The sequence below is a fragment of the Nocardia cyriacigeorgica GUH-2 genome, assembly GCF_000284035.1.
In the GTDB taxonomy this organism is placed as follows: domain Bacteria; phylum Actinomycetota; class Actinomycetes; order Mycobacteriales; family Mycobacteriaceae; genus Nocardia; species Nocardia cyriacigeorgica_B.
Window position 1 is genome coordinate 912127 of the sequence record NC_016887.1, and the last position, 57671, is coordinate 969797.

Sequence of the window (57671 nt, forward strand, 5' to 3'; positions counted from 1 at the left end):
CTGCTCGGCATACTCGGGTTTGCGGTAGTACTGCTCGCTCAATCCGAGACCGGACTGGCCGATCGAGGGGATGTAGGCGTCGGAGTTCTTGCGGTCGATGCTGATGCCGAGCCCGATCAGCCCGCCGATCGGCAGCGCGCCCATCACGGCGGCCAGCTCGGCCTTGGTCTTGGCGCCGTCGATCTCGGCGAACATCGGCTCCAGCGGGGTGAGCCCGAGCTGCTCGATCTCGTCGAGGTTCATCCTGGCGTCGTACAGATCGCGGATCTGCTGCGCCTCCGACCCCGGCTCCGGATCGGAGATCGACTCGATGATCTCGCGCAACTGCTGTTCGGTGCGGTCATTGGCCTCGCTGATCGCGCCATAGGACACCTTGTCCGGCGGCAGCTGGTACTCCCGCAACCACTTGCCGTTGACGTGCCGGTACAGATCGTCCTGCGGCCTGATCGCCGGATCGGAGCCGGTCATATCGACCTGCTTCAACGGCTGCGCCGCCTCGTCCTCCGAGCAGGACACCAGCAGCGCCGCGGCGGGCACCACCCCTAGAGCCACCAAGAACGCGCGGCGATCCAGCATGAACGGACGACCCGACGATGTCACAAGCTTCCTCTCCCCGAGCACAAAAGTGTGTGTACGGATCGCCGCAGCAAGCGCCGGTCCGCTCGACCGAGGCTACCGGTGCACGCAACCGATGGCGCGGCCATCAATACAACGACCGGCGGGCCAAGTTGGCCCCTGCGGCCTTGGTCAGGCGAACGGCAGCGAGTCGGTGACCAGATCGTCGGGATCGCCGCAGTATGCGACCACCGTGCGATACCCGTCAGGATTGGAGTAGATCAATGGCTTGTTCAATCGCTTGGCCAATTCATCGACATTCCGCTTTTGCTCGACTTCGTCCATCGCACTCAGCTGACCGCAGGTCAGGGTGCTGACCGCAGTGCCCGACGGTTCCGGCTCATCCATCGGCCCCTTGCCGGTAATCACGAAGGTCGATGGTGTCGTCGAAGCCGACGAATCAGCGGTGTCTTCGGAGCTATCGCTCGAGCAGCCGATCAGCGTGGTTGCGATGGCTGCCGCGCCTACGCCGACAACGAAGAGCCGGACGGATGTCATCATCGAGAGGTTCCCCCAAGTAGCGATGTATGTCCTTTGCCGTGCACCGTACCGTGTACGGCGGCGTCGAGATCGACCCCCGACGGAGTCGTAGCGGCAGCCCACCCCCGATTTGGGGGCGACCTGGGCAAACCCTTACACTAGACCGGTTGCCTGCGGCAGCTGTGCCCGCAATTCGGCCGCGAACCCCCAGTGGTCGGTCCGCCAGGATCGGAAGAAACCGCTGGCAGGCGCGCGTTCGGGTGGCAACGCGACCATGCCCGTCGGGTCGGAAATCCGGCGTGCTTTTACGTCCAGGTCAAGGAGGCTGAAGTGATTCAGCAGGAGTCGCGACTGCGCGTCGCCGACAACACGGGAGCGAAGGAAATCCTTTGCATCCGCGTTCTCGGTGGCTCGTCGCGTCGCTATGCCGGTATCGGCGACGTCATCGTCGCCACCGTGAAGGACGCCATCCCCGGCGGCAACGTCAAGCGGGGTGACGTCGTCAAGGCCGTCGTCGTGCGCACCACCAAGGAGCGCCGTCGTCCGGATGGTTCCTACATCCGTTTCGACGAGAACGCCGCCGTGCTCATCAAGGCGGACAACGATCCGCGCGGCACCCGCATCTTCGGCCCGGTCGGCCGCGAGCTGCGCGATAAGAAGTTCATGAAGATCGTCTCGCTGGCCCCGGAGGTGCTCTGACATGAAGGTGCACAAGGGCGACACCGTGCTCGTCATCTCGGGTAAAGACAAGGGCGCCAAGGGCAAGGTCATCCAGGCCTACCCGGCGACCAACAAGGTCCTCGTCGAGGGCGTGAACCGGATCAAGAAGCACGTCGCGAACTCCGCCAACCAGCGCGGCGCCTCCTCGGGCGGCATCGTGACCCAGGAAGCCCCGATCCACGTGTCCAACGTGATGGTCGTCGACTCCGATGGCAAGCCGACCCGCGTGGGCTACCGGACCGACGAAGAGACCGGCAAGCGGGTTCGGATCTCCCGTAACAACGGGAAGGACATCTGACATGACCACGACTGAAAACGTGCAGCCTCGGCTGAAGCAGCGCTACCGCGAGGAAATCAAGGACGCGCTGAACAAGGAATTCAACTACGCCAACGTGATGCAGATCCCGGGCGTGGTGAAGGTCGTCGTGAACATGGGTGTCGGTGACGCCGCCCGCGACGCCAAGCTGATCAACGGCGCGGTCAACGACCTGGCGCTGATCACCGGTCAGAAGCCGGAGATCCGCAAGGCGACCAAGTCCATCGCGCAGTTCAAGCTGCGTGAGGGCATGCCGATCGGCGCCAAGGTCACCCTGCGTGGCGACCGGATGTGGGAGTTCCTGGACCGCCTGGTCTCCATCGCGCTGCCGCGTATCCGCGACTTCCGTGGTCTGTCGCCGAAGCAGTTCGACGGCAACGGCAACTACACCTTCGGTCTGAGCGAGCAGTCGATGTTCCACGAGATCGATGTGGACTCCATCGACCGCCCGCGCGGTATGGACATCACCGTCGTGACCACTGCGACCAACAACGAAGAAGGCCGTGCCCTGCTCAAGCACCTCGGCTTCCCGTTCAAGGAGAACTGAGCACATGGCTAAGAAAGCTCTGGTCAACAAGGCCAACCGCAAGCCGAAGTTCGCCGTCCGGGCCTACACCCGCTGCCAGCGCTGCGGCCGCCCGCACGCGGTCTACCGCAAGTTCGGCCTGTGCCGCGTGTGCCTGCGCGAAATGGCGCACCGCGGCGAGCTGCCCGGCGTGCACAAGAGCTCCTGGTGAGCTGGCGCTGAGCGCGTTCGATTGAGCGAAAACTGAACGAGGGCACGGACTCCGGTGGAGTCCGTGCCCTCGCTCGTTGTCGGGGGTTACCAGGGCAGGCAGCCCGCCATCTTCAGTCGCGTCGCCAGCCCGGACCCGATGGTCGTGCTCGACCCCTGCCCGGTGGTCAGCGCCAGCAGCAGGTCCACACCGAGCCCCGCCCCGATCGAGCACCCCAGCAGGTTGATATCGATCGTGATCCGCTCCTCCGGCGCACCGGGCAGCGGCTCGTCGGCCTGCACCGGCCCCGCCACGGCCACGGTCGCCGCCGCCAACGCCAGGGCGGCAATGCCGGCTTTGATGGATCGCACCTATTCCTCCTCGCCTGCGCTTATCAGCGCGATTGGTGTCCGGGAAATCTGCCCTCACGCGGGTACCCCGCCGTCCCGGCCCGGCGGCCGCTGCCTACTTGTTGACCGGGCAGCTGCGGGGAAACCTCGAGTGGCGCAGACCTCGATGCGCTGTGCAGGCGCCCGGCTCAGAATTCGAGCTCGGACCAGGGGATGCGGATCGGGAACGGGTGCTCGGCGACGATCGCGTCGGAATCCTTGGGCGACCAGTTTCCGGTGAGGAGGTAGTTGGCCGGATGCAGCGGGCGAACACCCTCCGGAAGTTTTCCGTGGGTGGATTCGAGTGCGTAGGCGTGCACCCAGGCGACCGCGCGCTCCTCGTGCGCCAGCGTCACCTCCCAGTACCACGGGATGCCGGCCCCTGCGTATCGAGCTTTCTTCGGTTCCACGTCGGCCGGGTTGTCCGACGGGTCGAGGACTTCGCCGGCAAGCAGGACATCGGTGGCGCAGAGATCTTGGTACGGCTCGGACAGGTGGCGATGGACGAGGAAGTCCGGCGTGACGAAGTCCGATTTTTCGGACCCACCGAGAAAGACGTTCGTCCCTGTACTGACCCGCCATCGCTGAGCCGGATCGGGTCCTTTCGCTTCGCGCGCACAGCGGCGCAGCGCACTCCACATGAGGTTCGCGAACTCTTGATGTTCGTGAGGTCCGCGAGGTAGCCAGATCACCCGTCCCTCCCACAGCTCGATCTGCTCCGCGATTTCCGCCGGGAGTTGCTCCAACTCATCCCAGGTCATGTACCGCGGGAGGTCAGGGCGCTGGATGCGCGGGCTCGACATGGCCTAACCATAGATCGGCAGGCAGGGTGTTCCCGCTGGATGTAGCAGGGAACAAGGCAGACTCGTGCCTGCCATCCGAGCGGCGAAACTCTCGCTACTCCGCGATCATGGCGATACATCCGCCCGGTTACGGCGCCGCACCGCCACTCGGAGCGCTGCGGTGACGCGGGCACGGTTCGGTGCTGCGTCCGGCGGTTTCATCCGGGAGGTTCGCCTCGGTGCCGACGCCCCGACCGGGCGCTATCCGTTCGACCTGCCGGTTGTCGAGGAGCTGGCTCGGCTGGGTGGGCTCGATATCGCTTCAGGTGTGACGTTCCTGGTGGGGGAGAACGGGTCGGGGAAGTCGACGTTGCTCGAGGCGATCGCGGTGGCGGCCGGGTTCAATCCGGAGGGTGGTAGCCAGAACTTCCGGTTCGCCACCCGGGCGACGGAATCGTCGCTGGGCGAGCACCTGGTGCTGTTGTGGGGGTTGTCCAGGCCGCGCACCGGGTTCTTCCTGCGGGCCGAGTCGTATTACAACGTCGCCTCCGAGATCGAGCGGCTCGGCCCGTCGCTGCTGTCCTCGTATGGGGGGTCTCGCCGCACGAACGCTCGCACGGTGAGTCCTTCGCCGACCTGGTGGTTCATCGATTCGGCCCGCACGGGCTGTACCTGCTGGACGAGCCGGAGGCCGCGCTGTCGGTCAGCGGCTGCATGGCGGTGCTCGCGCGATTGGCCGAGCTCACCGAGCAAGATTGTCAGGCGATCGTCGCTACTCATTCGCCCGTTCTGCTCGCCCTGCCGGGCGCAACCATCTACGAGATCAGCGACGACGGGGCCATCAGTCGCGTCGAGTACGACGATGCGTTGCCGGTCCGGTTGACCCGAGCCTTCCTCACTGCCCCGGAGAAATACTTGCGGCACCTGCTCGGCGACGAGAACGGCCCCGAGTGATTCGGGGCATGACCGGCGATGCCGCTTCGCTCTACCGTCGGTCAATGAGGATCGTTGCGTCGGGGGCTGTGCTCACGGGGTTTGCGATGCTTTTGTGCTGGGCGGATCGGGCACAGCTCAGGCGCGGTCGCCCGCGGATCTCCAGGTGCAGGCCGGATGCGGTTATCCGACGAACCACACGGTCGTGGTGCGCAACCAAGGGCCCGCGCCGGCCTACGACGTCACCGTCCGCTACTGGTCTGCGTTCGGGCCGGTAGGCGAGCACCACGTGCCGATCATCGAACCGGGCTACGCAGCCGTCTACGACCTGGGGCCCATGCGCACCCTGGAACTCGCCGCAGTCACCGCTACGAGCCGGACCCCCGATGCCGTACCCGGCAACAACCAGGGCATCTTCCCCACCCTGTACCTCCCGTCCACCCGATGCCCTGCTTCCTGTGAGGAGCGGCCGGGACATGGGTTGGTGCGGCGTCCCTCCGCCCCCGATTTGGTCCTGACCAGGGCTCCATCTACACTAGAGCGGTTGCCTGGGCACCTCTGTGCCCGCATGCGGTCTGTGTGTGGGTGGTCCGGGCGATGCGAACTCATCCGGTCGGCAAGGGTCGACCGGACCAGCCGAATTGCTGTAGGCCCACGATCCGTGTCCTGACATGGGTGCTGTATGGGAACCGCAGCGAGAAAGGTGTCGAGGTCGAACTATGACCATGACTGATCCGATCGCAGACTTCCTGACGCGTCTGCGCAACGCCAACTCGGCGTACCACGATCAGGTGAAGGCTCCGCACTCCAAGCTCAAGGCGAACATCGCCGAGATCCTGAAGCGTGAGGGTTACATCGCCGATTACCGCACCGAAGACGCCGCCGTTGGCAAGAACCTCGTCGTCGATCTGAAGTACGGCCCCAGCCGTGAGCGCAGCCTGCAGGGCCTGCGCCGCGTCTCGAAGCCGGGTCTGCGTGTGTACGCGAAGTCCACCAACCTGCCCAAGGTCCTCGGCGGCCTCGGCGTGGCGATCATCTCCACGTCCACCGGCCTCCTGACCGACCGTCAGGCAGCCAAAGCCGGCGTGGGCGGCGAAGTCCTCGCCTACGTCTGGTAAGGGAGGTAGAGACATGTCGCGTATTGGTAAGCAGCCCATCGCCATCCCCTCCGGCGTCGAAGTCACCATCAACGGCCAGGACATCGCGGTCAAGGGCCCCAAGGGCCAGCTGTCGCTGACGGTGTCCGAGCCGATCACCATCACCAAGGGTGAAGATGGTCAGCTCCAGGTCGCCCGTCCCGACGACGAGCGCCGCAGCCGTGCCCTGCACGGCCTGACCCGCACCCTGGTCGCCAACATGATCGAAGGCGTCACCAAGGGCTACGAGAAGAAGCTCGAGATCGCCGGCGTCGGTTACCGCGTCGCGCTCAAGGGCCAGAACCTCGAATTCGCCCTCGGCTACAGCCACCCGGTCGTTGCCGAGCCCCCGCAGGGCATCACCTTCGCGGTGGAATCGCCCACCAAGTTCTCGGTGGCCGGTATCGACAAGCAGCTGGTCGGCGAGGTCGCCGCCAACATCCGCAAGTACCGGAAGCCGGAGCCGTACAAGGGCAAGGGCATCCGCTACGCCGGCGAGAACGTTCGCCGCAAGGTCGGAAAGACGGGTAAGTGATCATGGCGCAAACCGAGAATCAGAAGGCCAAGCGCATTCCGCTGGGCAAGGATGCTTCCACCCGGCGTCGGCTGTCGAAGACCCGTCGCCACTTCCGCCTGCGCAAGAAGGTCGCCGGCACCACCGAGCGTCCGCGTCTGGTCGTGCACCGCTCCTCGCGGCACCTGCACGCCCAGCTGATCGACGATTCGGTCGGCAAGACCATCGCCGCGGCCTCCAGCATCGAGGCCGATGTGCGCGCGCTCGACGGCGACAAGACCGCCAAGGGCAAGAAGGTCGGCGAGCTGATCGCTGAGCGTGCCAAGGCTGCCGGTGTCGAGGCCGTCGTGTTCGACCGTGGTGGCCACGACTACCACGGCCGCATCGCCGCGCTGGCCGATGCCGCTCGCGAAGGTGGGTTGAAGTTCTGATGATGATCAAGATTGCGAACGGAAGGAACGTCTGATGCCGGGACGTCAGAGGCGTGACGGCGGAAACGGACCCGCCGGACAGAACGGAAGCGCCCCCGAGGGCGGCCGCGACAACCGCCGTGGTGGCGACCGTCGCGGTGGCGGTGACCGTCGCGACCAGGCCGCCGAGAAGAACCAGCTCGAGCGCGTCGTCGCGATCAACCGCGTGTCGAAGGTCGTGAAGGGTGGTCGTCGCTTCAGCTTCACCGCCCTGGTCATCGTCGGTGACGGCAACGGCCTGGTCGGTGTCGGTTACGGCAAGGCCAAGGAAGTTCCCGCGGCCATCCAGAAGGGTGTCGAGGAAGCGCGCAAGGGCTTCTTCCGCGTCCCGATGATCGGCTCCACCATCACCCACCCGGTGCAGGGCGAGGCGGCGGCCGGTGTGGTCATGCTGCGTCCGGCTTCCCCGGGTACCGGTGTGATCGCCGGTGGCGCCGCGCGTGCCGTGCTCGAATGCGCGGGCATCCACGACATCCTGGCCAAGTCGCTCGGTAGCGACAACGCGATCAACGTCGTGCACGCGACCGTTGCCGCCCTCAAGCAGCTGCAGCGTCCCGAAGAGGTCGCGGCCCGTCGTGGTCTGCCGCTCGAGGACGTCGCTCCCGCGGGCATGCTGCGTGCTCGTGCCGGACAAGGAGTCTGACCATGGCAGATCTCAAGGTGACCCAGATCAAGAGTTCGATCGGCGCCAAGCAGAATCAGCGGGACAGCCTGCGCACCCTCGGCCTGCGGGGCATCCGCAAGTCGGTGGTCCGTGAGGACAACGCCCAGAACCGCGGGCTGATCAACGTCGTGCGCCACCTCGTGACAGTTGAGGAGGTCTGACATGACCATCAAGTTGCATCACCTGCGTCCTGCCCCCGGCGCCAAGACCGACAAGACCCGTGTGGGTCGCGGTGAGGGCTCCAAGGGTAAGACCGCGGGTCGTGGTACCAAGGGCACCAAGGCTCGTAAGAACGTCCCGGCCGCCTTCGAGGGCGGGCAGATGCCGATCCACATGCGGCTGCCCAAGCTCAAGGGCTTCACCAACCCGTTCCGCACCGAATACCAGGTCGTGAACGTCGGGGCGATCGCCGAACTGTTCCCGCAGGGCGGCCAGATCGGCAAGGACGAGCTCGTCGCTGCCGGCGCGGTTCGCAAGAACCAGCTGGTCAAGGTTCTCGGCGAGGGAGAGATCTCCGTCGCGGTCCAGATCAGCGCGGACAAGTTCTCCGGCTCCGCCAAGGAGAAGATCACCGCGGCCGGTGGCACCGTCACCGAGCTGGGCTGACGTTAGGAATTCCACAGCGGCACCGGACGAGTGAGAACTCGTCCGGTGCCACTGTTAGAGTTCAAGTGTTGTCTGCCAAGACTCGTCATGGGGTCGGCGTCGAGGGGCCGGGATTTCGGATTCCGGACCACCGCTGAAAATTCCATGGCATGACCATGTCGTTCGCCAGGAGGATCTGTGCTTTCCGCCTTCGTATCGGCCTTCCGGACTCCGGACTTACGGCGGAAGATTCTCTTCACGCTGGGGTTGGTCGCGCTGTACCGTGCCGGTGCCGCGTTACCGTCGCCCGGCGTCGATTATCGGGCGGTCCAAGAGTGCGTCGACCTGGTCTCCGGCGGTGAGAACGCTGGTATCTACCAGCTGATCAACCTGTTCTCCGGTGGTGCGTTGCTGCAGTTGTCGGTCTTCGCGATCGGCATCATGCCCTACATCACCGCGAGCATCATCATTCAGCTGCTGACGGTCGTCATCCCGCGGTTCGAGGAACTGCGTAAGGAAGGCCAAGCCGGCCAGACCAAGATGACGCAGTACACGCGTTATCTGTCGATCGCGCTGGCCGTGCTGCAAGCCACCGGTCTGGTCGCGCTCGCGGCCCGCGGTCAGCTGTTGCAGGGCTGCCAGCAGGACATCCTGGCCGACACCAGCATCTTCGGCATGATCATCATCGTGCTGGTCATGACGGCCGGTGCGGCGCTGGTCATGTGGTTCGGTGAGCAGATCACCGAGCGCGGTATCGGCAACGGTATGTCGCTGCTGATCTTCGCCGGTATCGCCGCCCGCATCCCGGTCGAGGGCAAGGCCATCCTGGACAGCCGCGGTGGCCTGGTGTTCGGCCTGGTGTGTGTGGCCGCGTTCGCGATCATCGTCGCGGTGATCTTCGTCGAGCAGGGTCAGCGCCGGATCCCGGTGCAGTACGCCAAGCGCGTGGTCGGCCGCAAGATGTACGGCGGCTCCTCGACCTACCTGCCGCTGAAGGTGAACCAGGCCGGCGTCATCCCGGTGATCTTCGCGTCCTCGCTGCTGTATCTGCCGAATCTGATCGCACAGCTGACGGGGTCGCAGAACAATCCCGATCCCAGCTGGTGGCAGGAGCTCATCCAGAAGTATCTGGTGAATCCGAGCAACCCGGTCTACATCGCGATCTACTTCGGCATGATCGTGTTCTTCACCTACTTCTATGTCGCGATCACCTTCAATCCGGAGGAACGCGCCGACGAGATGAAGAAGTTCGGTGGCTTCATTCCGGGCTACCGGCCCGGTAAGCCGACCGCCGATCATCTCAGTTTCGTGCTGAGTCGCATCACCCTCCCCGGCTCGATCTACCTCGGCGCGGTAGCCGTCCTGCCGAACCTGTTCCTCGACATCGGTAATACCGGTGGGGTACAGAACCTGCCGTTCGGCGGCACGGCCGTGCTGATCATGGTGAGCGTCGGTTTGGACACCGTGAAGCAGATCGAAAGCCAACTGATGAATCGAAATTACGAAGGGTTCCTCAAGTGAGAGTTGTACTGCTCGGACCGCCGGGTGCCGGCAAGGGCACGCAAGCCGTTCTGCTGTCGGAAAAGCTCGGTGTGCCACACATCTCCACGGGGGACCTGTTCCGCGCCAACATCAGCCAGCAGACCCCGCTGGGCCGCGAGGCGCAGAAGTACATCGACGCGGGCGATCTGGTGCCAAGCGATGTGACCAACCGGATGGTCGAGGCTCGCGTGGCCGAGCCCGACGCCGCCAACGGTTTCGTGCTCGACGGCTACCCGCGCACGGTCGACCAGGCCGACGCGCTGGAGAAGATCCTCGGCGATATGGACAAGAAGCTGGACGCGGTGCTGTGCTTCGTCGTGCCGGAGGAAGTGCTGAAGGAGCGCATGCTGGCGCGTGGCCGCGGCGATGACAACGAAGAGATCATCGACAACCGGCTGCGGGTGTACCGCTCGGAGACCGAGCCGCTGCTCGAGCACTACGACGGCCTGGTCGTCACCGTCGACGGTGTCGGCGAGGTCGACGAGGTCAACGCCCGCGCGCTGGCCGCACTGGGACACTGATCATCCACTCGACGATGGAGCACTGAGGCGCCATGGTTTTCGGCCGCAAGCGCAAGAAGGTGGTGCCGTTCCGTACGGCGGGTGAAGTGGACGCGATGGCGGCCGCGGGTGCGATCGTCGGTCGCGCCCTGGTCGCCGTCCGTGCGGCCGCGGTACCAGGCGCCTCGACGCTCGATCTCGATCAGGTGGCCGAGCAGGTCATCCGGGACGCCGGCGCGGTGCCGTCGTTCAAGGGGTACCAGGGTTTCCCCGCCTCGATCTGCGCCTCCGTCAACGACCGGGTGGTGCACGGCATCCCCTCGGCCGAGGAGATCCTGGTCGAGGGCGATCTGGTGTCGATCGACTGCGGCGCCATCCTCGACGGCTGGCACGGCGATTCGGCATGGACCTTCGGCGTCGGCGAACTCTCCGAGGACGACCGGCTGCTGAGCGAAGCCACCCGGCTGTCGATGGAGGCCGGTATCGAGGCCATGCTGCCCGACAACCGGCTCTCCGATGTCTCGCACGCCATCGAGCTGGGCACCCGCGCCGCCGAGAAGGCGCACGGGCGCAACTACGGCATCGTCGACGGCTACGGCGGCCACGCCATCGGCCGCGAGATGCACATGGAACCCTTCCTGCCCAACGAGGGCGAACCGGGCAAGGGCCCGCTGCTGGTGGTGGGTTCGGTGCTGGCCATCGAGCCGATGCTGACCCTGGGCACCAGCGAAACCGACGTCCTCGACGACGACTGGACGGTCGTCACCTCCGACGGCTCCCGCGCCGCGCACTGGGAGCACACCGTGGCCGTCACGGAGGACGGGCCCCGCATCCTCACCCCGCGGCCGGAGTAATCACTCCGTTGTCCTCATCCCTCCAGTAGGAGGGTCACGGGCCCGTCGTTGGTCAGGTCGATGTGCATGTGGGCGCCGAAACGGCCGGTGGCGACGGTGGCGCCGAGGGCTCGCAGCGCGGCGGCGAAATGGTCGACCAGGGGTTCGGCGATCGGGCCGGGGGCGGCGGCCGACCAGGACGGGCGGCGGCCCTTCTTGGTGTCGGCGTAGAGGGTGAACTGGCTGACGACCAGGATCGGCGCATCCAGATCCGCGGCGCTGCGTTCGCCGTCGAGCACCCGCAACCGCCACAGTTTGTCCGCCAGCGCGGCGGCGGTCTGCTCGGTGTCGTCATGGGTGACGCCGACCAGCGCCACCAGGCCGTGGGGTGCGCCGTGGGCGGCGGGGTCGATGTGGCCGACCACCTCGCCGTCGACGCTGACTTGCGCAGATGTCACTCGTTGCAGCAGTACTCGCACGCGGCCATCATGGCAGGTCCGTCCGCGCCGCACGGTACCCGCGTGCCACTCCGGCGCCACCTGCGATTCAACTCGGCGCTACTCGGGATTCGCGATCGGCTGTCACAGTCGCACACGAGCTGACGGAGTGCGGGCGACCGTACTGGTGGTGAGGAGCGAGCATGGGCGCCGACAAGGTCGAGGCCGATCCCGACGATTTCCAGAAAGCCGCCGAAAAGACCGGCGCGGTGCGCGATAAGGTGCGCGGCATCCTCAACACTCTGGAAACGTCGATCAGCTCCTACGGAACCCCTTGGGGCAACGACAAACTCGGCGCTTCCTTCACCGATGGCGAGCAGGGCTATTTCGCCGCACGCGAAAACCTGACCGGCAACATCGAGAATGTGGCCAACTCGTTCAACAACTTCCGCAGCGGCCAGGCCCAGACCGTGGTCGCGTTGCGGAGGATGGAGCAGGCGAACGAGGGCAACTTCCAGTGACCGAAAGCCACTGAGAGCCATGGCGAACGAACGCGCGAAGACGGAACTCGCCGGCCTGATCGAGGAAGTCGGCCAGCAGTTCCGCGAGATCGCACGCATCCAGGAAGAGCGCGCGCAGCTCACGGCCAGCGCCACGGTGCGACGGAAGCGGGTCACGGTCACGGTGAATGCCGACGGCGTAGTCATCGACACCAAATTCGGCCCGAATATCGAGGACCTGAGCTACTCCGAGATCGCCGCCGCCGTCACCGAAGCCGCGCAGAAGGCGAATGCCGAAGTGCTGCGCAAGGGCCAGCAGCTGATGAATCCGCTCGACGACCGGCGGGCGCGGCTGCCGAAGCTGTCGGACCTCATCGAAGGCATGCCCGACCTGACCGGCGACCTGCCCAAGCCGCGGCGCGCCTCGACCGACGCGCCCGCCGCCCGCAGCCAATCCACCGTCGAGGACGGCAGTGCCGCACCGGAATTCGCCGATGCCGAGGTGCCGAAGCCGGACAGCGACGGCGGCGTCACCGATTCCGGCTGGTGAGCTGACCTAGACCCGCAATGGCGATCGATTTCCCCACCGTCCTCGGGTGGGTCGCCGGCACCGACTGGCCGGACGGCAACGAGGATGACATGCGCTCGCTCGCCGATGACTGGCGCGCGGCAGCCGAAGCCATCCAAGAGGTGATCGCCGACGTCCGCGCGGCCAAAACGGTGTCGCTGAACGCCTACCCCGAGGGCGAAGCGCCCAAGGACATCGCCAAGGCCTTCGACTCGATGCTCTATGCGACCGAGGGCCAGGAAAAGGGTTCCCTCGAGCAGTTGGTCGAGGGACTCAACAGCATGGGCGAGTCCGCCGACGAGATGGCGAACGAGATCGAATACGCCAAGCTGATGGTGATCTCGTCGCTGGTGCTGCTGGCGGCCGAGCTCGCCGCGGCCTGGATCTTCCCGCCAACAGCGCCTGCGGTGCAGGCCGCCGCGATCGCCGTCACCCGGATCGCGATCCGGATCATCGGGCAGACAGCCGCCCGCGCCATCCGCAATATGGTCGTGTCGCTGGCGCGCAAGAAGTTCTTCCAGTTCATGGTGCGCCACGTCGCCATCGATACCGTCATCGGCACCGGTCAGGACCTCGGTATCCAGGCGTATCAGGTGTGGCAGGGCAACCGCAAAGACATCAACTGGGAGCAGGTTGCCGTCACCGCGGTGTCATCCGCGGTGGGTGGTGCGGTGGCGGGGCCGCTGGCACACCGGATGGGTAACTGGCTCGGGCCGCAGCGGCTGCCCGACGGGACCATGGTCCGGCCGCAGCGCGTCAACCCGATCGTCAACGGTTTGATCAGCGGTTCCACGGCCGGTTTGGCCGGTGCGACCGCGGGTTACGCGGCGAGTCTCGGCACCCAATTCGGCATCGATTGGGCGCAAGACGGCTGGGACGACGCGACCAAGAACCTCGGCAACGCCATCAACAATTTCGATCCGCGCGCGATCACCGCCGGCGTTTTCAACGGCGCCGCGAGTGGAGCGAACAAGGCGTGGGCGAACCAGGTTTGGAGCAATCGACGGCCGGATCTGTTCAACCAGCCGAGTTTCCAGTCGCGGGTCGACGCGCTGATCTTCGGGCCGGGTGGGGCGCCCGGCTCCGGCGCGGGCGGGCCAGGGACTCCCGGTGGTACGGGCGGGCAGCCGGGCGCGGGTGGGGGTGGTACGCCGGGGGCCGGCGGGGGCAATCAAGGCGCCGGTCAGGGTGGTTCTGGCGCGAATCAGGGAGGAACCGGGGCCAATCAGGGAGGTGCCGGCGGCGCCAACCAAGGAGGTAATAGCGGCGCCAACCAAGGGGCCAGCAACGGCGCGAACCAGGGCGGAAACAACAACGGCGGCAACCAATCCGGAAGCCAGGGCGACAGCGGCCGCACCTCCCCGGCCCAGGGTGACGGCGGTCGCGTCGATGACGGTTCCGCGCCGCCGCCGAGTCAGGGCGATCAGCGGGGCGACAGCGGCGGAGATTCGCGGTCCGGTGAGGGCGGCCGGGACGAAGGTCGTGCGGGTGAGAGCCGCGCCGGGGATGCCACCGACCGCGGTGATAGTGACAGCCGGGCAGGCGACTCCTCGCGGGCCGGCGATGCCTCCCGGGGTGATTCCGCCGGCGACGCCGGTGACCGCGAGAGTGGTGGTCGTGCGGGCGCGGCCCCCGGCGCAGACGGTGTGCGCGGCGATGGCCTGCAAGCCGATTCGCGCGCCGGAGGCGACAGCGGAGTCGGCCTTCACCACGGAATGCCGGGCGTGCCGTTGAATCTCGGTCCCGAAACCGGGATGGACGGGCTCAGCGAGGCCGGGGAGGATGCCGCGGCGAGTGGGGCGGCTCCGGTCGCGCCGACGCCCCCGGTCGCCGGCGCACCTGCGCCTCCCGCGAACACGACCCCGGGCGCGTCGCCGGCCGCGTCGAGTGGGAGGCCCGCGGCGGTGCGGGCGCGTCGAGCCCGGCGCGGGGCGCCGACGGGCGCGTACCCGGTGGCGACAGCCCCGTCAGCGGCGGACCGGATCGTGCAGGAACCAACGACACAGCCGATCCGATCACTCCGGGCGACGAGAGTAGCCAACCGCGCGCGGGCTCACCCGATGACGCTGCGTCCGCGGCGGATTCGCGCGCGAGCGTGCCCGACACCAACCGCGCCACTCCCGTCCTCGGCGACCATCAGCCGGGCATCCAAGCCGGTTCGCGCCCCGGTGACGAGTTGCCCGGCCTCGCCGGTGCCGACCGCACGGGCCGAGATCCGAGCGACCTGGCCGTCCCAGTCCGGGGCGACGAGGAGCTGGCGGGCGCGGACCGTGAGCGTGGCGATGACGTGCCTGCGGGCGCGGATCGTGGGCGCGGTGACGACCTGCTCGGCGGCGATGATCGCGGGCGGGACAGCGACGAGCCGGCCGGTGGCGATCGCGGGCGTGGCGATGACGTGCTGGATGGTGCTGATCGCCAGCGCGGCGATGACGTGCTGGGCGGTGGTGATCGCGGGCGTGGCGATGACTCTCCGGTCGTTGGTGATCGCGGGCGTGGTGATGACGTGCTCGGTGGTGCTGATCGCGAACACGGCGATGACGTCCCGGGCGGGGTCGACCAGGGACGCGGCGACGATCAGTCCGACAGCACCGACGCCCGCGATGACGCCGCCGCCGGGCGCGACGAGCGACCGGGCACGGATGGTGACGCCGAGCGGTCTGCCCAGGATGGCCAAGTGCCCGGGGATCGGCCCGGCTCGGACCGGGCGGCATCACCTGCCAGGGACGACGCCGATGGGTCGGAGCCGGACGACGTTGCCCCGCAGCGGCGCCCGGATTCGGATGCCGGCGACATGGACGGTTCCGCCCTCCCGCCGGCTATGTTCGTCATCCCGCCGCCGGATCTCTCGGCCGGCGGTGTCGGCGGTCGCGACAACGGCCCGGGCATCAACCGGATCGGTTCGCGTGACACCGCTCCGATCGGCGACTCGACGGATACGGCCGCGATGCGTTCCGATGACACCGGCACGCGGGATGGTGCCGCGCGGCGAGGTCGCTGCGCCGAGCTCGCATTGCGTCTGCTCCGCGATCTGACCGGCAGCCGGGCGATCACCCCGCCGGTGCGTCCGGTCGGGCCGGAGGGCATGTCCGCGGGGGAGGTCGAGGCGGCGGCGGGTGGGCGGCTGCGGCCGTTCGACGGGCATCAGGCCATCGCCGATCAGTTGCACATCCTCGGTCCCGGTTCGGCGGCGCTGGTGGTGGACGACTACTCCGGGCCGGCCAATCAATACCGGGTGGGCGCGCACGCGTATGTGCTGGTCAACGAGAACGGCACGCTCATGGTGCGGGACCCGGGCGCGGGTCGCGTCGAGGGCTTCCCGCCCACGCTGCCGCGCGACGTGCGCGGCACCTACGGCGTCGTCTACGACGCGGCGGGCAATCCGCTGCATCCGTTGGACGAGACGGTGCCCGCGGCGGGCGGGCTCGACGCCGACCGGCGGGTGGGCGCCGGGGACGGCAATCAGCCCGCACCGCTGCGCGCGGTGCCGGAGGGGATGTACCGCGGCAGCGACGGCAACTGGCACCACACCGACGATCCGCCGAACACCTGGCGGGACAAGAACTTCCAGCTGCGCGACGCCCAGCGCTGGATCCCCGATCCGCGTACCTCCTACGGCTACCGGTACGAGGCGCAACCCGGGCCCGCGACTCCGTACCAGGTCACCGATGCGGCGATCGCGGACCGTCTGGCGCAGGCGTCGGCGGACCGGATCGCGCTGCAGGGTGAGCGTGACGCGCTCGGCACCCTGGTCAAGCAGCATATGGCCGAGTTCGGGATCACCGATATCCACGATCTCGCGCCGAAACGTCTGGACGCGGAGATCCAGCGGCAGATCAATCGGATCGCGACCGACCGCGACATTCCCGAGCCGGAGCGGATCGCGAAGTTGATCCGGATCGGCGAGCTGCGCGCGGAAGCCGAGCGGTACAACGATCTCGGCCAGGAGATGGTGGCGACCTCCAAGCTGCTCGGTGAGCTGGGCGCGACCGCGTTCGTGCTGGATTCGGCATTACGACCGGGCGCGGTGCAACTCACCCCGTTCCCGGGCGCGTTCGACGGAGCCAATACCGTCGACATCGCGGCGCTGGAGCCGGGCACCGGCGGGAAGCCGCCGAAGCTGGTCGTGGTCGAGGCCAAGGGTGTCGGGTCGACACTCGGTGGCTCGAAATCCGTTAGTGCGCAGCAGGGTTCGCCCGAGTATCTACGCCGCACCCTGGCGATCGACACCAACCTCGCCACTCTGCTGCGCGCCTCCCCGGAGCGGTTGCGGGCCCTCGACAGCGACCCCGCGGGCGAAGCGCTGATCGCCGCACGCGACGCGCTGCTGCGCGCCCACCGCGACGGCACGTTGGAAATCGAGTACTACCTCGCGCACACCTCCGAACGCGGCGAGGTGACCATCCGCCGGTTCGACCTGAACCGCGACGGGCAGCCGGTCCCGATGGACATCATCGGCGGCGTCCAAGCGACCCGGCCGGCGCCGGACTACCCGGTCGGCGTTCTCGACGGCGACGCCCGCATCGGCGACCGCCCCGACGACGACGTGGACGGCCCCGCCACCGACGATCGCGTGGCCGACGCCCCGACCCCCGACCGCAGCGCTGATGACGCCTCGACCGGTGATCGCGACGCTGAAGATGCCCCGACCGCTGACCGGACCCCCGACACCCCACCCTCCGAAGCCTCCCGCCTACGGGACGACCTGCGTCGCCAAACCCCCGTCGACGATCGCACCGCCCCCGTACACCGCCCGGAGATCGGCCCGAACGGCCTGCCGGGCGACCGCACCACGCCCGTGTTCGACGCGGCGCGGTTCCACAACGACGGATCGCCGGTCACCGTCGCCACGGTGCGGGTCCACGTCGACTCAGACGGCACGCTGGACGCTGCCGGGATCCGGGCGGTGACCGACCACATGCAGCGCACGGTCGATGAGCTGCTCAACGCCGGTGCGCAGCTGCGCAACGGAGACACGCTGCTCATCGACCTCGTCGCGACGACCGACGCGGACGCGGCGCATGTGCAGGTGGGGGCGGGCGAACCCGGCCCCGGTGTGCGCACCGCGAACGATGACCCGGCCGTGATCGTCAACGATCTGCGCCGCCATCTCGGGCTCGGCCCGCTCAATCCGAACCTCGGCACCGATCTCGGTTTCAGCGACGCCGATCTCGCCCAGCTGAGCAACGACATCGCCGCGGCGAACACCCCGTCGCGGCTCGACAGTATGGCGGCGACCCGCGAGATCGCCCCGAATTACCTTGATGTGCTGGAAGACCCGGTGCATCAGGCGCGCGTGCAGGACGCGCTGCGCGATGGCGACCGATTCCTGATCGGTGCCGATCCGCGTACGAACGATTACGGGCAACTGATCAACGACGGCGGCCCCGAGGTGTTCGGGCGTTCCACCAACTGCGTCGACTGCGTGCGGGCGGCGCTGGCATCGTTCTTCGGCGATCCGCAGGTGGCCTTCCCGCGCTGGCTGAGTGAGGACTTCGCCGACGTGCCCATCAACGCGATCGGCGGCGAACCCGACGCCGATCTGCGCATTGCCGAATGGCTGGGCCGAGACTGGCGGCAGAACGCGAATCTGCCGATAGCGGTGCAATTCCACGGGCTGCACCATCAGATCAACTCGCTGGGTCCGGGCTCGGCCGCGGTGGTGATCAACTACTGGCACCGCACCGATCCGGACACCGGGCAGAAACTGTTCACCGACGACGGCAAACCGCTCTACGACAACGGCCATGCCACGCTGGTGGTGTACCCGCTGGGCGCCGATGGTCCGGTGTGGTGGGATCCGCAGCACGGCACGACCTCCGAGACCCCGCCGAAGCTGCTCGTCGACAACAGCGCGGCGATGCTCTACATCGACCTCCCGGCGGATTTCGCCGCACCCGCGGACCAGTCGCAACCGAAGCAGGAGACCGGCGATGGATCGACTCCAGAACAGGCACCAAGTGGAACGCTATCTGGCGCAGATCTTCCCGGGCCGCCAGTTCCGGATCCATCGCGCCCGGCACGGCTGGGTGTGCCGGCCGACGTTGCCATCGGAGCAGGGGATCGGCCTGGGGAACTACGTGGTGGACTCCCGGACGGGCGCGGTGACGGAACACCCGAGCCTGCCGCCGGCGGTGATCGGGCAGATGTTCGACCAAGCGATCGAGACCGGGCAGCCGATCCGGGCCCGGCAGATCCATCCGACCCGGTGGCAGGCGACGATGCGGCGGATCCGCGAGGACCGCAACGAGATCGAGTACCTGGTGCGGGCGGAGTCGACCGACGACCCGACGCTGGAACACCGGCTGACGATCGACAAGCAGACCCTGCGCAGCCGGACGGACGCACCGGCGATCCATCAGGTGTGCGCGCGGGCGAAGGCGTGGGCGACAGCGCACCGCAGCCCGGACGGGACCTGGCCGGAACAGGGGACGTTCGAGCTGTAGCCGGCCCGGATTCCGCCGACCCCTACGATCTCGTCCGCGAAACCGGCCAACCGGACGGCTGGCTGATCCACCCGGCCGATCCGGCGCAGGCCGAGGTGCGGCAACTGCTGGCCCGCACCGAGTCCGGCCGGGGCGCGCTCGCGACGTTGCGCGCGGCGGATGTGATGGTTCGCTTCGAGGAGCCCGGCGCGGGGCCGGCCCTGCCCGACGCCTTCGACGGGCGGACGATGGAAGTCTTCGTCGGCACCCGCGAACGCGATCTGGTCGCGCAGGCGGCCGCGCTGGTGCGGGCAGCGGCGCTGACCGATGCCGTCGTGGCCGGCCGGCTGGAGACGATGCCGGCCCGCATCCGTGGGCTCGATCGCGCCGAGCACATCGACGCGCACCGCCGCGCGGAGGCCGATGCGATCGCGCGGGTGGCCGAGTTCCGGGACGAACTGCGCCGCGCCGGTTACGACGCTGATGCCGTCCCGATCCGGGACGCCGTGGACGCGGCGGTCCGCGCGGATCTCGAGTCGGCGTATCTCGACGCATACGCGGATGCGCTGCGCCAGGCCGATTCTCCGGAAACCGCGCGCGAGGCCGCACTCGCGCACCTGCTCGCGCACCCGATGTTCGACCCCGCCGACGCGGACTCCGGACCGACGAAGACCGCAGGCGCGCAATGGGATGCGGAACAGCGCCCTCACTCGCCGGAGGGCATGGACGAGTATGTCCCGTCCTCGCCGGAAGCCGCGCGCGCCGTCGCTGCGCTGCTGCGCGCCGAATCCGCCGCCACGCGCGAGGTGATGCGGATCGAAGGCGACTGGGACCGGGTGGTCGACCGGCTCCTGCTGGCCGCGGGCCGATCCGGCGATGAGCTTCCGAACACCCGCCCCGAGATCCTCGAGGTCTTCACCCGTCATCCGGAGTTGGGCGAGACCGACGATGTGCGGGTCCTCGCGGAACTCACCGACCAGCACACCAGAGCCACCGCCGACCGCGCGCGCCTGGTCGGCGAGATCACCGACTTCGTCCGCAGGGACCTGGCCGGCCCCGGGATTGCCGACGATCGGCCCACCCCGCTGCGCGTGGAGCGCGACCCGACGGGTGTCTTGCATGTGCAGCGCGGCGATGCGCCGGCCCGTCCGGACGAGGCATCCCCACCGCGATCTGCGGAATCCGATGACGCCGCTGTGCGGGGCGATGCCGATCCGGATGGCGTGGTTGTGCGGGGCGATGCTGACCCGGATGGCGCGGTCGTGCGGGGCGAGGGTGACCCAGACGCAGCAGTCGTGCGGGCGGACGCCGACCCCGATGACGCCGTCGTCCGCGCCGACGTCGACCCCGACAGCACCCTCGGCGATTCCCTCAGCGATCGCACCGCCGAGCAGCTGCGTCAGTTGGCGTTCAACCCCAGGAACTACGATCTGACCAGGTGGGCGTTGCACACCCTGGATCGGCTCGGGGTGGATGTGCGGTTCAGCACCGAACCGGATGCCCGCCTGGGCAGGCAGTCGAACGGCAGGGTCGATCTCGGTCCGGTCGCGGGATATGACCCGGCCACCAACACGGTGGTGCTTGACCGCAATGCCGACCCGGCCGAGCTGGTGCGGGAACTGGTGCGTGGCGCCCGGCTGGCCGAACTGTTCGCCGCCGATGCCGACCAGCCGCTGCCGCAGCTGTCACTCAGCCGCGACGAGTACGTGAAGCTGATGCTGGACCGGGCGGCGGAGGCCTTGGGGCTGGCGTACCGTTCCGATGCCGACAGCGCCGGCAAGTTCGATCTGAAGCGCCCCGGTGTCTCCCCGCTCGAGCGCGCGTTCGTCGCCGCGTATCAGGATGCGGTGAAACAGGCCAAGAACGCCTACTGGAAATCGGGTGTGGTCCGTTCCTTCCCGGCCTACCACCGGGCGGCGTTCCGAGCCGGCGTGCGTGCAGTACGAACCCAATTGGACACGCTCGGACCGCTGATCGACGGCGTCCGTCACAGCGATCATTTCGGGGCGGTCTGGGATCGAGCGCACGGCATCGACCCGGGCAGCGCCGGCACCCCACGGCCACCGAAGGCCGATCGAGACAACGAGCTCCTGGCCGACCACTTGGCCTCGGAGATCGAGAGTCTGCGGATGGTGCGGGAATTGGGCACCTACGTCCCGTTCGGGCCCGCGGAGAGCACCTACACCAACGCCTACGACAAGGCATATGCCAAGGCCGAGAAGGCTTTGCGGCGCAACCCGGGCGGACCGCCACCGGAGCAGGTGGCCCGGCAGGCGGGCCGCGAAGCGCTCGAGCGCTACCTCGATCGCACCGGCGCGGACAAGGCCGAGGTCCTGCTCGACGTCGTCCGGGCCACCGGCGACCTCGAGGGATCGCACTGGGGCTTCCCACGCAAGCCCGCCGACGTTCCCACCTCGCTCGATACTCCCGCCGACCCGGCTCCCGACCACCCGAGCGACCCCGGTCTCGCGCGGCGGGTACTGGACCTCGAGTTCGACGACGAACCGCATCCGCAGCGCCTGACCGACAACGTCGTCCGCTACCCCGCCACCGACGAGAAAACCTGGCCGCGTCTGGTCATCGTCGCCGAGACGGGCGGTCATATCGACGCGCTGCGCGAACTGGCCAGATCGCATCCGGAATACAGCGATGTGCTGTGGAACGGCACGCACAACCTGCACTACAAGCTGGCGGTCCGGGGCCCCGACGGCGAGCCGATCGCGAAGTACATCAACGGTTCCACCGCCGAAGGCCCCTACCGCAGCCCTGACGTGCACGAGGCCCGAGACGAAATCCTGGCCACCTACCTGCGCCTGCGGCAGGAGAACCTGACCTCGCTCGGTCTCGGTGACTGGCTGGCGCAGCTGGGACCGGAGTATTTCAAGCCCAGGCCCAAGAATCGTCCCGGCGGGCGCGGCCCCACGCTGTTGCGGGACGGCGTCGCCGAAAGACCGTTCCGCGATGAGGCGGTGGACCGGACGCATCCCGGCGATGTGGTGAATCGCCTGGCTCGCCGCGAGATTCCGATGCGGACCGGGCCGTGGCCGGATTGGCCGTCGCATTACTCGCGGCAGGTCTTCGATATCGGCCCGCTACCCGCGAGCATGGAACTGGCACCCGATGGCCGCGGCGGCTGGGTCGTGCCACCTCCGGTGGAAGGCGGCTCCGCCGAAGCCCTCAACAGACTGTTCCAGGGCATGGGCGATTCCGACCAGGACCGCCTCGTCGCCCGGATCGTCAAGGTGCTCGAGGACGGATCGGCCGACCTGTTCGACCGCAGCCCACGGCGCGGCAAATTCGGCAAGTTCATCGACGGCCTGCCGTTCCGTTCCGGACGCGACGGCGGCTCGAACATCGATCGCCTCGGCGATCCGATACCGGAATCGGGTGATCGCCCCGAGAGCGCCGACCCGACACCGGGCGCTCGGGAAGTCCGCACGCCGGTCGCCGACGAATGGACGCGGCTGTCCCCGGCCGAAGTCGGCGATCGCCTCGGCTCTCAGCTGCGCACCCTGCTGGACAACGCCGACCTCCAGGTGACCGGTTTCGACCGGGCGGACATCGATCCCGAGTTCGCTCGCGAATACGCCAGGGCCATGGTCGATCTGGTGAGCCGGTACCCACAGGTTCAGCTGCGCCGCATCGGCATCGAGGACATGGCATCAGGCCTGGTCGGGATGACGCGCGCGGCCGACGACGGTGCCGGTGGTCTCGTCACCGACTCGATGACGCTCAACACCCGGTTCGCGGCCGACCCGGACCAGCTGCGGCAGTGGATGGCCGACGGTGTCGCGGCCGGTCGTTTCCACCCCTCGGTGCTCGACCATCCGGTACTCGCCGCCGTGGCGCACGAATTCGGCCATGCCCTCGACTACGCGGGCAACAGGGCCGCCAGGGCGATGCTGGACGACACCCTGATCGAGTACTACGTGCACAACCGCCTCGGCACGGGCACGATCGAGGGCTACGAGAACTGGTTGCGCGATGAGCTCACCGGTTACGGCTTCGACGCGGCCGGTCAGCTCGTTCCGGGTGAGGCGCTGGCGGAAGCCTTCGTCGATGTGGTGCTCAACGGGCGCGACAACGTCGGCGACGGCGTGGGCCAGGCCTACGATCTGCTCGTCGGGGCGGCCGAGCGGACGACCGGCGTCGACGTCGTCCGCTCGCCCCGGCACGATCAGGGGCCGGGTGCGCCGGACCGGCTCGGTGACCGGGACGGCGTCTTCGGTGCGGCCGATCGGATGGCGCACGACGGAATTCAGCCGTTGCAGCCGCCCGATGCGGACGATACGGCCTACACGCAGGACGCCGAACTGCTCGGCGTCACCGACGACGACGAATGGTCCGGCCTCGATCCCCAGCAGGTCGGCGACCGGCTGCGCGACTTACTGCGCGACATGACCGGCAATCGGGAATTCGACATCTTCGGATTCGATCTGCCCGGGCTCAACGCCGTCGTGGTGCGCGATTACGCTCGCGGTCTCGTCGATATGTTCACGCGGTTCCCGCAGGTCGATGTGCGCACCGTCGGCATCGGGCGGCTGGGCATCGGGGTGCTGGGCGAGACCGAGGGCCTCAGCAACCCGGACACGGATTCGTGGCATGTCCGGTCCATCACGCTCAGCTACGACGATGCGTGCAGCGCCTACGCGTTCCTCGGCACGGCGCGAAACGGCGTCGACAACGGGCAATTCACCTCGACGATCCTGCGCAGGCCGGTCTACTACGTCGCCGTGCACGAGTTCGGTCATGTCCTCGATTACGCGGGCAACCTGGTCGCCCGCGACACCGCCGAATCGGAACTGCTCGCGCGTGCGAAGGCCGATCCCGACGGCGATTTCGGCGCATGGCTGAACGAGCTGAGCGGCTACAGCCTCGACGAGGACGGGATGTTGCGGCCGGGGGAGGCCTTGGCCGAAGCGCTGGCCGAATACCTCGTCGGCGGTGCAGATCAGGCGAACAAGCCGGTGCGCATCCTGTACGAACTGCTCCTCGACGCGGCCCGGAACCCGGCGCCGTCCGATACACCCGCGCCGTCAACGCCGGACCGGATGGCGGTCGACCCGGAGCGGTCTTCCGGGGACGAACCGGACAAGGTGCCGGACCAGCGCGAGGACCCGGATTCGGCGGACGACGCCGCGATCACACCGGACTCGGTGGACCCGCCGCCGAAGGTCACCATCGACGTCGACGGCCAGCAGGTCGAGGTGCCGGTGCGCGCCGACGGACCAGACCGATGGCGGGTGGTGCCCGCACCGGCCGAACCCGAATCCGTCGACACCCGTTCGCCTTTGCGCCGGGAATGGGATGCGGTCCGGGAGATGATGCCGGGGCGCGAACCGCAGCCGAAGTACCCGTCGGGGTCGCCGGTCGGTGACTCGGCCGGTCAGGCCGCGCTGCGTGATGGCGTCGCGGGCATCCCGGATCTGGTCGGACCGCCGCCGCCCGCCCCACCGCCGGCGCCGCCGTCCGACACACCGCGCATCGAGGCGCCACCGGAGGCGGGCGCGCCCGACCCCACGCTGCTGCGCATCGCCCAGCAGGCGCCGATCTGGATCCAGAACCGGGAGATGATCCCGATCCTCGGGGAGCTGTCGGGGCGCATGCGCGGCTCCGCCGGCGAGCATCTGCCGATGCGAACCGCCGACGGTGAGGAATACCGGCCGTGGAACACCGATGCCGACCCGGATCTCGTTCGCGAGCAGGTCGTCTCGGATTACGACGTCGAGCGGATCACACCGGATGACACCCGGCAGGCCCTGCTGGACGCCTTCGCCGGCGCGGACGCCGAACAGCGTCAACGGATCATCGACGACCTGCTCGACCGCGACCTCGTCAGCGCCGAGGAAGCCGACCGGCTCGCCGCCGAACCGCCGGCCGACAGCGGCGCGCCGGAACCGGCCGGCCCGCCACCGGACGGTGAATCGCTCACTGACGCGGCTCAACGTCTGCTCGGCGTCGACCTACCCTACGAGAGCCTGCACACGCTGCGCGAGGTCATCGACGAGCAGCAGTACCGGGTGGTGCGCGCGGCGGCGGCGATCGAGGGTCTCGCGGCGGCCGCCCAGCGCCTGCACGAGGAACAGACGCTGCCCTACACCACACTGGATTGGGAACCCGGTGAGCCGGGCGCGCCCGGTTTGGATCGCGGCGAGGAACCGGCGCAGCTCGACGGGCCGCGCCGACCGGACGACGTCCTCGACGACGACGTCTTCGCCGATGACGACGAGCCCGCCGATACCCCGCGCCGCAGCCGTTTCGCCGAACCCGATCCGGCGGGCCGGGCGGTGCCGTTCGCCGATGCGGTCAGCTTCATCGACCAGAACCCGATGGGCCGGTTCCGCAACGAGATCATCGCGGCCTTCGGCCACCACCTCGGCCTGCTGGACACCACGCCGATCGGCAACGGCGCCGACCCGCTGCCGGAATGGGGTGAAGGCGACGAACTCGGCCGCGACCAAGGCCTGCGCCAGTTCTTCGAACACGCGCTGCGCCGGGATCAGCTGCGCGACGAGCTGGCCACCTGGGCCGCCATGCGTGACCTCGACGTCCGCCAACTCACCCGGGACATGGTCGACGGGCTGCTGAACGAGTTGCGCGAGGCCAATATCGCGCGCTCGGACCGGGTGGCCGAATTCGCCGACCTCGCCCGGCAGCGGTATCCCGAGACCGAGGACGGGGACCTGGTCGGTGAGTCGATCGGCGATCAGGTGGTGCGGATTCCGGAGCCCGACGGGCCGGACCGGTTGATCGTCGTCGACGGTGCGCGCAGCAGGCATCAGGCGCTCGCGGACGCTCTGGCCGGCGACCCGCAGCTGGTCCGCGACCTCGCCGACGGCCGCGTCACCGTCGACTATCGCGCCGAGCGTACCGACTGGACCGGGCGCACCCACCTCGAACCCGTCGATACCCCGCAGGTGCTGCACCGGCAGGAAACCGTCGACGGACGCGAATTGTCGGTGACATTGATCCGCGAGGGCGACGGCCCCTGGCAACCGGTGCCCGAATCGGATCCGGCCCCCGCCGCCGACCCCGCGCCCACCACGCCGCGACCGCGTGCGGAAATCCTCGCCGACCTGGTCCGGGTGATGCACGAGCTCGGGCTCGGCCCGGCCGATGTGCATCCGGACCTGATCGATCAGACCGTCGCCGAACAGCTGCTCGACAATGCCGTGCGGGCCGCGCAGATCGAAGGCCTGACCGATTTCATCCGCTCCGCCAACGACATCCAGACCTTCCACGAGGTCGGCGACGCCCGCAGCAGGCTCGCCACCAGGCTCGGCATCCCACAGGCCGACCTCACCGGCGAGACCATGGGCGACGCGCTCAGCGACACCTCCCAGCGCCGGGCCCTGCGCACCCAGCAGCTCACCGACCTCGCCGGATACGCCGGCCAGCTGCGTGAGATCGACGCCGCGGCCGTGGACGCCGCACGTGACCGTCTCGCCGAACGGCTCGTCTCCGACTCGGTGGCCCGGGCGCTGACCAAACCGGAATACGCCGAACGGGCCCGGGTTTCGCTGACACACGCCGCGCTGATGCCGCCGGGACGGGTCGATGTGCCGGGTGAGGGCCGCAAGTTCGCCGTCGATGCCAGCGGGATGTCGCCGACCAAGCTCGCCACGGTGATCCGTGATCTGGAGGCACGCGGGCACGGCGACCGGGTGCGCGAGGCGCTCACCGAATACGCGAACACGCTGCTGGACCTCGACCCGTACGTCGCGGTCGCGCGCGGTGACCACAGCCGGGACCCGCGCGTCATCGACGGCAGATTCCCGATGCACGACCGGGATTCGATGACCGCGCTGCGCGGCATCATCACCGACGCGGTACGCGCCGTCGGTGCCGGCGATTTCGCGCGCGCCGTCGCCGAGGCCGCGCGCCGCTCCGACACCGGTCCGCTACCCAGCACCGACCCCATGCGGCGACCCACCCCCAACCGGGACTGGGCCCGCATCGTAGGCGTCGACCTCACCGACGCCGACGACGCCACCTTCCGCAAGGTGTACGAGGCCTACCGCGACGGCCGGATCGAAAAACACGAAGGCCTCAGCCCCGAGAAACTGGCCGCCGAACTCGCCGCCCTGCGCGCCGAAGTCCGCGACCGCGCCGAGCGCATCCACGACCTCGCCCTGCTCGCCGACGAGTTCTACCGCGCGATGCGCGAGGCGCAGATGGGTGCCGGCGACCCGCGTGGTCCGCTTTCGGGGCAGATGGGTGCCGGCGACCCGGGTGATCCGCTTTCGGGGCAGTCGGGTGCTGGCGACCCGGGTGATCCGCTTTCGGGGCAGTCGGGTGCCGGCGACCCGCGCGGCTCGCTCCCGGGACAGCCGGGTGCCGGCTCCGAAGCCGCTGCACCGGTGGGTGATTCGGGTTCCGGCCCCGTCCCCGCAGGTGCGGGTGGCAACGTGCCTCCCGGCGGTCCGCCGAAGGCGCCACCGTCGCCGGGTGACCCGGAAGAGCCCGGTGCGGGTGACTCCGATGATTCGGGCACCGGGAGTAGTCCCAGTAAGAGCGATTCGGACGGCGCGGTTTCCGGGAAAGAACCGGTTGACGGCGATGCCGATCGGGCGGAGGCCGGGCGCGAATCGGGTCCGCGCGACTCCGATGGTTCCGGTACCGGCGACGACGCTGCGCAACGCGGCCCGCTCGAGGGTCCGCCGTCGGCGTGGTACGAGCGGCAGCAGATCATCCAGGCCGAATGGGAAGCCCGGATGGAGGCCGAACGTGCCGCGTTCCTGCGCGGTCTGGCCGATGCCAACCCCGCCGACCGCTGGGCTGCGCTGCGCGCCGACCAAGCCGAATGGTCGGCGCGTATGGCCGAGGATCGCGTGCAGTGGTTGCGCGACACGGCCATCCACCCGCTGCCGGACCAACCAGGTAACGGTCCCGAAAACTCCGATGCCCCGCAGGACCCCGGCTCGTCGCCCGCCGACCCGGGCTCCCGGCCTGGTCCGCGAGATCCCGGTGCGGCCGACGCGGATGGTGCGGCACGCGACTCGGGCACCAGCGATGATCCTGCCCGCCGCGGCCCGCTCGAGGACCCGTCGGACCCAGGCTCGTCGCCCGCCGACCCGGGCTCCCGGCGCGGTCTGCAAGATCCTGGTGCGGCCGATGCCGATGGTGCGGCACGCGACTCGGCTGCCGGCGATGATCCCGCCCGCCGCGCCCCACTCGAGGGTCCGCCGTCGGCGTGGTACGAGCGGCAGCAGATCATCCAGGCCGAATGGGCTGCCCACATGGCGGCCGAGCACTCCGCCTTCCTGCGGGGTCTGGCCGACGCCAACCCCGCCGACCGCTGGGCCACCCTGCGCGCCGACCAAGCCGAATGGTCCGCCCGCATGGCCGAGGATCGCGTGCAGTGGTTGCGTGACACCGCCATCCACCCACTCCCCGACGACCCCCAGAACCCCCCCGATGGCCCGGAAGACCCAGGCCCCACACCCGCCGGCCCCTCCTCACCCCGCCAACCCTACTCCCCAGGCGGAGCCGAACCCCCGAAGACTCCGGCCCCCGAGCCACCGCAGCCGACGCACCCCCCGATGCCCTCGGAACCGCCCCGGCCCGCTGTGCCGCCGCGCCCGTCCCATCCGCCGATGCCGTCCGAGCCGCCGGTCCCGTCGCATCCGCCGATGCCCTCGGAGCCCCCGCGGCCCGCGCACCCCCCGATGCCGTCGGAACCTCCACGTCCCGCGCATCCCCCGATGCCCGCCGATCCACCGCAGCCCGCGGAGCCCACTCCACCGGTGCAGCTGGACAATCCGCCGCAGGACGATCCGGCGGTTCAGGAGCCTCTGGCGCAACCGCCCGCTCCGGCGCAGCAGGGTGCGGGAACGAACCAGCAGGCCGGGCCGGCGGGCGTTGCGGACCCGGATTCCGGGGACCAGGGCGCGCCGTCTGCCGACCTGCCTGCACGCGCACGCGCGGACGAGGCCGGGGAGCGGCATTGGGGGGAGCGTCCGTTTTCCGATGTGGTCGATTTCCTGCGGGAGGTCGCGCTTCGGAATCAGGTCGATCCGCTGGTGTTGTCGGATCGGGAGCGGGCGTATGTGGCTCGGCTGGCGGAGTTGCTGGGGTTGGGGGAGCGGCTGACCCGGCATCCCGATCCGTTGGGCGCGCTGGCCGAACTGGCCGAGTTGGCCGATGTGCACGGGTTCTTGGACGCGGTGTTGGATCCGGAGGCGGGTCCGCTGCGGCCGATGCGGTACCCGGAGGACTTCACGCATCCGTCGCCGGACCAGCCGGGTCTCTGGTTCCCGCCGGAGAGCGCCGGGCAGGCGCCGGATCGTGCGTCCACGCCGCTGAACGAGAGCGCGGCGCGCAGCGGCAATGTGCTGATGCCGCAGGTCAATCCGATTGCCGATGTCGCCGCCGAACTGGCCCGCCGGTACGGGCTCGGCGCCGATGCCCTCGACCCCGCGCGACTGGCCGATACCGTCACCGCCGAGCAGTACCGCAATCTGGTGCGGGCGGCGGTGGTCGAGGCGTTGGCCGATGCGGTCGCCCGGCTCGATGCCGTCACCGACCCCGATGACGTCGCCGCAGCCACGGCCGAACGCGACCGCTGGGCCGCCCACCTCGACGTCGACCTCACCGACCTCACCGACCGCCCGGATCACACCATCGACCGGCTCCGCACCGAGATACTGCGCCGCATCACCGATATCGACGATCTGGCCGACGCCGTCCTCGCGTCCAGGCTGGAAGATACCGGCGCCCGTCGCTACGTCATCACCGTCGACGGCGACCGCGTCCCGGTCCGGCTGGTCGATGACGGCAACGGTGGCTGGCGGGTCGAGGCGCCGGAGCGGCTGCGCCCGGTCACCGAGCGGCCCCAGGCGTCCGAACCCAAGGCCATCGAGAAGAAGAAGTCGTGGCTGCGCAAGGTCTGGGACGCGCTGCGCAACGGGTACGGCGGCGCGAGCCCGAAGTATCCGTCCGGTTCCGGTGTCGACGGCGCGGGCCAGTCCGTGCTCGGCCACGAGTACCTGCCGATCGACCTGATCACTTCCAAACCGGCTGCGACACCGGGTGGTTCGCCGATCGAGGAACTGACCACCAAGTTCAACCCCGCCCGCATCCTCAAAGAGGGTGTGACGATGTGGAAGAGCCGGGAACTCATTCCGTTCCTGCGCCACCTCACCGGCAGGCTGCCCACCCAGACCGGCGATGTCGCGCCGATCCTCACCCCCGACGGCGAGGAGTACGCGCCGTGGATCGACGAGGCCGATCCGAAGCTGCTGCGCGAAATCCAGGCCGACCTGGAACTGGCCGGGCTCGACGGTGGGGAACCATCGGCGCGCCCGGAGCTGCCGCCGGGTGAACAACAGCCCGCGCCAGGCGAACTCGACAACGAGCCGACAATGCCGGATTGGGCCCGCGACCTCGCCGACAACCTGCGCATGCGCGCCGCCGACGCCGCCGAGCTGCGCCGCATCGCGGCCCGGCTCGGCCTGCGCCTGACCGATATGGACGCGCAGACGTTGCGTCGCGCCGTCGCCGACGCGCGCTACGGCTGCATGCGCCGCGCCGGAGCCATCGAAGGCCTCTATGCCGCGGCCCGCCGCTACAACGCCGAAAACGATGCCGTCCCCTACGCCGATGCCACCAGCTTCTTCGACGAGGACCCGCTCGGCCGCTCGCTGATCGATCGAGCCCGGGCCCGAGGCGAACGTGCCGACATGCTGCGCTGGGAGGGCGTCAACAATGGCGGCGAGCCGGGCCTGGAGTGGGGCCCGGAGATCCCGCAGGAACGGGACAAGGGCAACAGCCTGCACTTCCAGGATGCGTTGCGGCGTGAGCAGCTTCGCGATGAGCGCGGGGTGTGGGCGCAGCTGGTCGGGGTGCCGATCGATGCGCTGTCGCCGTCGGCCCGGTTGGACGAGACCATCGCGGCCTTGCGTGAGGAGATGCCCGCGCGCGCCGATCTGATCGGTGATTTCGCCGCTCGGGTCGAGGAATTCCTGGCCGCCAATCCCGCCGACCGCGTCGTCGAGGTGCCCGGTGAACCGCCGCGCGTCATCGTGGTCAATGCGCGGGGCGAGCATGAGGCGGCCATCGCCGCTGCCCTGGCCCGCGATCCCGAACTGGCGGGCCGGGTGGACCGCGGTGAGGTGGAGGTCGAGTTCCACAGCGCGTTCCTCGACCGCGACGGGATGGTCCACATCGTCGCGCTCGACACCCCGGAGATCCGGCATTTCCGCGGCGAGATCGACGGCCGTCCGGTCGCGGTGACGATGGTGCGCGAGCCGAACGGGACGTGGCATGTGGTGCCGGACCCGGTTCCCGCGCCGGAAGCCCGGGCCGCTGAACCGTCCGTCCGCTCGGAGGACCCGCCCGCGGCCGGCGACCGCCCCGAGGCCGACCGCAGCGCCGAAACCCTGCGCGCCGAACGCAATGCCCTGGCCAACCGGCTCGGCATCGCCGACCCCGATTCGCTCACCCCACGCCAATGGGCCGATGCGCTGGCCCAGCTGTGGCAGGACAACGTCCTGCGCGCCACACAGGTCGAAGGCCTGCTCGACGCCACCCGCAGCGCCGACGCGATCGATCACTACAACGCTCTCGACAAGGTGCTCGGCCATCTGGCCAACCGGCTCCAGATCGATCGCGCCACGTTGTCACCGGAGCTGGTCGCGCAGATCATCGCCGACCCGGCCACGCCGGACTCGCGCCGGCTCCAGCAGCTCGAGGATCTGGCCGAGTACGCCGAAAGCCTGCGCAAGCTGGACAAGGCGGCGGTCAACGCGGCGGTGCTGCGACTGGCGCAGCGGCTCGGCGTCACACCCGAGGAGCTGTACGGCGCGAGCTTCACCCCGGATATGCGGCACCTCGTGCCGGACCCGGACACGCTCGGCCCGGAGGGCATGCGTTCCGCGATCAACGCGATGGTGTTCTCCCTGGCCGACCAGCCCGCGGTGGTCGACGCGCTGACCGACTTCGTGCGCGCGCTGGGCGAGGTCGATCCCTTCACGACGGATTTGCAACGCGACCCGAGCGCCGATCCGCGCGTGGGTGGCGACGAGCTGCCCGTCCACGACCCGTCAGCGCTGGGCTTCCTGCTCGACATCCTCGGCGACACCGGCCTGTTCGCCCCGCTCGGCGACGGCCCCGCCCCGGAGGTCTCCACCCGCAGGCCAAGCCGCGACTACCTGCGCATCCTCGGCGTCGATATCACCGACGCCAGCGACGATGCCTGGGACGAGGCGTACACCAAGTTCCGCGACGGCCGCATGGACCTGCACGAACGCCTGAGCCCCGCCGAACTGGCGCAGGTCCAGGCCGCCCTGCGCGACGAGATCCGTCAGCGCGCCGCCGATATCCGGGACCTGGCCGGCCTCGTCAACGACGCCCACAACGCCACCCCCGGCCCCCACCCCGACCTGCACCAGCCCCGCAACCCCGACGGAACCTGGCGCACCGACGACCCCGGCGACGACCCGGACGCCACCCCCACCCCAGCAGGTGACACACCACCCTCGACGCCTCCCGCCGCACCGGGCCAAGCGAGGGAATTGCCGGGTGCGCCGGAGCCGAAAGCCGGTGGGGGAGGGCAGAAACCGCCGCAGACTCCGCCGACACCGGCCCAACCCGATGACGGTGATCGCGGCGAGGGCGATGAGTCGTCGCGGGAGCAACCTGCGCGTGGACCCGACGATGGCCAGCCGAACGCGGCTGCGTCGACCGACGGTGCCGATGTGTCGAGCGACGGAGCCGATGTGTCGACCGACGGTGCCGATGCGTCGAGCGACGGCACCGATGCCTCGACCGACGGCGACGCAGCCGACGTCGATCCGCGCGCCCAGATGTCCCCCGAGGTCCGCGCCGAATACGACCGGCTCGCTGCCGAGCGGGCCGAGGCGGTGGCGCGTCGGGAGGAGTGGCGCGAGATACGGCAGATGCGCGCCGAACGTCACCCGATCGACGACAGCGACGACTACGCCGCGTTGAACCGGGACAACCTCGGCCCGACCATGGACGAACTGCGCGGGCGCACCATGCGCGTCGACGAAATGCCGCGCCGGCTAGCCGAACTCGACGCGCTCGAACGCGCCGCCGAGCAGTTCAACGACGCCGACGCCGACGTCGCCCGGCTCGACGAGGAACTGGCGCGCCTGGAACGTTCGGTCACTCCCATCGGTGAGTACGACCGGCTGGTGCAGCAGCGTCAGGAACTGGCTCGCGAACGCGAATTCTGGCGTGCCAAGCGCGATGACCGCGCGGTCCGGCACGGCCTGGTCGACGACGACGGCCGCGTCGACGAGGCCGCCCTGCGCGGTGACCGGCTCGAGCCGACCATCCTGCGCCTCTACGAGGAGGCGGGCGCGGACACCGTCATCCATCCCGGCGGCATCGATGAGGGCCCCAGCCAGTCCCGCTCCCCGCGCAGCAGCGACGACCAGGCCGAACGCCGCGCGGCGATCGCCAAGCTCGCCGAAGCCGCGAGCGTCTGCAACCGGCTCGACGGCGAGGTCGACGAGGTGGACCGCCAGCTCGCCGAACTCGAGCGCGCGGGCGTCGGCGAGGGCAGGCTGCGCGCCGACGAGGTCGCGGCCGAACTGGACCGGCTCGCCAGGGACCGCGCCGACCAGCTGCGCCAGATCAAGCCGCGTCGGGTCATGCGTGACGATCTCGCCACGCGCCTCGGCGTCGTCGATGAGCAGGGCCGTCCCGACGAGGCCGCGCTCGCCCCGGACCGGCTCGAAGAAACGCTCCGATTCCTGCGCGCCCGTGCCCAATTCGACGTGCTCACCGGCGACGGCCCGCGTGTCCTGCTCCGCGATATCGACGCGCTCGCCGACGCCGCTCGCGATGTGAACCGGGTGCACAACCTCGTCGGCCGGATTCAGGACGAGATGGCGGGCCTGGCCGGCGCGTGGCGGGCCATGATCGAGGGCGAAGGCGGCCGGATGGTGACGCCGCGCGTGGGCATCATCGTCGACGGTGACGCCACCCGCATCGTGGTCTTCGGCATCCGCGACCAACTCGGCCGCCCGCCGCGCAGCGATATCGACGACGCCTTCGCCACCGCCTTGCGCACGAATTCGCTGGTGGCGCAGTCGATGATGGACGACGCCACCACCGTCGAACTGCGTCGGGTGCGTGCCGACCGCGAAGGTGTGTGCACGGTCGAGGAACTGGGCTTGCTCGAGGTCGAACGCCTGAGCACCGGCTGGGTCGGGGGCAACCGGCTCGACATCATCTCCTGGCGTGACGGCGAAGGCCGCTGGCATCGGATCGACCCGACCCGCCCCGATTGGCAGACCGGGCGCGACACCAGCGAATCGGGTAAGCCGAAGGCCGAGCGGTACGGCAAGTACTCCCGCAAGGATCCGCCCGACGGGGTGAGCGGCTGGGCCATGGAGGACGTCGTCAACGACATCACCCTGCCCACCGACAACGTCCCCGACGGCAAGATCCCGGAGAGCACGCTGCCGGTGAACGCGCCGCAAGCGCCGACGCTGTACAACACCTCCGGTCTCGACCCGAACCAGATCTTCGGCCAGCACTGGGGCGCCGACTCCTACAACATCGTGCGGCTGCTGCTGATGGCGGCGCAGGTGCCCAAGCATCCCGCGGTCAAGGCGTGGATTCAACGGCATCCGTGGATCGGTCGCTGGGTGCAGGCGCGGCCGTGGCTGCAGCGCATCCCACCGTTCGGAACGGTGTTCCGTGGGTACGAGTGGTTCGCGCCGCCGGAACGCAATGTGCAGCCGATGGTTCGTCCGTGGGATCCCTCCGATCACCGCCCGGGCCTCGATGACGTGCCGGAATCGTTGCGGCAGCAGTGGGAGCGCGAGGCCGCGCAATGGCAGCGGGTGCAGGACTGGGCCGACGCCGAATACGACCGGTTCCTGGCCGATCCGGGCGACCTCGACCGCATCGCCGAGGGGATCGAGCAGCATCGGCGCGCGCAGCAGGTGGATCGGGCGCGCGAGGTCGTCGACCGGGTGCGCCAGGATCTGGTCGACGGTCGCTCCGGGGTCGATCCGCGTGGCGACGTGGACGCTCAGATCGAAGCCCTGCACGCCGAGGTCGACCGCGTCGCCGAAGCCTTGGCCGACCAGTTCGCCGCCGATGCCCCTGCCGCCATCCGCGACACCATCGAGGACGTGCGCGAACTGCTCATTGCCGGCGTCGATCCGGACTTGATCGCCCGCACGCTGGCCGAGCACATGCGCGACGACGTGCCAGTATTCACCCCCGAGCAGCTCGCGCAGATCCGGCGCCACCTGATGGAAACCGAGCTGCTGGTCCGCGACTACGCCGACCCCAACGGCCGTTTCGTGCGCAAGCCGATGGACCGCCTCGCCGACATCGCCGAGGCCTGGAACCGATTGCGCGACGGCACCCCGCTGCCCCAGGACTTCATCCTGCTGCACGACGCCCTCGCCGAATCCGAATACCTACTCGCCAACCCCCTCGCCACCTGGCAGGACGCCAACGCCTACGCCATCGGCCTCGGCTACCACTGGGACGCCGACCGCCCACCCCTCACCGCCTGGCGCGCCGGCACCCCCTACACCCCCACCCGCCCCACCACACCCCCACTCCTGCCCGAACGCCCCACATCCCCCGAACTCCCACCCGCCCAACCCAACCCGCCCACCTCCACCGACCCGCAGGCAAACGATCCGACATCCGCCCAGCCGCCACCGTCGCCCACCCGCAACTCTGACGGCGCTCCGGATACCGACGGTACTGTCGAGCCTGACGGCGCTTCGAATTCCGACGATGCGTCGGCGTTCGACAGTGCTTCGAATCCCGAGCCCTCCGCAGGACGCGAGGGTGTCTCAGATCCCGAGGGTGCCGAGGTTCCCGATCGGGAGACCGAACGCGGCGATGCATCGCGCGATGGCTCCGATCCCGGCGCCGAACAGCGGCCGTCGCCGGAACCCGGTTCGGACTCCGATGCCGATGTGGACGCCGCACAGCCCGGCGCGGACGGCGACGCCGATTCCGCCGGAACGGGGCCCGGGATGACTGACGGTAGCGATGTCGATCCCGGTGCTACCGGGCGTCATTCGGTCGAGACCGGCAATGACCCGACGCGCGCCGCCCGCCGCCCCTCCGGCAGTGGGGACCGCGAAGGCGATGCTGATCCCGACGCTGGACATGACCCGACCGACATGGGTGACGGCGATTCCTCCGGTGCCGCCGACCCCACACCAGCCGGTGACGCAGCCAGGCCTGCGGGTGACGATGCCCAGCCCACGGATGATGGTGCTCGGTCTGCAGGTGACGCCCGCACGTCCGGTGTTGATGACCGGCCTGCGGGTGATGGCGCTCGGTCTCCGGGTGATGATTCTCGGGCCGCGGGCGGCGAAGCCAGGCCGGCGGGTGAGGGTGCGCGGCCCTCACGCGACGCCCGCAGCGAGGGTGATGATGCTGAGCCGGCGGGCGCAGACCGGCCTGCGGGTGAAGATGCACGGCCCATGGGCGACAACCAGCCCGCAGGCGACGACGCCAAGATTTCGGGCGACGACGACCGGGCCGCGAGTGACGGTGCTCTGCCGTCGGGTGACGATGCCCAGCCCACGGGTGACAATCAGCCCGCAGGCGACGACGCCAGGACTTCGGGCGACGACGACCGGACCGCGAGTGACGATGTTCTGTCCGCGGGTGACGATGCCCAGCCCACGGGTGACGGCGCCCAGCAGCCTCCCGCTTCCGGCGATCGTGGCTCGGACGACGGTCGTAGCCCGCACCGGCGCCGCGACCCGATCTACCGTTCCCACATCCCGAAGCTCCCGCGGGATGAGGACTTCGAGTTCCCTGCGGTAGACCCGATCGAGCCGGCCGATCCGGAGCCCCGGCTCCCGCCGAAACCACCCCAGCCGCCAACCCCTCCGGCACCCCCAGAGCCCCCGGCCCCGCCGCAGCCCCCGGCCCCGCCGCAGCCACCGGTGCCGCCGACACCGCCGGCTCCGCCGACTCCCCCGGCTCCCCCGGCTCCGCCGACACCCCCGGCACCGGAACCTCCCGCGCCACCAGCACCTCCCACCCCACCGGCGCCCCCTGTGCCGCCCATGCCTCCGGTGCCTCCCCAGCCGCCGGTCCCCCCTGTGCCGCCCGTGCCACCCTTGCCTCCGGTGCCTCCGGTGCCTCCGGTGCCTCCGCGGCCCCCGGTTCCACCAGTGCCGCCGCAGCCACCGGTGCCTCCCGAGTCGCCGGTACCGCCGCAGCCGCCGGTGCCGCCGCAGCCGCCGGTGCCGCCGGTGCCCCCTGAGCCGCCCGTGCCGCCGCGGCCCCCGGTTCCACCAGTGCCGCCGCAGCCACCGATGCCTCCCGAGCCGCCTGTACCGCCGCAGCCGCAGGTGCCTCCCGAGGTACCCGTGCCCCCGGTGCCGCCGCAGCCACCGGCGCCACCTCTGCCGCCGGTGCCACCTCTGCCGCCGGTTCCGCCTGTGCCGCCGCACCCGCCGGCGCTCCCTGAGCCGTCCGTGCCGGCGGTGCCGCCTCTGTCGCCGGTCCTGCCGGAGCCGCCTGTTCCGCCGGAGCCGCCGATGCCGTCGCACCCGTCGGTTTCTCCGGAGCTGCCGGTGTCGTTGCATCAGCCGGTGCCGTCGGCTTCTCCGGAGTTGCGGGCCCCGTCGCATCCGCCGGTGCCGCCGGCTTCCCCGGAGCCGCCGGCCGCGCCGCATCCGCCGGTTTCCCCGGAACCGCCGGTATCGCCACACCTTCCGCATCCCGCTGCACCATGGCAACCGCCGGCATCACCGGCCCCGCCGCTGGTGACCCCGGATTCCGCGATGCCTGCGCAGCTTCCTAATCACGCGGGCCAGGCTGCGCCCATGCCGCAAGCAGGTCCGGTGCACGGCTCGGGTCAGCCGCCGGAAGTGGCGGGTGGGGTGCAGCCGGGTCAACCGGTTCCTCCGCTCGGTCAGCACTACCGGGCCGACAACGCACACGCACCGGCTCATCAGGCGTGGAGCCCGGAGAATCACCACGCCAACGGTGACCAAGCCCCCGCTCCGTTGGCGCCGATGCCTCCGCCCCCTCCCTTCGGTGGGGGAGCGGGCGCCTCGAACGGCAGACGCGCGAACGGGCATCCCGGCAGCCGGCAGGCCGCCGCGCGTGGCCCGATCCTCGTGCAACCATTCGCCGGGTTCGGAGTGGCAGCCGAATTCGATCCTGCTTCGGGCGCTTTGCAGGCCGTCCCCGCGTCGGACGGCACCAGGGGCGGGGTGTACGGCGATCTGGGTGAGTCGCGGGTGGTGTTCTATCGCGACGGTGCCGCGCTGGCGTTGCGGGTGGACGGTCGTACGATCGACCTCGGCGGCCCGGTCCGTGTCGAATGGGTCCTGCTCGAGCGTCGTACCACACGGTTCGCGGTGATCGAGAACGGTGTCGTCGTGTTCGAGGTGCGCTACCGGACCCTTCCACCCGAGATGGACCTCGGCGCACTGGTGCACAGCGTCCTCGCCGACCCACAGCGCCGGGAGCAGACTTTCCGTGCATGACCGGGAGACCGACAGAGACAAGGAGGCACCATGCGGGTGAGTCCGCCGACCGATGACGAGCTACGGCAGAACTTCGAGGAGATGCTCGCCTCGGTGTGCGACGGTGGCGGCCTACGGTCCGCGACCGGCCTCGATATGAAAACCGAGGACGCGCTGTGGGCGATCGCACGCGCCTACCCGGAGGTGTCCGACGAGCTGATCGCCGCCGCCCGCGCCGCGTTCGCCGGCCAGCTCGACGGCACCAATGCCCGCGAGCGCCGGGAAGCGCTGGCCCGCAAGATCGCCGAACTCGACAGGCGGGCCCGATGACGGCCGCCGGATCCGGGCAGTGGCGTGCGATGCCCGGCACCGACATCGCCGAACTCGGCTCGCGGTTGCGATCACTGACCTGGTCGTGGCAGATTGCCGACGGCCCGCAGCTGGCCACCGACTTCGGCTGGCGGGTCCTGCACAGCGACGCGAACTGGGTCATGCTCGATACCGGTTTCGGTCTCGGTAGCGGCGAGATCCGCGGCAAGGACGGGAAAGCCGAGGTCATCGAGGTTCGGGTGACCGATTTCGCCGAGGAATCGGACGCCGGACGCGATCGTGTCCGGGATGCGTTCGCGGCACTGGGCGAGGCTCTCACCGAGGCGCTGGGCGCACCGACGGCCCGCATCCCCGGCGAGTTTCCGCAGCTGCGCTGGGCCGGCGCGGACCACACGCTGGTGCTGCACGAGTTGGCGGTGTCGGTGCTGCTGAAGCTGGTCGACAACGCCCGCCTCGCTCGCGACGACCGCAATATCGAGCTCGAGGAACAGGGACTGCTGTGACGGAGTGGGCGCAGCTGAGCACGGGCCTGGCCGCCGAAATGATGCGGCTCGGCGCGGGTTCGGTGCTCCGGATCGGCGAGGATCGGACCGAATCGCCGCGCTTCGCCCAGCTGCGTCAACTCGACGACCGCATCTGGGCCGAACTGGTCGGCGACCGCTGGCTCGGCCTCGAGGCCAGGGCGGGAGCAGAAGGTGCGCGGATACTGTCGGCCGCAGGCTGGCAGCCGCCGGACGCCGATCACGCCGACAACTGGTGGGTCGAATGGTCCTGGCCGCTCTCGTCGGCTCGGTACCGCGCATTGGCCGCGATGATCGTCGAGGGCCTGCGCGACGCGTTCGGGATCGTGGACCCGGCGGCGCTGACGTATGCGGCATGGGACGAAAGCGACGGCAATCGCCCGCTGGACCTGCCCGCGCTGGGGTTGACGCGGCAGAACTGAGCGGCCGCCGGGTCGGCATGCCGTCACCGAGTGTTCCGTCTCCGTTTCACCGCCGGTGGTATGACCGCTTCGAGCGTCCCGGTCATCGGGTGCCCAGACGAGGAGAGTGCCGCGCGTGAACAACCCCGCCGACCAGCCCGACCCGGCCGAACACCCGGTAGGCGAATCTCCCAGCGAGCACCCGGACGTCGGTCCGGAACTCGCCACCGATGCGGCGGCGCACACCGATCCGGCAGCAGACTCCACCGCGACTGCGCGGGCCGATACGGAGGCAGACTCCGCTGAAACCTCCATAGCCGCCGCCCTCGACGCGGACGCGGCCCCTGACGCTGCCCCCGATGCCGATGCCGATGCCGATGCCGGTGCCGACGCTGCCCCCGACCCCGGTCCCGGCCCCGGCGACGACCCCGCCGACGACCCCGACGTCGGCTTCACCCTCGACCCCACCCCACCCGCACCCCAAGCCGACCCCGCATCCCGCGCCACCGAACTCACCCGCGAAATCGCCCGCGCACTAGCGGCCGCTGCCCCCGCCGGCTGGCAACGGCTGACCGCCCTGTTCGCCCTGACCGCCGCCGCCGAACTCGGGCAGGTCTTCTACATCGACGAGGACGGCCATTCGATCGGCGCGCAGCCGTCGACGGAGTTGCTGGAGCTGGTGCGCAGTCAGCGGCACGAAGCCGCGCAGCTCGGCGACGGCCCCTGGTGGCGACTGCTGTTGACGCTGGGCGCCGGCGGCGAACTCGAGGTCGACTACGACTACGGCGACGAGCCGTTTCCACAGGATCAGCTCTTCCCCCCGCAGGCGTATGCCGAGGACTTGGAGCTGTATCCGCGCGAGTCGCTGCCGGTGTGGCTGGCCGCCCACCTCGGCCATGCCGACCGGCAGTCCCGCTCGCCCGGCGATGCCGCCGCCCAGGCCCGCGCCGACCGCGCCCGCGACATTCGCGGTGAACTCGCCGACCGTGAACTGCCGGAGTTCCCGCTGATGTGGGCACGGTGGGCAGTGCTGTCGGCGGCGTTCGTCGCGGCGCGTTCGCAGTGGGGCCCGCGAATCCTGCCGTCGCTGGGCATGTTCGAGGGCTCGCGGCGCAGCGGTGCCACCCTCTACGCCTTGCCCGGCGGCCGGGCGGTGCTCTCCGGCGGGGTCTGGAACGCACCCGAACTCGACGCCGCCTACAACGCCGACAAGGACCTGCCCGAGCTGTACGCCGGTGCGCCCGAATGGGTCGCCAACCCCGTCCTCAACGCGCGCGCGTCCACCGGACTGCTCTCGTTCTGCTACTGGTGGGACAGCGGCCACTGGTATCGCGGCGAATCGCCCGGTGCGCAGGGAATCGCCGAAGCCGTCCCGGGATTCTGGACCGTCGACACGGTGGTGGATGTCGTGTTGCGGCTCATCACCGCCGAGCCGGGCGAGAGCGAACGCCGGGCAGTCGCCGCGCTGCTGTCGGCGGCCGAGGTCGGCGTCGCGACCCGGGACACGCTGGTCGAAGTCTTCGGCGATGACGGGTTTTTCGATATCGACAGCGCCTTCTACCAGCTCACCTTGGCCGGCGTCGCGCTCGCACTGCCCGAACCGATGCCCCAGGAGCAGGCGTTGGCGCGGGTGCGCTCGCATCTGGCCGGCAGCGGGACCGATACCGCCGGCTATCCACCGCAGGAGCTGGTCGCCGAACGGATCAGTGTGGGCTGGATGGTGTACGTGCCGGTGCCACCGGATGAGATCGCCGTCGGTCGCACGATCTTCTACCTCGCCGACGACGGTGTGCTCGAGCAGTCCAGCTCGTCGGTCGCGCCGTCGGACTACATCGCCGAGTTCGAGCAGCGCTTCCAGCAGCGCCACCGTTCGGTCGACTACTGACCCGGGCGGAAACGCTCGGCCCGAGCATGATTCATCGCGCGGCTACCTGCCGTTCAGTTTCTCCACGGGATGATCACGCACCGTGTGGACAGCGAGTGGGAAGGAGCTGTGCCGATGGCCGGAGAGAACAACCCATGGGGCGATCTCCGCACACAAGCAGGCAACGGCGGACTGGTGTTCACCAAGGACGTCGCCACCGATGCCGCGTCCTACTGCGCCGATCTGGTCGACGTGATCAACATGGTGGTCGGCAGCCTCGATGATGTCCTGAAGATCGAGGGCCTCGGTCACTTCCCGGGTGCGGTGCGGCTGGCGAACAAGTTCGCCGAGATCGCCGCGGAGTTCCGCGACGAGGTGATGAAGGAACACAAACGCATCGCCACCGATCTCGGCGAATCCTTCGTGCTTGCGGGAAAGCTGTACGAGGGCACCGATCTGGACGGCAAGGGCCACTTCGACTCCATGGTGCGCACCAGCAATGCGGGCGACCTGATCAAACACGTCGAGCAGGAGCAGATGTATGACGGCCGCTGGGTCGACATCTCGCCCGACATCCCGAACCTCGGCGACTACGAGAACAAGGACTCCAGGTACGGCGGGCTCCCCGACAGCCTGCTCGATCTTGCCGGTAGCGAAGGCTCGCAAGGGTTTTCGGTCACTGTACCGCCCGCGCAGACGCTGAACTTCAACCAGCTGTGGTGGCTGGGCGACCAGATCCGCGGCAAACCGGCCTTCATTGCGGTGGCCGGCGGCGACTGGTTCCGGATGAAACTGCAATTGCAGTCCGGGTTCTCGAACTTCGATCAGAGCATCCAGGGCCTGATGGATTCCGACCGCTGGAAGGGCACCGGTGCCGATGGCGCCGCCCGCGCGGTGCGCCTCTACACCAACAACAGTGGCAAGCTGCTCACCGCGATGCAGCAGCTGAGCGACAACCTGGTCAACGCCTCCGGCTGGACCGCCAACACCGTCTACGGCATGCCCGACCAGAGCGTGGCCTACACCCCCGACGATCAGGAACACGCGCAGCTCGAACTGGCCCGGCAGGTCTACGCGAACTGGTACGAGCCCGGCATCACCGCGTGTGCGACGGCGATTCCGATCATGCCCAAGCCGACCGACGCGGTGCAGATCCCGAACGACGACCGCCAGAACACCAATAACAACGGCGGCAACAATGGCGGCAACAACGGCGGCGGCAACAACGGTGGGGGCGGCACCGGCAGCGGGACGTCGGCCGCGCAGCAACAGCAGCAGGCGAGCCTGGCCCAGTTCGCCAAGGATCAGCAGGCGCTCACCCAGCAGCAACGCGACATGGAGGCGGCGCAGGCCAAGGCCGACGCCGAGGCCCGGCGTCAGGCCGCCGAGCTGCGTCAGCAGCAGGAACTCGCCCAGCAGCAGGCCGAGCAGCGGGCGCAACAGCAGGCGGCACAGCAAGCCGCGCAACAAGCCCAGCAGGCGCTCCAGCAGGGCTTGCAGCAGGCGCAGCAGGCCGCTCAACAGGGGTTGCAGCAAGCTCAGCAGGCGGCTCAGCAGGCCATGCAGCAGGCCGGTCTCGCCGGGCTGCCGCAGGCATTGTCCGGACTGGGTAAGGACCTGCCGAACCTCAAGGGTGGGCTCGGCGGCGGTAAGGGTGTCGGCGGTGGAGGCGCGGGCGGTAGTGCCGGCGCCGGTGGGCTCGGCGGTCTTCCGAAGGAACCCGCGCAAACCCAGGCCTCGAAGCTGTTCCCGCGCGCCTCGGCCGCCGGTATCGCGGCCGGCGCCATGCGGGGCGCGGGCCTGGCACCCATCGCGGGTGCGCCCGGCGCACCCGGTGGCATGGGGCCCGCCGGTGCGGGTGCCGGTGGTGGCCAGCAGGGTGCCAAGGAGCACAAGCGCGCCGAGTACCTCGACTCCGCCGAACACATCGAAGAAGCACTGGGCGACGCGCCGGTGGTGGCCAAACCTGTTGTGGAGAAATGAACCGTACCTGGGAATTCAGCGATGACGAGTTCTTCGTGGCGTGGAGCTCGCTGCGGCGCGGCGGGTTACCGTTCCCGCTGTTCTACACCGGCCGCACCGAGGACCCGGAGAAGTTCAAGGCCGAGCAGCTGGCCGCGCGCGAGGAGCTGCGCCGCCGGCTCGGCACCTCCTTCGATCCGGTGCTGGAAGCGATCGCCGATCCGGATCTGCGGATCGTGATCAACGGCGGTGACGGCCGTGCGCCGCGCGAACCCAAGGGCCTGGTGCGGCTGCACGGTGCGCGCAAGCAGAACGCGGGTTACATCATCGAGCAGAAGCCAGGGGAGACATATTGGCACGCCGGTGGTTTCACGGTCACCGAATGCGAAGCGGTGAGCCTGGCCGAGGCGATGGTCGCCAAGATGCCCGAGGCCAAGCCCGGCAAGCAGCGCGATGTGGTGCTGCCCGCGGAGGACCCGGGCGAGGAACTCGACCACTCCTACGGCGACTCCGCCGTGCACGACTCGTTCGACGATTCCGTCGGCCAGCGCGGCGCCGCTTTCCTCGCGGCTCCGGCGCCGAGCTACGGAACCATCGATGTGGTGCAGGGCTTTTCGATCTTCGGCCCGCGCGGCATCACCAAACACCGGTTGCGCTGGCGTGATCTCGAAGACGACGGCCGCTACGTCATCGGCGACGAGACGCCACCGGTGGCCCGGCCCGCCGACCGCAAACACCTGGTCAACACGATCAATACCCGGGTCGCCGCGGTGATCCGGGCGATCAAGGACGAGCGCGCGTGAGAAGGGATGCGGCGATGAGTGAGCAGGAGCAGGGCCCGGCCGAATGGACGGCCACCTCGCGCACCGGCGCGATCGCCGTGCGCACCACCGAACAGGGTCTGCCGGTGGGGATTTCGATCGAGCGGTCCGAGCTGCGCGGCGATCCCACCGCGCTCGCCGCCGAGGTGCTGCGGTTGTGCAAACAGGCCGCGGGCCGGGCCGGACTCGCGCGGCGCGCACAGCTGGCGGAGGCCGGCGTGGCCGAGGACATGCTGGCCCTGATGGGCCTGCCGACCGCCGCGGAGGTGGCCGAGCAGGAGATCGCCGACGAACAGGACTACGACACCGAACCGCGCAGCTGGCTGCGCTCGGTTTGACCTGGCCGTTTCCATCAGTGGGAACGGCTGTGCGGAAAGGGGATTCGCCTCGTGTTTGAATCGATGGACGAGCTGGAAGCCAGCGTCCGCCGGCGGTTGTATCGCATGCGCGATCTGGCCGACGACATGGCCGCGGTCCGCGCGAGCGAGACCGCGGCGGACGGCAGCGTGACCGCCGAGGTCGATGGCAACGGCTCGCTGGTGAATCTCCAGTTCACCACGGCGATCTCGGACCTCACACCGGCCGAGTTCGAGCAGCGGCTGGTCGCTACCGCCGCAGCGGCGGCCAGGGCGGCCTTTGCCCGGCGCGCCGAAATCGTCGTGTCTTTCAACGAAGAAGTCGCCGGGTAGACACGTCACGTTCACCCTGACCGGGCATAGTTTTTCGCGACAGCTCAAACCGATGCTTTCACTCAGCACGGTGGGGGATTCGCGCCAAACATCCAGCAGCACCGGATCGGGGAGTACGATGAGCGACCTCGTAGCAACACCTGACGCGATCCGTCGCTACGGCGACGCGGCAGCGGCGATGGCGACGAGCGTGGCCACCGCGGGCAGTGTCGACCAGGTAGCGACCATGGCCGTCGCGGCCCCCGTGTTCGGCCTGATCGGTCAGGAATTCCTGATGTCCTACGCGATCGCGCAGGGCAACCATCTGTCCTCGGTGATGGAGCTGGCCGGCGTGCACGCCGCCACGGCGGTCACCGCGCATCAGAGCGCGGCCGCCTACGAGGCCTCCGACGCCGCCTCGATCGCCGAACTGGGTGCGGCAACCGCGCCGCTGCAATGAACCCGGAGCTGGACCCCACCGTCGGCGATCTGCTGCGGGGTAGCGCCCTCGCGCCCTACATCGACCGGCCGGTAAACGACATCCTCGCGGATATGGGCCTGCCGCCGCTGCCGGATCTGTCCGCGATCCCGCCACTGCCGGAATTCCCGCCGATGCCGGTGATCGATATCGCCGCGCTGGCCCGTCCGCTGACGGATCTGGCCAGCAGCTTCGGCACCGGTGTGCTCGCACCGCCGCCGGGCGGCGGTCCCGACCCGATGCAGGTCTTCCAAGCGGTCAACACCGCCCTCACCACCGCGACGCAGCTGGGCACCACCGCGTTGCAGGCGGTGATGACGATCTGGCAGGGCATGGGCGCCAGCAGCGCGGCAGGCAAGGCCGCCGACGCGCAAGCCGACAGCGCCGAACTCGCCGCGCAGAGCACCAATGAGAAGACGGTGCTCGCCGGTGCGGCTACTTCGGTGGCGGTCGGCGGTGCCGAATTGACCGCGATCATCGCCAAATACCTGACCACGATGGTGGCCTCGGCGCCGCTGCTGGCTACACCTGGCGGGCAGATGTTCATGGTCGCCGCGACCACCGAGGCGCTGGCTTCGGCGACCGCCGTGGTGGCCAAGACCCGCGGTGAGCTGCTCGGCCACTCCGGGAATATGACCCAGGCCGGCAAGAAGGTCGCCGTCACCGGTGCGCCCAAGGGCGTCGACTCGATGCAGCAGGTGATGCAGCTGCTGCAAATGGTCACCCCGCTGATGACGATGGCCAGCACCGGAGCCCAGTCCATCGGCCAGCTGGCCGCGGCGAACACGTCGCTGCTGGCACCGAAACCCGTTGACGGCGAAAAGGACCCGGATGCGAAGAAGGACGGCGAGCCGGGCAAGGCCCATCCGGGCGCGGGTGGTGGCGGAGTCGGCGGCGGGGGAGTCGGCGGTGGCGGGGGCGGCCCGGTCGCCGCGCCGCTGAGCCCGTGGCCGGGTACCCGGACCGCCGGATTGGGCGCCGTGCCCGGTGCGGCGGGTGGACTCGGTGCCGCCGCGTCGGGTGAGGCGGGCATGATCGGTGGCCGCTCGGCCGCCACCACCGCGGGGACCGGTCCGGCCATGATGCCGATGGGCGCGGCCGGTGCCGCCGCGGGTGTGCGCGGCGCGGGCGATGCGGGCGATATGCCGAACTACCTGGTGTCCGGTCAGCACGGCGACGAGGTCGTCGGCGATATCGAGGGGGTCTCGCTGCCGGTGGTCGGCGCGGCCGAGCACATGTCCGAAGCACCACCCGATAAAGAACTCACCCTCTGACGCAGTCAGCACGGTCCGATCCAGGAGGTTGTCATGGTCCGCAGTGGTGTGGATTTCGATGGGGTGCACTTCGACGCGGCCGGCGCCGGTGCGGCCGCGCGGGAACTCGACGCGCTGGCCGACCGGCTGGATCAGGCACTCACCAGCCGGGAAGCGGCGCTGCAGGTCGAACCGGCGGGCGCCGATGAGGTGTCGCGGGTGGCCGCGCAGACGATGAACGAGGTCGCGGTGTCCTTCGGTGACAGTACCGCGGCAGGCATCGGTGAACTGCGCAAACTGGCTGCCGTGCTCCGCAACCAGATCACCGAGTTCGGCCGTTCCGAAAGCGACAGCGCCGCGGGCTTCGATGTGCCCGAGCGTGGAGCGGCCTAGCTCGTACCGGGCGGCACACGGAGCTCTGTGATGATCGAACCACCGCAGCCCGGGTTCACCGGCGTGGTCTGGGAAGCGCGTCAGCCCGACCGGCTGGCCCGCGAACTCGGTACCGGGCCGGGATCGCTGCCGATGGCCGAGTCCGCCGCGGCCTGGGTGCAGCTGGCCGCCGAACTCGGCACCGCGGTGGTCGATTTCGAACGGGTGGTGCTCGGCCTGCGCAGTGTCTGGCAGTCGGGCACCAGCCGTGAGGTGTTGGACAAGGTCTCGCGATTGCGTGACTGGCTGGCCGAGGCCGCGGCCGCCGCCGCCAACAATGCGGTGCGCGCCGAAACTCAGGTCGCTGCCTATGAGGTGGCACGGCTGGCGATGCCGAACAGCATGGAGATCCAGGCCATTCAGGAGATCCAGCGCCTGCTCGAGCAGGTGGGCTCCGCGCTGGGCGCCCCGATCCAGGCCGTCGCCGCCACGACCGACGCCGACGCCGATGCCGCCAAGGCCGCCGCGTCCCGGGTGATGCGCGGCTATGAGCAGGCCAGTGAACCGCTGGCCCAGCCGTGGACCCAGCAGCCGCCACCGCTGATCGTGCCGGCCGGCGCGCTGGCGGCCGAGCAGGTGTCCCCGCCGGCCGCGCAACCGGCCGCACCGGCGCTGCCGCCGGTCACGCCCGGCATGTTCTCCGGTGGTGGTGGCCTCGGTCCGATCCCCCGCGCCAAGACCTCCTATCAGGCCGTCGCCTTCACCGAGACGACGACCACCGAAACCGTGGAAGTGGTCGCTCCGCAACAGGTCCCGGCACCACACGGCACCGTCCCGATGGTGCCTGGTGCGCCCTTCGCCGCCGCGGCCGGTGGACAGGAGGAGGAATACCAGTCCCGGGCCGGCGACGCCGGAACCGACGCACTCGGCGCCGACCTCGGCATCGTCTCCGCACCGGCGGTCCTCGGCGCACCGGAACCGGCCGCACCGCAGACCGGCCGCACCGCACCGGGAGGCACTCCGTGACGCTGGTGACCAACGACGGGCTGCTCGCCGTGGCCGAACGCCTCGGCGTGCAGACCCTGCCGCAGGTGCTCTCGGTCGCACCGCAGCACGACTCCTACGACGAATGGGCCCGCGCTCAAAACCGCGCCGTCACCGAGCTGACCGGCGCCGGCGTCATCGACTCCTACGGTGAGGTGGAGCCGAACCTCGCCGACGCGCTGTTCACCCTGGCCCAGCCCGACCGCGAACTCGTCGCCCGGGTCTTCACCGGTGCCGCGCCGGTCCGGATCTGCCTGGCCCGGCGCGGCGAGCAGCACGCCCTCGCGGTGCGCACCGGCGACGATTACGACATCACCACCGTGTGGTCCGACGGCTCCGGCGCCACCCTGGCCCGCCCGGTGCTGGCCGCCCTCGGTCCCGCCACTCCCGCCGACGTCGCGGTGTTCAGCGCGCCGGCCACCGAACTGAGCGAACGCCTCGAAGCCGCGCAGACCTCGGCCGAATACGCCGATGCCCTCTACGCGCTCGGCGTCGCCGACCAGGACGCCCCCCGCTACGGCCTGGCCTTCGCGTCCTGCCATGCCTACGCCGAGATCGTGGCCTACGCCCACATCGTCGGCGTGACGACCCGGCCGCCCGCGGCGGTCGCGGTATACGACACCGGGCACGGTCGCCTCGTCGCCGCGCCCGGGTTCGCAGCGGATCAGCAGGTCTGGTCCACGGTGACACCGGGCACTGATCACCGGATCGCCCAGGCGATCTCGGCCCTGGTCGAAGCACTGCCCGGGGGAAGGTGGCTGCCGCAGTAGACCCGCAGGGCGTGCAGTAGCCCGCCACTCTCCCCGGCGGTGCCCGACCGGCACCTTCCGGGTACAGAAATCACAACACGAAAGGTTCGATCATGGTTTACGCCGATCATTCATCCGCTGACAAGGCTCAGGGCGACATGGCCAACGCCGTCGAGGGCATGAAGTTCACCCTCAAGGCGATCACCGACGAGGTCAACGCGGCCCGCGGCTGGGAAGGCGACGCCCGCAACGCGTTCAACGCCGCCGCCGACCGGTGGAACACCGAGGCCACCGAGCTCAACGGCGTGCTGAACCGGATGACCGAGCTGGTCGGTGAGGGTAGCGCCACCTTCAAGCGGATCGACGCCGAGGGCGAAGACGAGTTCAACTACATCAAGATCTGACGGCCGCCGATCGAGGCATCGGCCGTAACCACCAGCGACACAACTGATCCCGGAGGGTTCTGATGGAATACGACAAGACAGCGATGACCACCCTGTTCCACGATCTGCAGGGTTTCCGCAAGGCGCTGACTGACAACGCCCGTGACATGGCCGACGCCGGCAGCGCGCTGGCCGTCGCCTGGGAGGGCAACGAGGCCTACAACGGCTTCCAGGCCGTGCACAAGGACTGGGACGCCAAGTTCGAGGACACCCTGGTGATCCTGGACAACGTCGCCATGGCGGTGGAGAGCGCGCTCAACCGCGCCCTCGGCACCGACGGCAAGATCGGCGACGGCTTCGCGGGCGTGTAAGACGCAGCGGGCACGTCAGACGCTTCGGCGCCGAACAGCCGGTCCGGTGAACACCGGGCCGGCTGTCTTCGTCTGCGGGCCGAATCAGCGGGCGGCGGCCAGCGATTCGCCGATGTAGCGCATCTCGTCCGGGGTGGTGACCATGTTGACCGTCGCCTGCGCGGTCGAGGTGCGCACGGTGATGCGGTTGGGTGCGGCCGGGTCCTGGATCAGCGTGACGTCGGCGTCGAAATCGCCGTCGGGTTGATGCGCTCCCCGCACGCGGACGATGGTCGCGCCGCCGGTCAACGCGGTGGGCGCGATGCCGTCGAACACCACGACCGTGGCGGTGCTGAACCCGGCGCCCGGTTGCGTGGTGGCCGGCCCGTGCTGCGGTGCGGTCGCGCCGAAACGCGTGGCCAGCGACAACGAATGCGGTGCGCCGACATTGGCGACCATGGTCTGCCAGGCCTCCGGCCGGTCGGTGTGCACCACCACATGCGCGCCGAGGGCGATCGCGCGCAGGATCACCTGCTGGGCCAGATCGAGTTTGCCGATCACCTCGAGATGGCGGGTGCCGTCACCGATCAACGGCACCGCGATGCCCTGCCCGCGCTGATCGGCGCCGATGAGCTGACCACAACCGCCGGTGGGGACCGCGATGCCGGTGAGCGCGCTGAGCGGGCCGTGATAGTCCGCGGCGCTGTCGTGCACCACCGTCTGGGCGGGCAGGGTGTCCAGCAGCGCACGGAACTGCCTGCCCCGCAACGGACGCAAGCCTTCCACCGGCGGTGCCCCCGGATCGGTGAGAGTATCGAAGCGCACCAGCGCGCCGAGGGTGATCGGCGGCGAATCATCGCGCGTGCCGAGGCCGGGCCGCTGCACACCCGGCCGCAGCCGCACCGTCACCATCGTGTTGAGGCTGGGGGTAGCCCAGATATCGGCGAAGCCGCGCGAACCCACCAGCTCCGGGCCGATCTCGTAGCTGGTGAGCCGCAGTTCACCGTGCACCAGCGAGTTCGGCGTCTCGGTGAACTGATCCAGCGGCACACCCCAGCACATCCGCCGCACCGCCGCGTTCATCTCGCCCGCGGTGAGCACCGAGACCGAGATATCGTGGGCCGCCAGTCGATTGGCCACGCGACGAGTGGCGATGATGGCGGTGCGCAAGCTGCCGGTGCGGCCGCCGCCACGGTTGTCGACCGCCTCCGCGTTGGCCAGCGGATCCAGCCGCAGCACCAGCCAGACGGTGCGGTGCGCGATCGCGGGCAGCGGGCCGAGGATGCGGTCGTAGAGCTGGGCGACGACGCCGTTGCCCGCGGTGCGCGCACCGGTACTGATCACATCGATCGAGGTCAGCGTGATGTCGAACTGGCTGAGGCATTTTCCGATCTCGGTGAGGGGCAGGACCTGGTCGGTGCTCAGTGATCCGCGGCGCAGCAACGTCATCGCATCCGGTGGCGGATCGATGCGCAGCATGGTGACCAGCAGGTCGTTGTCCCAGCGCACGCCGTAGCTGCCGCCTTCGGGCAGCGTGACGTCGAACGGCTCGGCACCGGTGTCGGCCGGCCCCGGCCGGGCCCGCCGCCAGCGATAGGCCAGCGCGGTGGCCACCATGCCTGCCAGATTGCGCGGATCGGCCCGCCGCACCGGTACCGCGCCCAGCACCAGCACCCCGGCACCGATGCCGGCCACTGCGGCGATCGGTGCGTCCAGCGCCAATGCCACCCACGCCGCGGTGGCCGCGAGTAATGCCAGCGGGACCATGCGCCGCAGCGGAATATGACGGAACAACCAGAATTCGGGATCATGTAACGTCGCGTTCACCGCCACGTCCGATCGAATTTCCCCGGATGAGTTCACCGCCGAATTGTCGGTTCCGGTTTCCCGTTCGTTTACAACCACGTTCACTATTAGTAGCCCTGGGTTCGAATTCCTGTGGCCGGAGTTTGTTTTTTCCGGGGGTCTGGAGAACTTTTACAATACCGCGCCGCAGGTGAAATCGCGGGGCGGGAAAACAGTGCCCGAACGACACCGCACCGCGTCGATTGACACCGCCGTTTCGCCCGATACTGTAATTGCTCGAGTGAGGGGAGAACCCAGTTCTATGGAGGCCATGTGCCGGCACAGCTGACCACCCGGCAGCAGGTCAACGGATATCGATTCCTGTTGCGCAGGCTCGACCACGCGCTGGTGCGCCGGGATGTGCGGATGCTGCACGATCCGATGCGCTCGCAGCTGCGTTCGCTGCTGGTCGGCGCGGTGCTCGGGCTGCTGGTCGTCGCGGGTGCGGCGATCCTGGCCTTCATCCGCCCGCAGGGTGCGATCGGCGACGCGAAGATCGTGATGGGCAAGGACAGCGGCGCGCTCTACGTCGTCGTCGCCGACAGTGACGGCGGCACCACCCTGCATCCGGTGCTCAACCTAGCCTCGGCCCGCCTGATCAGCGGCAGCAGCGAGTCCCCGACCTCGGTCAAGGACGACAAGCTGGCCCAGATGCCGCGCGGGCCGCTGCTCGGCATCCCCGGCGCGCCGTCCGCGCTGCCCGGCTCGGCGCAGGGCGAACGCTCGGATTGGTCGCTGTGCGACGCCGTCGAGTTGTCCATCACCGGCAGTGCCGCCTCGGCCTCGGGCGTCGACACCGCGATCATCGCGGCGCGACCGGAACTGAGCGAACGCATCCGGGCCGCGCGTCCGGACGAGGCCGTGCTGGTGCAGCGTTCGGACCGCACTTACCTGATCTACGAGGGCAAACGCGCCCAGATCGACCCGGACAACAGCGTGCTCGCGCGGGCGCTGAACCTCTCCGGCGAGCGCCCGCGCCCGGCCGGATCGGGCCTGCTCGGCGCGGCCACCCCGGTGCCGCCCATCGCGGCGCCGGAGATTCCGAACGCCGGTAAGCCGGGCCCCGGCGCGCTGTCCGATTTCCCGGTCGGCGGCGTCATCTCGGTCGCGGCCACCGGCAGACAGCAGGGCGCCGAGCTGTATGTGGTGCTCAGCGAGGGTGTCCAGCACATCTCCGAGTTCACCGCCGAACTCATCCGCACCGCGAATTCGCAGGGTATGAGCCAGATCGAGACCGTTCCGCCGGATGCGCTGACCGGGATTCCGGTGCTGACCCAGCTGCCGGTCGACCACTTCCCGTCCGCCGTTCCGGCCATCCTGTCCGCCGAGGACGCGCCGGTCACCTGTGTGTCCTGGTCGAAGACCGAGCAGGGTGAGGCCGACGCCGTCGACGGTCCCACCGACCGTGCCTCGGCGACCCTGCTGGTGGGCGCGCGGCTGCCGCTGCCCGAGGGTGCGAAACCGGTGTCGCTGGCCACCGCCGACGGCTCCGGCGACCGGGTCGACCAGGCCTATCTGCGGCCGTCCTCGGGGGAGTTCGTGCACGTCACCGGCATGGAGCCGGGCAGCCCGCGGCGCGGCAGCCTGTTCTACATCGCCGACAACGGCATCCGCTACGGCATCCCGGATATCGACACCGCGATGGTGCTCGGGCTCGGCGATGCACCGGAGCTGGCGCCGTGGGCGATCGTCGGGCAGCTGGTGCCGGGCCCGACCCTCGCGCCGACCGACGCGCTGACCAGGCACGACGTCCTGCCACAGAACTGAGCTGCTGTCGGCGCGGCCGGCCCCGGCCGGGGTCAGGACACGCCGAGCGAGGAGAGCACCCCGGCCAGCGCGGCCTCCATATCCGGCGCCTCGATCCGCATGAGCACCGAGGCGTCGACCGCGCTCAGGTCCAGCGAATCGTCGTTGGCCAGCCGGAACTCGCGTTCCTCCTCGGCGGCTTCGATCACATTGCGGACGAAACGGCCGTTGCCCGCCAGGTCGATGCCGCGGCGGGGCTGGCCGCTCTGATCGGTGCGTTCGGAGTTGTAGAGCCGTTCACAGGCCTGTTCCAGCAGCCGCACCGCGTCCTCGGACAGCTCCGAATCGCGCGAGGAGGCGATGAGCTTGCCGATCTGGCCCAGCTCGGGCGGAGTGTAGGAGGGGAACTGCAGGCGCTTGGCGAAACGCGAGGCCAAGCCATCGTTGGCGGCCAGCAGCCGGTCGATCTCGCCGTCGTAGCCGGCGATGATGACCACCAGCCGGTCGCGGTCGTTCTCCATCCGGGCCAGCAGCGTGTCCACCGCCTCGCGGCCGAACGCGTCGCCGCCGGACAGACCGGTCTGGATCAGCGTGTACGCCTCGTCGATGAACAGCACGCCGTCCATGGCGGTGTCGATCAGCTTGTCGGTCTTGATCGCGGTGCTGCCCAGATGCTGGCCGACGAAATCCATGCGCTTGGCCTCGACCACCTTGTCGGTCTTGAGCAGGCCGACGCCGCAGTAGATCTTGGCGACCACCCGCGCGATGGTGGTCTTGCCCGTTCCCGGCGGCCCGGTGAAGGCCAGGTGGTTCCCGCGCGGCACGCTGGCCATGCCCTTCTCGGCCCGGATCTTGGCCAGCTGCGCCGTCGCTTGCAGCTTCGCCACCTGTGTCTTCACCGCGGTGAGGCCGATCTGGCGGTCGAGTTCGGCGCGGGCCTCGGTGAGGATCTTTTTGGCGCGGTCCTCGGCGTCGGCGTTTTGCAGCTGCTCCACCGAGGGCGCCGAGGCCGGATCCCAGCGGTCGGTGCGGGCGTCGATGGATTCCTTGGTGGTGACGGTGATGCGGTAGCTCTTGTCCCGCATGGCCTCGGTATTCGCGGTGAAGTCCGGGGCCTGCGAATACACCTGCTCGAACAGCGCCTGGGCCTCGTCCTCGCTGCCGGTTTCCCGCAGGCACAGGCCGCGGCAGAACATCGCCGTGGTGCGCGCGGCCGGGATGGGGCCGCTCTCGGCCTGATCCATCCGCCGGATCGCCTCGCCGAACAGCCCGAGCTGGGCGCAGGCCGAACCGACCATGACGTGCGCGCCGGTGGCCAGGTACGGGTCCTCCCATTCGGCCGATCCGGCCAGCACCGACATCACATCCGGCCAGCGCTGGGTGTTGAAGTGCAGGACACCGCGGATATAGGCGCTGATCCGGTCGTCGATCTCGCGGTCGGGATCCGAGAGCATGCCCGCCCGGTACTCGGCCAGCTCGTCGAGCACCCGCTCGGCCTCGTCGTACTGTTTGCCCGCGATCAGGCTCGCGGCGTAGGCGAGCCAGATCTCGGTGTAGCTGGCCAGCGGGTAGTCGATGTAGAGCCCGGAGACGAACCGTCCCGCCAGCGCCCGCGGCGGCAGGCCGAGCCTGCGTTGCTCGCGGTGCAGGGTGCTGGTGCTGGTGCGGTGCAGATTGGCGATGACCTCATCGGTGACCTCCCCGGCCGCCGCCCGGCCCAGCCAGGCATCGCACATCGAGGGGTCCCATTCGGTGGCCCGCTGAAAAGCCAATTTCGCGTACTCGAGATCACGCGTCGATTCCTGCCCATCAATGCTCAGCCCGAGGGACAGGATTCCGGCATCGAAGGCGCGCTGTGCTTGACGGTTGCCGGTCATTGCATGGAACCCCGAAATCTTCATTACTGCGGCGGACACGGACGGATTCGGCCCGGCCGCGACATAAATCGCGTCGGCATGGCCTGTCCGATACATTATTGTTCGCTGCCGGTAGGTTGCAACGTGGTCCGGTCGCGATATCGAGCCGGTGCCACGGAAGTGGTCGCCGGTGGTTCGACGGGTAGGAATCCGGTCGCGAGTGTCTGAAACGTGCAGGAAAGAACTGGGGTCGTTCGACAATTGACCGAGACGTTGAGCAGCGGCACCGGTACCGCTGAGCCAGAACTGTGCCGGGTCTCCGTCATCGGGGGAAATACTCAGCTGGATGTCGGATTGCCGGCGAACGTGCCGATCGCGACGTTCATGGGCGATCTGGTGGCGCTTATCGAGTCGCGCAACCCCGCCCCCGTCGACGCCGAGGACGGCGGCGCCCCGCTGCAGACCCGGCACTGGACGCTGGCCCGGCTCGGCCGTGACGCCATCGCGCCCAGCCGCACGCTCACCGAGGCCGAGGTCTACGACGGCGAGCTGCTGGTGCTTCGGTCGGTCGGTGCCAAGGAATCGCCCGCGCTGTTCGACGACGTCATCGACGCGGTATCCCGGTTGACCGCCAACGACTTTCGAGGCTGGTCACCCGGCGCGGCTCGCTGGACCGGCCTGGTCGCCGCGGTGCTGGCCGCGGTACTCGCGCTGGCGCTGTTCGCGGCGGGCCGCGCCGACGGGGTCGGCATCGCCGCACCGTTCCTGGCCACCGGCGTCGGTATCGGCGCCGCGGTCGCCGCCGCCATCGCCGCACGCAAATACGACGACGAACTCACCGCGGTCTGGTTGTCGTTCGGCGCGCTGCTGTTGTTGTTCGGCGGCGCGGCGCTGTTCGTGCCCGGCGATCTCGGCAGTCCGCATCTGCTGCTGGGCTTTTCGGTGATCCTGGTCGCCGCGGTGGGCATCTATCGCGCGACCGGCACCGGCGCCACTCTGCTCACCGCCGCCGTCACCGTCGCGGTGTGCGGGGGACTGGCGGCGCTGGTGCGCATGGTGTGGGATCCGGCGCTGCCCAAGATCGGGGCGGGCCTGTTGGTGGCGGCGATCGTGCTGATCTCGGCGGTGCCGCGGCTGGCGGCGGTGCTGGCCCGGCTGCCGGTGCCGCCGGTGCCCACCGCGGGCGGTGCGATCGACCCGGCCGATCATGAACAGCGCCCGACCATCGAGGGCATCGGCGCGATCGGTGCCACCGCGTTGCCGTCGGCGGCCGGGCTCGGCCGCCGGGCCCGGGTGGCCAATCAGTACCAGACCGGTCTGCTGGTCGGCTGCGCGATCGCCGGTGTGGTCGGTGCCCTCGGCGCCGCCGACCCGCTCGGTCAGTCCCGGTGGCAGGGCATCGCGCTCGCGGTGATCACCGCCATCATCCTGTGCCTGCGCGGCCGCGCCTTCGCCGATCTGGCCCAGGCCGCCACCCTGATCATCGCCGGCGCGGCCATCGTCGCCGCCCTGCTGGCCGGGCTTGCCCTCGGCGGCGCCGATCCGCTGCTGTGCGGTGGGCTGCTGCTGGCGCTCGCGGTGGCGGTGGTGTTCTTCGGCGTCATCGGCCCGCACATCGAGATCACCCCGGTGACCCGGCGTTTCGGCGAGATCTTCGAGTACCTGCTGATCTGTTCGGTGATTCCGCTGGTGCTGTGGATCATGGGCGTGTACGCGATGGCCCGGAATATCTGATGCCCGCGAGCCGATCTGTCCGTGTGCCGGGCCCGCTGCGGCGCGCGTCGGCGGTGATCGTGACGGCGGCGCTGCTCGGTCTGTCGGTATTCGGCGCGCCCGCACCGGCGTTCGCCATCGGACCGCCGCAGATCGATCCCGGTGCGCTCGGTGCCGCCAAGGCGTTGAGCGGCCGCCCCGCCCCGCTGGAACCCACCGAACAGCGGTCGGTCTGCGCCGAACCCGTGCTCAACGGCGGGCCGCCGGTCGAGGTGCCGGTATCGCAGGCCGTGCTCGATCTGCCCGCGGCCTGGCAGTTCAGCCGGGGCGCCGGGCAGAAGGTGGCGGTCATCGACACCGGCGTCAACCGTCATCCCCGGCTGCCCGCGCTCCAGGCCGGTGGTGATTACGTCTCCGGCACCGACGGCACCGTCGACTGCGATGGGCACGGCACCCTGGTCGCGGGCATCATCGCGGCCCGGCCCAGCCCTGACGACGCCTTCGTGGGCGTGGCGCCGGAAGCGGAGATCCTCACCATCCGGCAGCTCAGCCTGGCCTTCGAAGCCAAGGATCGCCGCGGCGCCCAGGAGGCCCCCGGCGCCATCGCCAGCGCGGGCTACGGCAATGTGCTCACCCTCGCCGCGGCCGTAGTTCGCGCCGTCGACATGGGTGCGACGGTGATCAACATCTCCGAAGTAGCTTGTGCCGCAGCAGGAGTCGACACCGTCGACGAGCCGCTCGGCGCCGCCGT

Annotated in this window: 43 protein-coding genes (2 of these 43 only partly in view); 36 read left to right on the forward strand and 7 right to left on the reverse strand. The window is 69.6% G+C overall.

Annotated elements, in window-relative coordinates; all coding sequences use genetic code 11:
• Both NOCYR_RS04125 and NOCYR_RS29050 read right to left on the reverse strand, forming a co-directional pair.
• Positions 1 to 576, reverse strand: the 5' portion of a protein-coding gene (locus tag NOCYR_RS04125) for a M13 family metallopeptidase (RefSeq protein ID WP_014349096.1). The gene continues 1446 nt to the left of window position 1, outside the view; the window shows 576 of its 2022 coding nt (coding positions 1-576); it begins with the start codon at positions 574 to 576; the stop codon falls past the left edge of the window.
• A gap of 171 nt (positions 577 to 747) precedes the next feature.
• Positions 748 to 1116 (reverse strand): hypothetical protein, encoded by a 369-nt coding sequence (locus NOCYR_RS29050; RefSeq protein ID WP_148280520.1) that lies wholly within the window; start codon positions 1114 to 1116, stop codon positions 748 to 750.
• 309 nt (positions 1117 to 1425) lie between these two features.
• Here NOCYR_RS29050 and rplN point away from each other — a divergent pair, with 309 nt between their 5' ends.
• From rplN to NOCYR_RS04150, 4 genes are read left to right on the forward strand one after another with little or no spacing between them, the layout of a single operon-like run.
• Positions 1426 to 1794, forward strand: coding sequence for a 50S ribosomal protein L14 (gene rplN / locus NOCYR_RS04135; protein ID WP_014349098.1), 369 nt, complete (start codon positions 1426 to 1428; stop codon positions 1792 to 1794).
• Between the two features lies 1 nt (position 1795).
• The gene (gene rplX, locus NOCYR_RS04140) at positions 1796 to 2113 is read left to right on the forward strand and encodes a 50S ribosomal protein L24 (protein WP_014349099.1); all 318 of its coding nucleotides are present in this window, start codon (positions 1796 to 1798) and stop codon (positions 2111 to 2113) included.
• Between the two features lies 1 nt (position 2114).
• Positions 2115 to 2678, forward strand: a complete 564-nt coding sequence (rplE, locus tag NOCYR_RS04145) for a 50S ribosomal protein L5 (RefSeq protein ID WP_036533246.1) — start codon at positions 2115 to 2117, stop codon at positions 2676 to 2678.
• A 4-nt stretch (positions 2679 to 2682) separates the two neighbouring features.
• Entirely contained in the window at positions 2683 to 2868 is a 186-nt protein-coding gene (locus tag NOCYR_RS04150) for a type Z 30S ribosomal protein S14 (protein ID WP_014349101.1), read from the forward strand.
• Positions 2869 to 2954: 86 nt separating this feature from the next.
• Here NOCYR_RS04150 and NOCYR_RS04155 read toward each other — a convergent pair whose 3' ends face one another.
• On the reverse strand, positions 2955 to 3218 hold the full coding sequence (locus NOCYR_RS04155; protein ID WP_014349102.1) for a hypothetical protein: 264 nt from the start codon (positions 3216 to 3218) through the stop codon (positions 2955 to 2957).
• 167 nt (positions 3219 to 3385) lie between these two features.
• A complete protein-coding gene (locus NOCYR_RS04160) occupies positions 3386 to 4039 on the reverse strand; it encodes a Uma2 family endonuclease (protein WP_048832776.1) in 654 nt (217 codons plus the stop codon).
• Between the two features lie 618 nt (positions 4040 to 4657).
• On the opposite strand from NOCYR_RS04160, the gene NOCYR_RS30260 reads away from it, so the two are divergent.
• The 10 genes from NOCYR_RS30260 (at position 4658) to map (ending at position 11216) form a co-directional block, all read left to right on the forward strand.
• Positions 4658 to 4972: an AAA family ATPase gene (locus NOCYR_RS30260; protein WP_231856149.1), complete on the forward strand. Its 315-nt coding sequence runs from the start codon at positions 4658 to 4660 to the stop codon at positions 4970 to 4972.
• Between the two features lie 698 nt (positions 4973 to 5670).
• Positions 5671 to 6069 (forward strand): 30S ribosomal protein S8, encoded by a 399-nt coding sequence (gene rpsH / locus NOCYR_RS04170; protein ID WP_014349106.1) that lies wholly within the window; start codon positions 5671 to 5673, stop codon positions 6067 to 6069.
• A 13-nt stretch (positions 6070 to 6082) separates the two neighbouring features.
• Positions 6083 to 6622, forward strand: coding sequence for a 50S ribosomal protein L6 (gene rplF / locus NOCYR_RS04175; RefSeq protein ID WP_014349107.1), 540 nt, complete (start codon positions 6083 to 6085; stop codon positions 6620 to 6622).
• Between the two features lie 2 nt (positions 6623 to 6624).
• Positions 6625 to 7032, forward strand: a complete 408-nt coding sequence (gene rplR / locus NOCYR_RS04180) for a 50S ribosomal protein L18 (RefSeq protein ID WP_014349108.1) — start codon at positions 6625 to 6627, stop codon at positions 7030 to 7032.
• Between the two features lie 34 nt (positions 7033 to 7066).
• A complete protein-coding gene (rpsE, locus tag NOCYR_RS04185; RefSeq protein WP_014349109.1) occupies positions 7067 to 7714 on the forward strand; it encodes a 30S ribosomal protein S5 in 648 nt (215 codons plus the stop codon).
• Positions 7715 to 7716: 2 nt separating this feature from the next.
• Positions 7717 to 7896, forward strand: a complete 180-nt coding sequence (gene rpmD, locus NOCYR_RS04190) for a 50S ribosomal protein L30 (protein ID WP_014349110.1) — start codon at positions 7717 to 7719, stop codon at positions 7894 to 7896.
• A 1-nt stretch (position 7897) separates the two neighbouring features.
• Complete coding sequence (gene rplO / locus NOCYR_RS04195; RefSeq protein WP_014349111.1) at positions 7898 to 8341, forward strand: 50S ribosomal protein L15; 444 nt, start codon at positions 7898 to 7900, stop codon at positions 8339 to 8341.
• A 177-nt stretch (positions 8342 to 8518) separates the two neighbouring features.
• Positions 8519 to 9841, forward strand: coding sequence for a preprotein translocase subunit SecY (gene secY, locus NOCYR_RS04200; RefSeq protein ID WP_014349112.1), 1323 nt, complete (start codon positions 8519 to 8521; stop codon positions 9839 to 9841).
• Positions 9838 to 10383 (forward strand): adenylate kinase, encoded by a 546-nt coding sequence (locus NOCYR_RS04205; RefSeq protein WP_014349113.1) that lies wholly within the window; start codon positions 9838 to 9840, stop codon positions 10381 to 10383. The genes secY and NOCYR_RS04205 overlap by 4 nt, the downstream gene beginning before the upstream one ends.
• A 32-nt stretch (positions 10384 to 10415) precedes the next feature.
• Complete coding sequence (map, locus tag NOCYR_RS04210) at positions 10416 to 11216, forward strand: type I methionyl aminopeptidase (RefSeq protein ID WP_014349114.1); 801 nt, start codon at positions 10416 to 10418, stop codon at positions 11214 to 11216.
• Positions 11217 to 11230: 14 nt separating this feature from the next.
• Here the strand turns inward: map and dtd are convergent, their stop codons facing one another.
• A complete protein-coding gene (gene dtd, locus NOCYR_RS04215) occupies positions 11231 to 11674 on the reverse strand; it encodes a D-aminoacyl-tRNA deacylase (protein WP_048833903.1) in 444 nt (147 codons plus the stop codon).
• Between the two features lie 161 nt (positions 11675 to 11835).
• On the opposite strand from dtd, the gene NOCYR_RS04220 reads away from it, so the two are divergent.
• From NOCYR_RS04220 to NOCYR_RS27855, 19 genes are all read left to right on the forward strand, one after another.
• Positions 11836 to 12153: a hypothetical protein gene (locus tag NOCYR_RS04220; RefSeq protein ID WP_014349116.1), complete on the forward strand. Its 318-nt coding sequence runs from the start codon at positions 11836 to 11838 to the stop codon at positions 12151 to 12153.
• Between the two features lie 19 nt (positions 12154 to 12172).
• The gene (locus NOCYR_RS04225) at positions 12173 to 12682 is read left to right on the forward strand and encodes a YbaB/EbfC family nucleoid-associated protein (protein WP_014349117.1); all 510 of its coding nucleotides are present in this window, start codon (positions 12173 to 12175) and stop codon (positions 12680 to 12682) included.
• A 17-nt stretch (positions 12683 to 12699) separates the two neighbouring features.
• The gene (locus NOCYR_RS30010) at positions 12700 to 15732 is read left to right on the forward strand and encodes a hypothetical protein (RefSeq protein ID WP_014349118.1); all 3033 of its coding nucleotides are present in this window, start codon (positions 12700 to 12702) and stop codon (positions 15730 to 15732) included.
• Positions 15645 to 38585, forward strand: a complete 22941-nt coding sequence (locus NOCYR_RS04230) for a toxin glutamine deamidase domain-containing protein (RefSeq protein WP_158430125.1) — start codon at positions 15645 to 15647, stop codon at positions 38583 to 38585. Before NOCYR_RS30010 ends, NOCYR_RS04230 begins: the two co-directional genes overlap by 88 nt.
• 30 nt (positions 38586 to 38615) lie before the next feature.
• The gene (locus tag NOCYR_RS04235; protein WP_014349120.1) at positions 38616 to 38894 is read left to right on the forward strand and encodes a hypothetical protein; all 279 of its coding nucleotides are present in this window, start codon (positions 38616 to 38618) and stop codon (positions 38892 to 38894) included.
• Positions 38891 to 39397 carry a DUF6301 family protein gene (locus NOCYR_RS04240; protein WP_014349121.1) on the forward strand — a complete coding sequence of 169 codons (507 nt, stop codon included), beginning with the start codon at positions 38891 to 38893 and terminating at the stop codon, positions 39395 to 39397. Before NOCYR_RS04235 ends, NOCYR_RS04240 begins: the two co-directional genes overlap by 4 nt.
• Complete coding sequence (locus tag NOCYR_RS04245; protein WP_014349122.1) at positions 39394 to 39837, forward strand: TY-Chap domain-containing protein; 444 nt, start codon at positions 39394 to 39396, stop codon at positions 39835 to 39837. Before NOCYR_RS04240 ends, NOCYR_RS04245 begins: the two co-directional genes overlap by 4 nt.
• 115 nt (positions 39838 to 39952) lie before the next feature.
• Positions 39953 to 41701: a hypothetical protein gene (locus NOCYR_RS04250; RefSeq protein WP_014349123.1), complete on the forward strand. Its 1749-nt coding sequence runs from the start codon at positions 39953 to 39955 to the stop codon at positions 41699 to 41701.
• 114 nt (positions 41702 to 41815) lie between these two features.
• Positions 41816 to 43663 carry a hypothetical protein gene (locus tag NOCYR_RS04255; RefSeq protein WP_014349124.1) on the forward strand — a complete coding sequence of 616 codons (1848 nt, stop codon included), beginning with the start codon at positions 41816 to 41818 and terminating at the stop codon, positions 43661 to 43663.
• A complete protein-coding gene (locus tag NOCYR_RS04260; protein WP_014349125.1) occupies positions 43660 to 44445 on the forward strand; it encodes an ESX secretion-associated protein EspG in 786 nt (261 codons plus the stop codon). The genes NOCYR_RS04255 and NOCYR_RS04260 overlap by 4 nt, the downstream gene beginning before the upstream one ends.
• 14 nt (positions 44446 to 44459) lie before the next feature.
• Positions 44460 to 44801, forward strand: a complete 342-nt coding sequence (locus NOCYR_RS04265) for a hypothetical protein (RefSeq protein WP_014349126.1) — start codon at positions 44460 to 44462, stop codon at positions 44799 to 44801.
• A gap of 63 nt (positions 44802 to 44864) precedes the next feature.
• A complete protein-coding gene (locus tag NOCYR_RS04270) occupies positions 44865 to 45152 on the forward strand; it encodes a YbaB/EbfC family nucleoid-associated protein (RefSeq protein ID WP_228793298.1) in 288 nt (95 codons plus the stop codon).
• A gap of 118 nt (positions 45153 to 45270) precedes the next feature.
• Positions 45271 to 45591 (forward strand): hypothetical protein, encoded by a 321-nt coding sequence (locus tag NOCYR_RS04275; RefSeq protein ID WP_048832782.1) that lies wholly within the window; start codon positions 45271 to 45273, stop codon positions 45589 to 45591.
• On the forward strand, positions 45588 to 46883 hold the full coding sequence (locus tag NOCYR_RS04280) for a hypothetical protein (protein WP_014349129.1): 1296 nt from the start codon (positions 45588 to 45590) through the stop codon (positions 46881 to 46883). Before NOCYR_RS04275 ends, NOCYR_RS04280 begins: the two co-directional genes overlap by 4 nt.
• Positions 46884 to 46916: 33 nt before the next feature.
• Positions 46917 to 47255 carry a PE family protein gene (locus NOCYR_RS04285; protein ID WP_014349130.1) on the forward strand — a complete coding sequence of 113 codons (339 nt, stop codon included), beginning with the start codon at positions 46917 to 46919 and terminating at the stop codon, positions 47253 to 47255.
• Positions 47256 to 47285: 30 nt separating this feature from the next.
• Positions 47286 to 48260, forward strand: a complete 975-nt coding sequence (locus NOCYR_RS04290; protein WP_014349131.1) for a PPE domain-containing protein — start codon at positions 47286 to 47288, stop codon at positions 48258 to 48260.
• Positions 48257 to 49048, forward strand: a complete 792-nt coding sequence (locus NOCYR_RS04295; protein ID WP_014349132.1) for an ESX secretion-associated protein EspG — start codon at positions 48257 to 48259, stop codon at positions 49046 to 49048. Before NOCYR_RS04290 ends, NOCYR_RS04295 begins: the two co-directional genes overlap by 4 nt.
• A gap of 92 nt (positions 49049 to 49140) precedes the next feature.
• Entirely contained in the window at positions 49141 to 49431 is a 291-nt protein-coding gene (locus NOCYR_RS04300; RefSeq protein ID WP_014349133.1) for a WXG100 family type VII secretion target, read from the forward strand.
• Between the two features lie 62 nt (positions 49432 to 49493).
• Positions 49494 to 49781, forward strand: coding sequence for a WXG100 family type VII secretion target (locus NOCYR_RS27855; protein ID WP_014349134.1), 288 nt, complete (start codon positions 49494 to 49496; stop codon positions 49779 to 49781).
• An 84-nt stretch (positions 49782 to 49865) separates the two neighbouring features.
• Here the strand turns inward: NOCYR_RS27855 and eccE are convergent, their stop codons facing one another.
• A complete protein-coding gene (eccE, locus tag NOCYR_RS04310; protein ID WP_231856028.1) occupies positions 49866 to 51587 on the reverse strand; it encodes a type VII secretion protein EccE in 1722 nt (573 codons plus the stop codon).
• Between the two features lie 291 nt (positions 51588 to 51878).
• On the opposite strand from eccE, the gene eccB reads away from it, so the two are divergent.
• The gene (eccB, locus tag NOCYR_RS04315; protein ID WP_014349136.1) at positions 51879 to 53372 is read left to right on the forward strand and encodes a type VII secretion protein EccB; all 1494 of its coding nucleotides are present in this window, start codon (positions 51879 to 51881) and stop codon (positions 53370 to 53372) included.
• Between the two features lie 32 nt (positions 53373 to 53404).
• Here the strand turns inward: eccB and eccA are convergent, their stop codons facing one another.
• The gene (gene eccA, locus NOCYR_RS04320; RefSeq protein ID WP_014349137.1) at positions 53405 to 55228 is read right to left on the reverse strand and encodes a type VII secretion AAA-ATPase EccA; all 1824 of its coding nucleotides are present in this window, start codon (positions 55226 to 55228) and stop codon (positions 53405 to 53407) included.
• A 210-nt stretch (positions 55229 to 55438) separates the two neighbouring features.
• Between eccA and eccD the strand changes: the two genes are divergently transcribed.
• Together eccD and mycP are read left to right on the forward strand one after the other, a co-directional pair.
• Entirely contained in the window at positions 55439 to 56941 is a 1503-nt protein-coding gene (gene eccD / locus NOCYR_RS04325) for a type VII secretion integral membrane protein EccD (RefSeq protein ID WP_269147607.1), read from the forward strand.
• A protein-coding gene (mycP, locus tag NOCYR_RS04330) for a type VII secretion-associated serine protease mycosin (RefSeq protein ID WP_081505550.1) crosses the window boundary here: on the forward strand, positions 56941 to 57671 show its 5' portion. The gene runs 721 nt beyond the window's last position; the window shows 731 of its 1452 coding nt (coding positions 1-731); its start codon is at positions 56941 to 56943; the stop codon falls past the right edge of the window. The genes eccD and mycP overlap by 1 nt, the downstream gene beginning before the upstream one ends.

Excerpts from the sequence above, each read along its gene's own strand:
- NOCYR_RS04290 (WP_014349131.1), top strand. The coding sequence starts at position 47,286 with ATGATCGAACCACCGCAGCCCGGGTTCACCGGCGTGGTCTGGGAAGCG.
- NOCYR_RS30010 (WP_014349118.1), top strand. The coding sequence starts at position 12,700 with ATGGCGATCGATTTCCCCACCGTCCTCGGGTGGGTCGCCGGCACCGAC.
- NOCYR_RS04160 (WP_048832776.1), bottom strand. The coding sequence starts at position 4,039 with ATGTCGAGCCCGCGCATCCAGCGCCCTGACCTCCCGCGGTACATGACC.
- map (WP_014349114.1), top strand. The coding sequence starts at position 10,416 with ATGGTTTTCGGCCGCAAGCGCAAGAAGGTGGTGCCGTTCCGTACGGCG.
- NOCYR_RS04280 (WP_014349129.1), top strand. The coding sequence starts at position 45,588 with ATGAACCCGGAGCTGGACCCCACCGTCGGCGATCTGCTGCGGGGTAGC.
- rpsE (WP_014349109.1), top strand. The coding sequence starts at position 7,067 with ATGCCGGGACGTCAGAGGCGTGACGGCGGAAACGGACCCGCCGGACAG.
- NOCYR_RS04150 (WP_014349101.1), top strand. The coding sequence starts at position 2,683 with ATGGCTAAGAAAGCTCTGGTCAACAAGGCCAACCGCAAGCCGAAGTTC.
- NOCYR_RS04285 (WP_014349130.1), top strand. The coding sequence starts at position 46,917 with ATGGTCCGCAGTGGTGTGGATTTCGATGGGGTGCACTTCGACGCGGCC.
- NOCYR_RS04225 (WP_014349117.1), top strand. The coding sequence starts at position 12,173 with ATGGCGAACGAACGCGCGAAGACGGAACTCGCCGGCCTGATCGAGGAA.
- rpsH (WP_014349106.1), top strand. The coding sequence starts at position 5,671 with ATGACCATGACTGATCCGATCGCAGACTTCCTGACGCGTCTGCGCAAC.
- NOCYR_RS04260 (WP_014349125.1), top strand. The coding sequence starts at position 43,660 with ATGAACCGTACCTGGGAATTCAGCGATGACGAGTTCTTCGTGGCGTGG.
- rplX (WP_014349099.1), top strand. The coding sequence starts at position 1,796 with ATGAAGGTGCACAAGGGCGACACCGTGCTCGTCATCTCGGGTAAAGAC.
- eccA (WP_014349137.1), bottom strand. The coding sequence starts at position 55,228 with ATGACCGGCAACCGTCAAGCACAGCGCGCCTTCGATGCCGGAATCCTG.
- NOCYR_RS27855 (WP_014349134.1), top strand. The coding sequence starts at position 49,494 with ATGGAATACGACAAGACAGCGATGACCACCCTGTTCCACGATCTGCAG.
- rplF (WP_014349107.1), top strand. The coding sequence starts at position 6,083 with ATGTCGCGTATTGGTAAGCAGCCCATCGCCATCCCCTCCGGCGTCGAA.
- rplR (WP_014349108.1), top strand. The coding sequence starts at position 6,625 with ATGGCGCAAACCGAGAATCAGAAGGCCAAGCGCATTCCGCTGGGCAAG.
- NOCYR_RS04240 (WP_014349121.1), top strand. The coding sequence starts at position 38,891 with ATGACGGCCGCCGGATCCGGGCAGTGGCGTGCGATGCCCGGCACCGAC.
- NOCYR_RS04220 (WP_014349116.1), top strand. The coding sequence starts at position 11,836 with ATGGGCGCCGACAAGGTCGAGGCCGATCCCGACGATTTCCAGAAAGCC.
- NOCYR_RS04300 (WP_014349133.1), top strand. The coding sequence starts at position 49,141 with ATGGTTTACGCCGATCATTCATCCGCTGACAAGGCTCAGGGCGACATG.
- NOCYR_RS04255 (WP_014349124.1), top strand. The coding sequence starts at position 41,816 with ATGGCCGGAGAGAACAACCCATGGGGCGATCTCCGCACACAAGCAGGC.
- rpmD (WP_014349110.1), top strand. The coding sequence starts at position 7,717 with ATGGCAGATCTCAAGGTGACCCAGATCAAGAGTTCGATCGGCGCCAAG.
- rplO (WP_014349111.1), top strand. The coding sequence starts at position 7,898 with ATGACCATCAAGTTGCATCACCTGCGTCCTGCCCCCGGCGCCAAGACC.
- NOCYR_RS04230 (WP_158430125.1), top strand. The coding sequence starts at position 15,645 with ATGCGTTCCGATGACACCGGCACGCGGGATGGTGCCGCGCGGCGAGGT.
- NOCYR_RS29050 (WP_148280520.1), bottom strand. The coding sequence starts at position 1,116 with ATGATGACATCCGTCCGGCTCTTCGTTGTCGGCGTAGGCGCGGCAGCC.
- NOCYR_RS04265 (WP_014349126.1), top strand. The coding sequence starts at position 44,460 with ATGAGTGAGCAGGAGCAGGGCCCGGCCGAATGGACGGCCACCTCGCGC.
- NOCYR_RS04275 (WP_048832782.1), top strand. The coding sequence starts at position 45,271 with ATGAGCGACCTCGTAGCAACACCTGACGCGATCCGTCGCTACGGCGAC.
- NOCYR_RS04235 (WP_014349120.1), top strand. The coding sequence starts at position 38,616 with ATGCGGGTGAGTCCGCCGACCGATGACGAGCTACGGCAGAACTTCGAG.
- rplE (WP_036533246.1), top strand. The coding sequence starts at position 2,115 with ATGACCACGACTGAAAACGTGCAGCCTCGGCTGAAGCAGCGCTACCGC.
- NOCYR_RS04270 (WP_228793298.1), top strand. The coding sequence starts at position 44,865 with ATGGACGAGCTGGAAGCCAGCGTCCGCCGGCGGTTGTATCGCATGCGC.